The following is a 55,925-nucleotide window of genomic DNA, read 5'->3' on the forward strand; positions in this document are numbered from 1 at the left end:
AAAATCGAGCAGAATCAACCATACAAGGCAATCAAACTCACTGCGGCACTTCGTGCCTCCGTCGGACAGCTACTGCGTAGCTGCCGTTTATTGCGGCGTTATGTAATCGAGCCATGATCGAACAGAAACTTAAAATAGCTCTACTCGAAGCGGCTGATCATTTCAGAGTCCGTGGTATCTCAGAATGGGAGAGTGAAGCCCGAGACGCCGTAAATCGATTAGAGAACGACGATCTTAGTTTTGTCGAAAAAATGTGGCTGAAATATGCACCAACCTGCGAGGTAGAAGACCTTTTAATCACTGACTATGAGGTTGAAGCGGAGAATGAAGTCAATATACTAAATGCCCAGTTAGCGGAAATTGCAAACAAAGTATTTTGGTTGCTAGACAGCGTAAAGAATGACAATACATAACAAACGCCTCATGCGCGAACTCCGTTCCGTTGGTCCTTTTTGTGGTAAAAAATACCACAAAAGGACCAACTGCACTCCGTCGCCATAGACGGGCGTTAGCTGCACAAGACGCACCATCGTATGAAGATTGGAACTAGAGAAGAATACGTAGAGATAGAAGAGCTAGAGAGAAATCCGGAGGGCGTTCCTTGTACGGGCGATGTTAACGTCAGTGTTGCTTTAGCTCTCCAGGGATTTACTGGCTCCTACGATGGAATTTGGCTTGAGTTACCAGAAATGGAAAGGTTCATCAAGGAATTAGAAATACTTGATGAAAAAAGAAACGGCTGTGCAAAAATATCAAGCATGAACCCGAAAGAATTTACTTTAGAAATTCGCTCTTCCGATTCCTTGGGCCATATGGAAATAGAGGTTCAATTACACCGGTATCAGTATAGCGGTCCTAAGTATTGGCCCATTTATTTAAAGGGTGGCTTTGAAACTCAGCCCGAAACAATTAGGCAGCTAATATCATGCTTCAAGGCACTCACCAACTAATTAAAGCTAACAAGGCTCTCATAGATGGGACGTTTAAAGCTTCGCTGGCGCTCATTATCCACGATTATAGCCAAGTATTTATACGCCCCTGGTCGAGGCGTTATGGCTCACAATAGCAACATTTCCAAAAATAAAGACTTTTCACATTGAATTTACGGTATCATGCATCATTAACAGACTTGTGGTTGTTCATGATTATACCGACTAAAAACCCTTCCTCATCAAATGTTTCCTGCTCAAACTGCAAAGCATGCTGCTGCCGTCTGGAAGTGATGCTTATTTCAGACACTGGTGTGCCAGAAGCATTTATCACACGTGATCAGCATGGGGGAGAAACAATGAAGCGATTAAACGATGGTTGGTGTGCTGCTTTAGATAGAGACACTTTACTGTGTACCATTTATGAAAATCGTCCTTGGATATGTCGCGAATTCGAAATGGGGTCAAATGAATGCATAGATGAGCGGATTAAGTTCTTATAATACAGCTAGTTGATTTTTTGGTCGTTAGCCATAACAAAGCTCAAGCTGTATTTGGGCCTCACCACCTTTATTGGACACGCCTCAATAACTAACCCTTCATCATTGCTGCCGACTTGCAGCATCGCACCCAAGGCTGCCGCTATTGCGCACTTTAAAATAAACCTCTGGGCTGACAGCACCGGCAAGCCTCTTTCCCCTCCCCCTTCCCTTGGCCATAATGACCCTACATTCCCTTAACGGCATCAACACCTTATGTTGAAACGATCCCTGCTGGCAGTGGCTGCCCTTTGTGTTGGTTTTCAGGCTTTTGCCGAGGACATCGGCATCGACGTGTTCGCCATTCCGTCCAAACCCATCATCGATGAGGTAAAAGCCACCAGCGATACCCTCAAGGCCCAGGGCCTGGAGAGCTTTTATGCCCAGGGTAAGCCGGTGCATGTCACCTTGTACCTGACCCGCTTCCCAGAGGGCAGCAAGGCGGCCATCAAGGCAGCAATTGCAAAGCTGGTGGCGGGCAAGGAAGGGTTTGCGGTTGAGGCCAAGGGTTTTAGCGTTACCAAGGGCAACTGGGCCTTTTTAGACGTTACCCCAAGCCCTGCCCTACAGCGGCTGGCCGATGAAGTAACCATGGCGCTGTCGCCGCTGCGCGCGCCCAACCCGCCGCTGCCCGGCTGGGTGAAGGCTTACCCCACCAAGCTGGCCGCCTTTGAGCGTTACGGCAGCCCCAACGTCTTTCAAGACTTTGAGCCGCACCTGACCCTGCTGGCCTCAGAGACCAGCCCAGCGCTAGCCGAAGTCGCCAAAGCCTTGGCCGCCAAGCCACCACAGGCAGAGGGGCAGATAGTGGGCATTGGTATTGGGATAACAGACCAGTGGGGGCAACAAAAAGAGATACTGGGCGAGTATTTTTTCAAACAGTAAAAAGGGGGCCTAGCGGCCCCCTTTTTTACTTCTACCACCCAGGCTAATGGCCGGGCGGCCGCCTTTTGGCGCCGGGCCTTTTTTGCGGCCAGGCCCCGCTTTGGCAGGCCCTTTACTGGCGCCGTCGCGGGCCGGTTTGGCTGGAGCTTTGCCGCCACCGCCCAGCACCTGGGCTTTGTTGCGGTTACTGCCGGCTTTGCTTTTACCTGCGGCCGCACGGCTCTGGCTGCTGCCGGCTTTTTTGGGGCTGCGCTTGGCCGAGCCGCCTTTGCTTGACTCAGAAGAAGAGCCGGCAATGGCTTCGGCCAGCTCTTTGATTTCTTTCTCGGTAAAGTCGCGCCACTCGCCAATGCCGAGCCCCTTGAGGGTGATGTGCATGATGCGGGTGCGCTCAAGCTTTATCACCTCATAGCCAAAATGCTCGGCCATGCGCCGTATTTGCCGGTTCAGGCCTTGCACCAGGGTGATGCGAAAAACGTTATTGGACTCCTGGCTGACCTTGCACTTTTTGGTCATGGTGCCAAGGATCGGCACACCGCCCGCCATGCCGTCAATAAAGCCCTGGGTAATGGGTTTGTTGACGGTAACCAGATACTCTTTTTCGTGGTTATTGCCGGCCCGCAGCACCTTGTTGACCAAGTCGCCGTTACTGGTAAGGAAAATAAGGCCCTGGGAGTCTTTGTCGAGGCGGCCGATAGGGAAGATGCGGGTGCCGTGGCTAACATAATCAACGATGTTGTTGCGCTCGGCGCTGTCGGTGGTGCTAACCACCCCCACCGGCTTGTTCAGGGCAATAAGCACGAAGTCGTCGGCTTCGCGCGGCTCGATAAGCTGGCCATTGACCTTAACCTTATCCCCCGGTGCCACCTGGTCGCCCACTGAGGCGCGCTTGCCATTGATAAAGACATTGCCTTGCTCGATGTACCGGTCGGCATCTCTTCGCGAGCATATGCCGCTTTCACTGATGTACTTATTCAGGCGAATGGTGGCTGAAGTTATCATGGGGCAGTCATCTTCATCGTTGGTGGTGTAGACCCACAAGGTTCACAACGGGGCACGACCAAAAAAGGTGGGGGCAAGTATAGAGGAAGACGAACACAAAAACGCAGTACAGCGGATGGCGGGTTCAGAGAAAAGGTAAAGGGCGCCCACGCTTTGAATCACCGCAAGAGACTCTCTTGATGCTGCTCCCAGCGACCCACAACGGCCGCATCGCCTGACGCTTCTGCGGCTTTGCCATCGGCATGCACTACCAGGCGGTAATGATTGGACATCACCCCATAGGCACAAAGCCTGCTGGTGAACACTCTTAGCCAGCCTATCCCCCCCAGAGCTAGCGGTGACTAAAGCCCTGCCCGGCCAGGTGGCCTTTAGCGCAGAAAAAGCGCGGCGCGCACCACGACAAAGGCAGTGGTAGTAGGGCGTGTCGTACACCGACGCCAGTTCAGCGCGAGGACAGATTTGGGTCAAAGGGGTATGGCGAAATGAGGGTCTTTCAAGGCGGGTTTTCTGATGGCAACTTCGCCACTGTTAGATGGGTGCCCGTGTTCTTCTTTACGCCACCGGTTTCAACAACGAGGGCCGCCCCTACCCCCGAGGGCAAAGACAATGCCCCGCGCAGTGCCAGTTCCCTGGCCCCCATGAGCTGACCCGCTTTGCCAGCGTCGTGCTGCAAAGAGCCGGCCTGACCCCGCCTTCATACAACGCCATGTTCAGTCCACAAATTCGTATTCACGCCCCCACCCAGTTCGGCCCGGGTATCGGTGAGGTGACCGACGCCTAGGACCACATCGAACTCAGCTATGGCCTTGGCTGGGGCTGATAAAAAAACTTTCGGCTGGGGCGCTTTTAAAGAAGGGCAAGGTGACGGCTGCGTGCACTACCTCATCGCTCTCCCCTAACAGAAGATGGGAGTCATGCTGCTCAGCAATAGCGAAAACGGCGAGAACATCTTCGGCGCCCTGCTGCGCCTTAGCCTGGCCAACAGTTATACACCCGTAGCATAGGAGCGCTATAGCGATGGCAGCCAGCTGCTGGAATAAGCCTGGCTCCTGACACTTTGTTACGAAATACAGACCTATGTTTCCTGTTCATCACTTTATTAGCAGCCACTTAATCGGTATTTTAAGAGCCGAGAAGTCAAAGCCTCAGCAGTCACTTTAGCGGTGCCGGCACCCTTACCATGGCTGCTGGCCTGGCCTTGCTTACCCTAATCCAGATAAGGGAGCTTGGCCTTTTATTAGCCTATCCAACGGAATTGGAAAATGTCTAACCCTGCCTTTGAAGAATCCTATGAGTCAATCGACGCCCACGAATGCCTGAAACTGGTTTGGTTTATCCGTGGTGCATTTGATCTCTTTTTAATCATCTGTTTTGGTTATTTGGTTTTCCTGGGCTTTGTCTCGGGCCGGCCAGAAGCTACCGTGCTGATTTTGGTAATAACCATGCTGCCGATTTCCGAACTGTACTTTATCTATGGTTTTTATCAGCGCAGTGAAAATGCCTTAACCGCCTTACATGTCTACGCCGGTTTATCTCTGCTTAATTTCCCCATCGGCACCGCCCTTTCGCTTTATCACTACGTGAAGGCACGGGATATAAAGTGGAGCTGATAAAAATCAACCATATTCATTTATTCCCAGGCGTTTAACCCGATACTACAAGGAAGTAATAATGGGACTAAATTAGAATGGGTAAGCGTCAAAAACAACTAGCCGACCAAGTCGTCCCTGAGGATGCACAATTCCTTGAGCTAGTGGCGGATTTTCACCAGAAAATAAAGGGCCTCTATCCTCTATTTCATCATTTAATTCACTGAGGTATCAAAGACATTATTTATGACGCCGATATCTGTGGCTCAGGTGTGCCAGTATTGGCGCCAGTTACGCCACTTCGTTTTGCCTGGCTTAGCATTGCCGATTTTCGACCGTATTGGAGCCACAAACCTCACTGCAGTGCCAAAGGTGCTGAGCATCTGTCCCTTCATGTTGTCTTGCTGGCAGCAAAATTTCAGGCCAGTCTTAGCTAACACCCAGAGGATGTGACACCAGCAGCAGGCGTGACCCGGAACTCAGCCCTAGGGCAGTACCGATCCCAACCCACCGGCTTTATTAGCTTTTACCCACCTAAAGAGTCCAGCCATAGGGGCCATTCTTTGCTTTATTCACAACGAGTTAGCCTGTACTTTGGTGGCCAGCTGACAAGGAGTGGGCTGTGCTGACTTGGCAACGTAGGTGTAAGTCCTAAGGGCGGTAGCGTGGCTTTCATTCTTCTATGCGCCATTGCTATTACTCTGATAATTAATAGATTTTTTAACGACCTGCTTTCCCCTACTGCGCCCTCATATGCCGGTTCGCGCACCGGCGGCACCCAACTTTTGTTTACTCGGCCACACCTTGGCCCTCACCCTAGTGGGTTATCGTCGCAAGGGCCGATATTCAAAATCACTCCTGGCAATTTTTTCGCACAACGTCAGCGGGGCCAGCCAACCAAAAGCATTGTCGAGAGGCCATCAAGATGAATCTAAGCTGGCGATTGCGAGTAAGTGTTTGGGATACAGTATATCCAGGCGTGCCGTGACCATTTGGCGCCTTTATTACAGAGAGCAGGCGCATTTATCCCAACAGCTGTCAGTCAAGTGACTAAATGCATTGATATTTATAAGTGGCCCGACCTCAAGATAAAGAGCCGGTCCGCTCAGTAAAAGGTGCCGGCGCGCGTTTATGCAGAGCCTTTCTAGCAGTTTGCGTAATAGGATTATAAATCCGTCGTTTATGCAACCAAGGCTAAGTGGTCTAATGAGAGAAAACGAGCCGTCTTCATAACTATTGTTGGGCGATTAATAGCAAGAATCGGAAGATAAACATGGAAAGAAAATTTCCTGATATTTTAAAGATATTTCATGATATCGAAGTTGATTACGCCGATGGTGACGGAATAGATTTCGAGCCGTACACCGAATTTTACTCAAAAGAAGAAACTTCAGATTGGATTAAAGCTTGGACCGGGAATGATTCTCTTGACGGAAGCGAGTACTTGATATTTGGCCAAGATGGAACAGGCGGCTACGCTGCGTTTTGGTTAGTGAATGAATCAAATGACATTTTAGAACAGCCTATTGTGTTTTTCGGTTCCGAAGGTGAGGTTGGCGTAGTTTCCGTAAACTTTGCAGAATATGTATGGCTATTTGCCAACGGGATAGGGCCATATGAGGCGGTAGCCTATCCTGGTCTAGAGCGTCCAAAAAACGAAGAGTTTTTGAAGTTTGCAAAGAAATACGTGCCTTCTAGTGAGAGCACCTCTGTTAAAATTATAGAAAAAGCTAAATTAAAATATCCTGACTTTGAAAAGATGGTTGACCAACTATGTCAGTAGCGCCTAACAAATTACTCCAGCTGACGTTTTGGTCTACGCTCCGTTTTGGCGTGGCTACGCCACTTTACACCAAAACTCCACTACAACCAAAACGCCGCTGAGTAAGGCGTTAGAGCTAAGGAAATTCATGAATATCACACTAGAAGACGTTACAAGTTCAAATTATTAAGCCGTATGTGACTTAGATGTCACGGATGAGCAGCAGGAATATGTTGCAAGCAATATGTGGTCTTTGGTTGAGTCACATTACTGCCAAGAACATACCTGCAGAGCGATCTATCATAACGACAAACCTGTCGGTTTTTTCATGTGGGTATCTGAAACGTCTGAAAAAGTTTCTATTTGGCTCTTTATGGTGGATCAACGCTTTCAAAAATCTGGTATTGGTAGAGCCGCGCTAAATTTGGCTCTCAATGAAATCAAAGCCAGTGACAAAGTAAAAGAAATAGAAATTTGCTATAACCCTGAAAACCCAGTGGCCAAAGATTTTTATTCAAGTTTTGGCTTTCAGGAAGTGGGTTTAGATGAAGATGGTGAAGATATGTTGGCAGTCATCAAGCTGTGAGCTCTAACAATCACCATCAAAATGCCGTTGGGCCTCACCTCCAACAACTGAGCACGGCGTTATGTGGAGTAAGGATGAAATATCAAGATGATTAGAGAGGCAAATCCGAAAGATTATAATGATATGGATTCTGTATTCCGCGCATCCGCGAAAAAGCTATGTATTGCTAGCTACAGCAGTGAAGTTGTTGAGGCTTGGGCAGGTAAGTGTTGGCCAGAACGTTTTATAAAAGGTGCGAGTGAAGGTAACCGCCACTATGTACTTGTTATGGATGAAACTGTTGTATGCTTTGGCTCTATCAATTTAGAGAAGCAATTACTCGTTTCTCTTTTTTTACACCTGAATACGTCGGGCAAGGGCTCGGTAAAATAATGATATAATTTATTTTTGATGTAGCAAAGAGCGAAAACATTGAATTTCTTCAACTAGATTCTTCTCTGAACGCTGTAAGTTTTTACCTTAGAAATGGTTTTAAAGAAATAGGTAGAAGTAACTATAAGACACAAAACGGCGTTATTTTGGAATCTGTGCAAATGGAATGTAGGTTGTGAGTTCAGCACATAACTGGTCACATGAATAGTTTATTTGAGTTCGCGTACATAGCTGGCCTCATTGCAATCTGGTCGGGCTTAGTCGTTACGTTGTGGCGCTTCTATCAGCTGGCGTTCCGACTCACAGTGCTGGGCGCGCTGCGCTTCACTGCGGTTTCGGTGGCACTTGCCTGCCTGTTGTATCTGCCGGCAGCAGTAGCCGGTTCGTGGGCATTCTGCCTGTCCGCAAAGGTTGGCCTTTGTGTCTTTGGCGGATATGCCGGCACCGGCTTGGTAGCTGCAGGGGTTGTCCTGGTGCTCCGTTCGGTTCGGGCTGGTCGCGTCTTGGTTGTGGCCTAAGGTTAGGCACTTTTGTTTTCTTGGCCCGAGCTGATAGCGGCCTGGAAGCCGGGAAAGTGGCGGTAGTGCGCCTGGGTTTTACCGGGTTTAGCTGTGCGGCATGTCGGCAGCTATTCGTGCGTGAACCATATGGCTTAATGGTTCAAGGCCGCTCACTTCGCTCACTCTGGCGCCTGCATACTGCGGTCGCTCCTTAACCTAAGCGTTAGACTTTCAATATTCAAGTGATGGAGTTTGCAATTGGAAATCACATTAGAAGTTGGAAAGGAGATATTGGCCCAGCAATCCTTTAGTCGATTATTGGGCACCGAGCTTGTAAAGTTCGAGAAGGGTTATGCTGAACTGATTTTAGAAATTAAAGAAGATCTAAAGCAAAATAACGGTTTCGCTCATGGTGGTGTGGTGAGCTACATGGCTGATAACTGTATAACCTTTGCCGGCGCGTCTGTGCTAGGTGCTTGTGTGACATCAGAGTACAAAATAAATTACGTCCGTCCTTCAATTGGAGAGCGTTTGATCGCAAAGGCAAAAGTATTGCACGCAGGTAACCGTCAATCTACTTGTGAGTGTAAAGTATTCGTTTTGGAAAACGACAAGGAAAAATTAGTAGCTGTTGCCCTTGGAACCATAAGCAAGATTCAAGCACCATAATCTAACCATTGCAGCCACCAGACCCACATCGCTATGGGAATTATGAGTAAGTGAGACAATGAATTATCTTCCTCGTGAAAAAGCAAAAGAATTAATTCAGGAAATTGGGTTCTCTAAATTTTTCATTGATGTAATAGATGGGCGGCTTGACTCTCCTATAAGCATTTACTTTGGTTGTCCAACTCTTTATTACCTTAGTGATGAAGAGCAGGCAGCATATAACCTGGGCGATATATTACCTCTGTGGGAAGATGCTGGCGGTTATATGCAGTATGCATATGACATCGAGAGAAAAGATTATATTATCTTTGATATAGAGGATGGTGATGTATCAAGCCGATATACATGGGACGAGTTGATTAAATCTGTTATCGACACTCTAATAGAGCATGAATACGACGAACATGAAAATCTTGAAGAAACAATTTCTGCAGTAAAGTTTTTGTTAGCAGATTTAAATATCGGGAATTTTGATAAATTAGCAGCTGACATACAAAGTGAATGGGAAAACCCCTAAAAAGACCAGGTACGCCACCCACAAAAATTACGGACCGGACCTCGCTATCGCGAGGCCCATGTTGGTCGCGTTAGGTTTTGAATCCCATTTTATACAAGGAGGTATTTATGACTTATCTAATGCGTAAAGATCATGCGCAAGCTGAAAGTAAATTCAAGAAACTAAGAGAAATTGCTTACGAAATAACAATGGAGGATTTTCCAGAAGTTCAAGTTTCAGGCGTCTCCTATTTGGATGCTCTGGAAGCAGATAGGTGGAAGGAAAGTTCGAGGGAACAAGGAAGACCTCAAAGATCGAGCTGGCAGTGGTCTAAAGAATATCCACATTATTTGACAAGGCCAAATAGGTTTGAAATCACGGTCCGAAGAGGAGGAATCCTTGGGGGAATATGCTTAGGTCAATTATCAAAGCATGGTCAAAACTTGAGATTAAATCTAATTGAATCAACTCCTCTAAGGCCAACACCATTAGGCTTGAGAGCATTGCCAATAATCTCTTACACAGCAGCAGTGTTTGCTGATATTGTTGGTGCAAAAGAGTTGTGGGTAATTGATCCACTGCCAGCTTTAGAAGGTTTATATTGCTCAGAGGGTTTTGGCTCTCGCGAGTATTATCATGGTAAACGAGTTGGACAAAGGAGAATTTTATGATTCCTGATCCAAATACAAAAGAAGGGATGGATGAAATTCAGCGTCGGATAAAAAGAAGACGTGAAGAAACTACAGAAGCACGTAAACGAGCGGAAGACGAACCTGATGATGAAGTAAGTGGGAAGCTAACAAACCCGAGTGAACTTGATTTAGTTAGAGATAGGAAAAAAAATGATGAATGAAAGTAAAGATGTGAATAAAGAACAGATTAAAATTGAGCTTCGAAGAAAAAAGGAAGAGATTAAACAAAAAGCACAAAGAATAGAAAATGCTTTCAAAGCGCTTAAGCAGCAAAGTGGAAGCTAACAAGTACAGCTGGTTATAAATAGACATAAAAACGGTCACAATTCCAAAGCACTCTGAGGCAGCGAGGCTGCAAAGTTGCTGGATTTAGGGCAGTGTTCTTTAGATCTGGCGGAAGAGCTGGCTTTGTCTAATAAGTAATCTTATAAGCTTTGGACTGCTGGCCTGTTTAAATAATCAAGCATCATTTCAGACTCTTTGATCGATGATTATGAAGATGAATCAGTATCGGATTTGTGGTTATTCAAGAAATACTGGAATTTTAGATAAACTCAGTGGAGTAAAAATCCGCTGATTCAATCAATAAGATTGAAAACCTATTAGTAAGAGCAATGGAATACCAAGATTCATTGCTAGCCAGGCTAGTTTACTACGGGCCTCCGGCCCTCCGCAGAACAGCTTGCAGAGGCTCTGATGAAGCAAAGTGATAAACTACAAAAGAAATTTGGCGAACTTAAGGAAAAAAGACGTTTAGCGCGCCAAGTAGATTTTTTGGCAAGATTAAAAGATGAACTAGACATAGAACTAAGATTTGCCTCAGATCTTGATGAAATATCTGTTGAAAGAACCCCAGCAAAATACTTATGTCCAAGAAAATATATGGGGCATGAGTTAGCTAAACTAAGTTTAGCTGAAGCTAGCAATACCGAATTATGTAAAGCGTTCTTATCACATGCGGTGGGTGAATCGAGAAAATGGTCGCTATTTTATGTTAGCGACGAAAAGTATGGTGATTGTTGGTTGAAAGTAGACACGACTACAATCCAGAAGCTGGTCGCCTATGAGATTGAAAATGCAAATTTACGTATGGGGTTTGAATGTTTACTGGCAGATCCAATAGCTGGTGATATTATTGGTATTTTTGAAGACGAGTACGATTTCCATATTTGCAAGTACAGCGAAAAATCTAACCAATAGGTGCAGGTAATAGCTCCTTAGTTAGATTCATATCGTTAAATGGTGAAATGGTGAAATGGTGAAATGGTGAAATTGATTCCCTTAATACATTGCTTGGACATTATAGCAAGGGAACAAATAACGGATACCCATCTTTTATTTCATTTTCTGAAGTGCAACAAGCGCTTTGTGATGATACTGATATTTATGGCTCTGATGTACCGGTAATGGTATCTGTTGCACTATTTAATTCTGGCCAAGATGGTTAATCTTCTACCATGTGGAATTTTATATGGCCACTGAGAGTCAAAATAAGGGTAAGTGCTAGGCTTGTTAATATGACAAACAAATATACTCCACCGATAAAGCTCAAAGAATGGCGCAATGACATTCCCGATGGCGAGCTGTATGGGGTTTACATTGCCTCCGACCAAAGTGTTTGCTGCACGTCTGGGCGATTTGCACACGCATCCGGCGCAATCAGCACCTCATGGCAGGAGTTCTTAGCGGGAGAAATGAACTCTCTGGTTGCTCAAAAAATGGGCACGGGTGTTCTGCATGACATTCTCTATTACCTTAAGACGCTGCACCGCTGATGTCTCCTGGCATTAGTGTACCGGCCTCTGTCTGTTATCTGCATCTGTGATAAATAGCCTATGGAACTCAAGAGAATCCCTTTGCCAACAGCCGACAGGCTGACCTTCGGCGAGCAGCAACCCTGGTTGCTGTGCCTTTGTGAAGAAGAAAAGGCCAACCTTCGTGCTGCCCTGCCCGGACACTTGGTTGCGCTGCTAAGCGACACAGGTGTGCAGCTCTATCTTAAACAGCAAGAGTTGGGTTTTGCCTTTGATGCCATCCAATCTGCGCAGCTTTACTTCATGAGGCGTGCCAAGGGCCAGGGTTGGATAACACTTGAGGCCAGGTTGGTCAAAACCGGTGAGACTTTTAGGATACTGGATATGGATCGCTTTACGGATTCAGGCCTTAAATGGTTTATTGACAATCAAAAGCAGCTGGAATCCTTCATAGGCATGCCTATTGTTGTGCAAGATTGCGGCTACGATTGCTAATGAACACTGGAGCGCTTGATAGTTTCAGCGACTACTCTTGATGATGCCATGGATGATAACAGTTTTTAATCCCACTTATGCCTATCTGGTTTATGGGTTACTTTTTCTATTGGCGCTGTCATTTAAACACTTCGATAAAATAAACGAATATCTTTTTAGAAAAGCGGAGTACTGCGACTCAGGACGCAAAATAAAGCTGCTCTATCGCTGTGTTTATGAGACTACGTCATTCACCACTACCCTATTTACTGGTATATTAGTAACCATTCCTTTGGTGCTGCCGGTTTTTTCGACTGTCTGCCTATTCTTTACTGATCATTATCTAATTCACTTCTTTTTTCTTAATGCCATTTTCTTACTGCCATTTATTTCCTTACCCAAGAGCGAAGGATTGATGGTATTTATACCAGCTCTCTTATCCTATTTTGCCTGCCTTGCCGTCGGACTTGTTATTGTTGTGGCAAGGCTTGCCATGGCCTTTTTTTAAGCCATTACTGGCTGTAAACCTCACGGGTTGTCAAACCCTATGGCTAAATATGATTAGTTTAAGTCGGGTGGCTTTCGCCGGCGGCTACTTTTATTAGAGCAACGGATTGGCCTTTGTTCTCAATACCACGCACGAAGGGAGTTATCGTGAGTCAATCATTCTGGGATATCGTTGCAACGGCGAAAGACAAGGCGGGAGCGGATTGGCAAGCCCGACCAAACGCCTTAAGGGACATTCTGGTGACCCTGCCGCCAGACGAGATTTGCCGGTTCGACAGGGAATACCGGCTTAAATTGGTGCAGTCCTATCGTTGGGATCTATGGGGTGCCGCCTACCTGATCAATGGCGGCTGCTCTGATGACGGTTTCGATTACTTTCGTGATTTTCTGATCTCTGAAGGCAAAGAGGTCTTCGAGTCGGCCCTGGCTCACCCGGACAGCCTCAGTTCCTTGGCCGAGCTGGAAGACGCCGAGTTGGAGGATTTCAGGTACGTCATTGGTGAAGCTTACGAGCAGCTTGTCGGCGAAGAGTTGCCCATAGCAGATATCGATTACCCCAATGAGCCCGCTGGGGAAGAGTGGGACGAGGATGATCTCCAAGAGCTGTTCCCCAAACTAGCCGCCCTTTATGAGTAACCCCTAAGGCGCCGACCATCGCCACGGCAGGAAGCCGGGTACCGCATGGCCCGGCTCCTATCTAACCCGGCAGTTAGCCTGTATATTGGCAAAGCTGTTTTGTCCAAGGTGAAAGAAGTAAAAGATGAAGTTTTCCAAGGTGTATTTAGTCGTTCCGGTATTGGCCTTAGCTTTTTTAGTTTTATTTTTCAGCATGAAAGAAGATTACGTTGATTACAACACCCTGGAAATAATAGAGAATATTGCTTATATCAAAGGGGAAAAGGCACCCTACTCCGGGCCTGTTCGATATTACGACCAAGAGGGCCGTTTACGTCAGAAGGCAATCCTTAAAGAAGGTAAGCTGAACGGCTTGCTGAGGGATTATGACCAAGCTGGAAACCTCTCTTCGACTACAGATTTCAAGGATGGCGTAATAGATGGCTTTGTTAAGGTCTATCTAGAAAATGGCAACCTGAATAAAGACATTCCCTATAAGAATGGTGAAAAAGACGGCACCGAGAAAATCTATGCCTTCGAAGACGGTAGTTTGTCTGAAACGATAGAGTACAGTGCCGGCAAGAAAAACGGCTGGCATATAAAGTACTGGGAGAATGATGAATTAAGCTACCGCATCCATTTCAAGGACGGAGTCGAGAATGGAAAATGGGAAAAGTACAACTTCGGCAAGGTAGTGCTTGAAGGTGAAACCATCAATGGCGAAGAGGAAGGGGAATGGCACACCTATTTCCCAGGTACTGACAATATTCAAGGAGTGGCAAACTTCCATCTAGGCAAGCTCCACGGCAAGGTGGTTGAGTATTATGAAAGCGGCGCCGTTAAGGTTATCGAGCATTATTCCGACGGTTCCAAAGTCGGCAACTGGCAAACCTTTTATGAAACTGGTCAGTTGGAGGTGGATACCCATTATCAGAACAACCTCCGCCAGGGCACTGTTGTTGAGTACCGTTCTGACGGCCATGTGATTGCCCGTACCGAGTACGACAAAGGTGAACCGGTCAGCCAGCCCCCAACCCAGTAAGGGTTTTCTTCTACATTGCCCAACTTGGCGGGGCTATTGAGAGCGCCGCCTATCACTGTCAGCATTCGAGGTCTGTTATGCCTTATGTCAACGTTCAAATCACCGCCGGTGCCACCAGAGAGCAGAAAACCCAGCTGGTCCAAGATATCACTGCGTCTTTAAGCAGGGTCCTCGGCAAAAAGCCTGAACACACTCATATAGTTATCCAGGAGATCGCCGAGGAAAACTGGGGTTATGCCGGGCAGCTGACCGATGACTGGAAAAAACAGCAGCCCTGAGCAGCCAATCACTTGCCAGTGAACTCGACGCTACACCCACCGCCTCGGCGATAGACATCATTACTGGTAGTAACGCCCGCCTGGTAGGGAGACAGCAATGGCAACAGAGCGACAAATCCGGTCTTGCAGCGAATGCCAAAGCCGGTACTTTGCTGACAGTTCGCTCATGGCCGGGCTCTGCCCTGAATGTGCCCATCATCTCTACGGCTACGACAACTGCCCTCACCAGATGGCTAAGGGCCGCTGCAGGCTCTGTCATTGGGACGGCTCGATGTCAGCCTTCGTAAAACGGCTAAAAAGTGGCTGACCAGCAGCCTGGGGCAACTGCCACAGGGGTATCGGCCACTGGCCTTTCCAAGCCATATCCTTCAGCCCCCGGCCCTAAGCCAGTGGATCACGGCCAGCAGGCCCAACTAGACAGCAGAGCCCCATGGAATACCCCAACGCGCTTATCTACGACGAGGTCCTGAACGACCTCTACGACTACTTCTTTGTCGCCGACCTCGACAACATGGCCAGGTTCAAGGAGGCCCAAGACCTGGATGACGACTTACTCAGCCCTTTGGTCAGCTCGGAACAGGGCGATCGGATAGTCGAGCAGGGGGTGATGTTGGCACTGCCCGGCATTACCAACCGGCCTTACCATCTGCTGTTCAAGCACGGCGCCGCCGCCACCCTGGCCGCCCCCGGTAACCAGGTGATCCACCACAAAGGCGGCTATCTCCTTGAAGTGACCAGCGGCAGGGTGCACCTGTTCACAGTGCCTTTGCTGATGGACTGGTCAGGGCGACGGGCCTTTGTACAGGACAACAAACCCAGTTTCGCCCTGCCCAAGGGGCACTACCGGGTGGAGGTGTTGGCCGGCTTCCTGAACGGCGACCCGGAAGGGGACGCCGCCATAGAGCTGCTCTTTACCAAGGCCGCGCCCTTCCAGCCCCAAATCGATCTCCAATACCGTTTCGCCTTGCCGGATTGCTGACCCAGCGGCGCACTTGCCCCTTAGGCCCTGGGCGGTAGAATGCCCCCAGAGCGACATCCGCTTTATAGGGAAATCAAGCATGTACATGGAAGACAGAGCAGCAGGCGCCCTGGTTGGCCTGGCCGTTGGCGACGCCGTCGGCACCACCCTGGAGTTCGAAACCAGGGGCAGCTTTACCCCCATCACCGACATGGTGGGCGGCGGACCCTTCCAACTGCAAGCCGGCCAATGGACAGACGACACCTCCATGGCCTTATGCCTGGGCCACAGCCTGCTGTACCAAAACGGCTTTGACGCCACAGACCAGATGAACCGCTACTGTAACTGGTACCAATACGGCTAACTGAGCAGTAACGGCCACTGCTTCGATATCGGCATCACAGTGTCCTCGGCGCTACGCCGCTATCTGGAGACCAAAGACCCCTTCAGCGGCCCTACCGACCCCTATTCTTCCGGTAACGGGTCCATCATGCGGCTGGCGCCCATCCCCCTCTTCTACAGCCAGGACCTGCAGCAATGCCTGCACTTTGCCGGTGAAAGCTCCCGCACCACCCACGGCTCCCAGCAGTGCGTGGATGCCTGCCGGCTCTTTGCCCAACTGCTTTTCAACGCCATGAGAGCCAGCAGCAAGGCCGAGATTTTTTCCGGGCTGCACTCATCCCATTACTGCCAGGAAGTTGCCGCTATAGCCCAGGGGGATTTCCTGGCCGACAGTTACGAGCAGATGCACGGCAGCGGTTATGTCATCGACAGCCTCAAATCCGCCCTCTGGTGCTTTAACCAGGGTAAGGACTTCAAGGACGCCGTCTTGCTAGCCGCCAATATCGGCAACGACGCCGACACCACGGCCGCCATTTGCGGCCAGATAGCCGGGGCCTTTTACGGCTTCAGCCAGATCCCTGCCGATTGGCGCAGCCGCATCACCCTGGCTGACGACATCAAGCAGCTGGCCTTGGGGCTCCTGGCAGCAGGCCAAGCCAGGCAAGGCCAGCCAGCTTGATCAAGCTGGCATTGCTGTTGTTGGCCGTGGCGGCCGGCATCGTACTGGCCTGGTGGCTGCTCTGCTTCTTTAAGTACAGGCTCCTTAAGCGGCCTGCTGTGGTGGTTATCCAAGGGGTTGTCACCTACCGCATCAGTGATTTGTCCTGGAGTAACAGGCAGCGGTTTGAATCCCTGATGGGGGGCAGAAAGCTTGTCCTTGAAGGGCAGGGCCCCTTTTTCGTCGCCAGCAGGGACTATGCAAAGTGGCACCCCGAAGGGCCCTTGGCCTTAGCCAAGAAGAAGGTGGCGATGAGTGTCACCCTGGAAGTCCACCCCTTGCTGCTGGGAGGTTGGTCTCGCGCCCGGCTGGTTTTTGCAGAACAGATCAACCAGCCCCCCACCTTGTTAAAATAACAGCAACAAACGCCTTTCAAAGATCCCTGCCTTTTCCCGCCTTCTCTAAAAATCCGTCCAACCGATTAATTAATAACCACTTTTAGATGAGCCGCGTTTTGCCCGTCTATACAATAGGAGCCCTTCGCTTACCAAAGCGTGATGGATAACCCGGCAAGCCCCCTTTGCCGCCGAAAAGGACGTACTCGATGTTTGAGGCACTCAAAAGCAAGCTGTTACCTTCTTCCCAAGCCGAACAGGCACTGCTGGAAGCCTGTCTTCCCCTGGACGACTTTGGCCAAGGCCTGGCCAAGGCGGCCTGCCAATACATTCTCAAGGGCGACTCTGCCGACTGCCTGGGCACCCTCAGTCATCTACGGCACCAGCACAAGCTGCCCTGCCCGGGCTGGTTAAGGGACCGCAACGATGAGCGGCAAGCCGCCGTGACCCAGGCCATGGTGGCCTTTCTCAGCTCTGAATTTGCCAGCCAACAACCCATTTGGCACCGCCTTGGCCTGCTCTGCCATGCCTGCCACGGCAACGAAGCCCTCTATACCGTCGAAACCCCCATCAGCGGCTGGCTGGGCAACCTGATCCTGCTGCTGGGCCAGTTGCTTGACCCCAACGAGGGCGAAGCCCTGCCCCTGGCCGCCGTGCCGAGCCGGGCCTTTATGGTGCAACTGGCTGCCGCCTACGACCTGCCACCCCATTGGGTGGATGCCTATATCCTGGAAAGCCGCGCCTACTACACCAACGAACTGGTGGACGCCTGGCAGGACAGCACCGACTGGGGTGCCCTGGCCGAGACGGCGCAGTTCCAGGGGGTGCTGGCACAGACCCATGCCCGGGCCAGGGCCACCTTTTGCAAGCTGCTGGCCAAGGCGGATTATCAGCCAGCCAGCACCGGCCTGGCGCTGCTGATGCAGCTGGCCGCCGACGGTAACAGCGAAGTGCGCAAGACCGCCCTGGTGCTGATCGCCGGCAGCGATGCCGCCCTGCGCCTGGCTTTTTTAGAGGCCAACTACCTCCAGGGAAGCGCCGAGCAGCGCGGCCGCTGGCTGGACGTCGCCGAACAGACCCCGGGTGGCGAGGCCCTGTTGGCCAGCTGGCAGCAAGCAGAATCCAGCAAGCCCCTTAAACAGCGCATTGCCGAGCGCCTTGACTACCTGGACCAGCAGCGCCAGGCCCAGTCCATGGACTGGCAATTGCCGCCTCTGGCGCCCCTGGACAGCGACACCACGGTGCCGGCGCACTGGCTGGAGCGGCTGCAACAAAAACGCCAGCAATGCATCGACGAGGCCATTAGCGACATCGCCGCCAGCGAGCAAAAGCTGGCGAGGCTGCGCGCCAAGGGTGACAACCTGAACCACGACGAGGACTTCTGGCTCAGTCACCATCAGCGCAACCTGGAAAGCGACCAATCCTTCCTGGCCATACTCCAGGCGATCAGCGACGCCGACCTGGCAGCAGTCTTGGACGAGCTGGCCCAAGGCACCCTGGGCAGCCGCCGCGACCCGGTCAGCGCCCACCTCAAGCGCACCGAGCTGTGGCGCGAGCCCGGCATTCCCCTGGTGCTTTACCTGCGCCTGCGCCAAGTGGGCACCGAGCGCCCCCTCTGGGAGCAGCTGCTGAACGAGGCGGACTTTGCCAAACTGTGCAGCCAGCAACTGACCGATCTGCGCCAGCTGCTGGCCCTGGCCCAGGCCGAAGATCTCTACCCCGACGCCTTGCTGAGCAGCCTGTTCAAGCGAAGCTACAGCGGCCAGGCCGAGCTGCCCCTGTGCCTGACGGTGCTGCCGGTCTGGCCGCTGCTGGTGGAACACCCCCAGCACCTGGACGCCGCCCTGAAAGACAAGCTGCTGGCCATGGACACCCGTTATGACGACAACGATGTGCTGGGCCAGGCGCTGCTGCTGCTGGGCCAGTTGCCCAAGCTGCCGCCCCATTGGCAAAACACACTCTACCAATACGCCCTGGACACCCGGGTCACCCTGCGCCAGCTGGCCCAGGCCAGCGCCGAAAAGCTGGGGGTGGACATCACCCTGGTGACACCGGCCCTGGCCGACACCAGCAAAGAAGTGCGCAGCCTGGCCGCCAGCTGGCTGGGGCGCCTGGGGGCAACAGAGGCCCAAGGCGCCTTGGCCAAGGCCATGGCCAAGGAAAAGGACTTCCCCACCCGCGCCCTGATGCTCGAAGCCCTGGAACAGGCCGGGGGCGATATTCAGGCCTTCCTGTCTCCCCAGGCGGTGCTGGCCGAGGCCGAAGCCGGCCTCAAAAAGGCCGCCCCCAAGTCCATGGACTGGTTCCCCCATCAGCACCTGCCCCAATGCCGTTTTGCCGACGGCAGCCCGGCGCCGCAGCAGCTGCTGTACTGGTGGGCGGTATTGGCGGTCAAGCTCAAGCAGCCGCAAGGCAACTTGGTATTGACCCGCTACCTGCAGCTGCTGGACCAGGACAGCCGCCAGCGCCTGGGCCACTTCGTGCTGTCGGCCTTTATCGCCTGGGATTGCCGCTGCCCCAGCGACACCGAAGCAGACCAATACGCCCAGCAGAACAAGCAGAGCCGTTTTAGCCAATACCAGCGCTGGGCCAAATACGATTGGGGCCAGCAATACGCCAACAAGACCCTGGAAGACGCCTACCAGGACTGCTTCAACGAGAAAAAGAGCGAACTGCTGGGCACCGCCATCAAGGAAAAAGGCCTGCTGGCCCTCTGTACTCAGGGCGAGCCCCAGGGGCTGCTGGCGCTGATCCGCCCCTTTATGAAGCAGCACTTTGCCCGCCGCGCCCAGATAGAGGCCATGCTCAGCGCCCTGGGGGGATCGGACGATCCGGTGCTGATCCAGTTCCTGCTGGCCATAGCCCGGCGTTATCGCACCAATTCGGTGCAGGAACTGGCCCGCAACCTGGTGGCCGCTATCGCCGAGCGCAACGACTGGACCCAGGACGAGCTGGCCGACCGCACCATTCAGACCGCCGGCCTGGACAAGGTCACAGGCCCCAGCCCCTTCGAATTTGGCAGCCGCACCCTGGCCCTGAGCCTGGGGGACGACCTCAAGCTGTGCCTGCAAAACGAAGAAGGCAAGGTGCTCAAGGCCCTGCCCCAGCCGCGCCAGAATGACGACGAAGCCGCCGTGGCCGAGGTCAAGAAGTGGTTCAGCGCCTGCAAGAAGGAAATCAAGCAGGTGGTGGAACAGCAAAGCGCCCGCCTGTACGAGGCCATGGTCACCGGCCGCCAGTGGCCCGCCAGCGACTGGCGCCAATACCTGCACCAGCACCCGGTGATGTTCCGCCTGCTGCAACGCAGCCTCTGGCAGGTACAGCTGGACGGCCAATGGCACAGTTTCAGGCCTACCGAAGACGGCGCCTTTATCGACCTGGACGACGAGGAACTGACGCTGCCGGCCACGGCGCCGGTGCGGCTGCTCAGCGCCAACCTGCTGGATCAGGACGCGGCCAAGGGCTGGCGCCGCCACCTCAAGGACTACAAGGTCAAACCCCTGTTCGAGCAGCTGCAACAGGCCGAGATCACACTGACCCCGCAGCAGCTGGCACTGGACCACGGCCACGGCCGTCTGACCGACTGCTTTACCCTGCGCGGCCTGCTGACCAAAAAAGGTTACCAGCGGGGCCAACCCCAGGACGGCGGCTTCTTTGACCATTACTTCAAGGACTTCGACAGCCTGGGGATCCGGGTGGAATTCGCTTTCAGCGGCAACTGCGTGCCGGAAGAAAACGAAACCGCCGCCATCTACGGCATCAAGGCCATGCAGTTGGACAGGGAGTCTCGCGCCTATTACCCCTACACCCAACTTCCCCTGGCCGAGGTACCGGCCAACCTGCTCAACGCCATGGCCGTCGACTACCAAGAGGTGGCCGACAAGTGCGTTGAAGACCCCCAATGGGAGAAAAAGCTGCCCTGGTAAGCCAGGCTCACCTATGGCCGCCCCTGGGGCGGCCGCTGTAAGGAAGGAAAGACCGGATGTCATACCCACACCCCGCCAACTTGGTAGCCATGGATGAGGCTGCCGCCAGGCCCCTGCTGAAAACCGCCATGGCCGGTTTTCACCATTTCAGAGACCACAACCTGCAGGATGACAGCGTCCCTGCCGACCCGGCGTTAGCCGAGGCCCTGGCCGACTTTATCGCCACCGGCCAGCCCACCCAGGCAGAGATAGAAAGGCGCTTTGCCCAGCTGCGCCAACGGATCAAAGACATGCCGGGGCCCGGCGTCTTCGCGCACTACGCCTGGCCTGATTCGGGTTTCGAATGGCAGGTCAAAAGCGCCATGATCCGCGTTGCCAGCTCCAGCTTCTTCTACCAGCCCGAAGTACTGGCCCGGGTCGCCCAGGTGCAACTGCTGTGCAGCGACAACAATGCCACCTGCAAAGACCCTTGGATAAATGGCCTTTTGACGCTGTACTTGCGGCTCTATGCCGGCCAGTCCGACCGTTGTCTGCCCATGGAAATGATCCCCAGCGGCGACCAACTGCTGGCCATAGCCAGGGCCCATAGCCAACCACAGGCCATGGTCTACCAGTGGCTGCTGGGAGCTCATGGCCTGCAAGAACATAAGGCAGAAACCATTGACTGGTGGGCCGCCATTGCCCAAGACCAGGCAACCGACTGGCTCAAGGCCCTGTCGGTCAATACCAAGGGCCAGCTTTGCGAATACCTGCTGCGGCCCGTAAGGCAGGCCACCCAGGCCCATTACCCGGCCTTGTTGCAGTTGGCCGCAGACGGCAATGACAAGATCCGCCGCCTAGCCAAGGGGCTTTTGCACCAGACCCATGGGGATGCCCAGGCCGCCGCGCCATTGCTGGACTACCTGGCCCAGCATTACCCCCAGGCCAAGCACAATGTCCGGCGCCATTGGGCGGCCCTGACCGGCACCCTGCCCGGCGCCCAGCACTGCCTCAAAAGCTGGCTGGCGTCGGAAAGCAATGCCGCCGCCAAAACCGTGCTGCAAGACGCCCTGGCCCTGCTGGCCGAAGTCGCACCGGCGCAGCAAGACCAGCACAGCTGGGACATTCCCCCCATGCCCCCGTTGCCAGAGTGCGTGATACCCCAGGACTGGCACCCAATCCTGCAAGGCACCCTGGAGCGTACCCGTGCCCAACGGCAGCAAGAATTGGACGAGAGCCAGGACAAACGGGAGCGAAAAAGGCTGCGGGAGAGCTTGGCCGCTCTTGCCGAAATAAACGAACCCCGCCTGGCCGAGATGCTGGCCAACCTGGCGGCGGGGGAGCAGGACGGCTTCCACGGCCCCTTTTTCCACGCCTTCGAACAGGCCGGCCTCTGGTACCACCCCCAAACTCCCTTGCAGGTGACCATAGCCCTGCCCTATGGCGACGGCCGTTACTGGTACCAGCACCTGGATAAACCCGTCATGTGCGCCGCGTCCCGCCGGGAACTGACCGACCTGCGCCAGTTTATCGCCATACTGGACAAGATCACCGACGGTGACGGCAGCGCCTCTTTGCCCTGGTTTATGATGTCCCAGCAGTGGTATCCGGCCCGCACCCTGCCGCAGGCCGTGGCCCATCTGCGGCTGTGGCCCTTCTTTGCCGAAAACCCCCAATACATAGAGCAGGGTCTGAACAACAAGGTCTACAAGATAGACAACAGCGTTTATGGCAACGCTATCCTGGAACAGACCCTGTTGATCATGGGGGACTTCCCGTCCCTGCCTCATCCCTGGGCCCAGGCTCTGTATCAACACGCCATCGGCACCGGCAAGACCCTGCGGCAACTGGCCCGGGACAGCGCCGAGCGGATAGGCATTCAGCCCGACTACATCTTCCCGGGGCTCAGGGCCAAAGAGGCCCAGCTGCGCCAAAACGCCGCCGACTGGCTGGGGGAGCTGAAATGCACCAAGGCCCAGGCGCCCTTGCAAGAAGCCATAGCCAAGGAAAAAGACCCCCTGGTACGGGCGGTGATGATGGTGGCCCTGGCCCGCTGCGGTGGCGACGTGTCGGCCCTGCTGACACCACAGGCCCTGGCCGGCGAAGCCAAGGCCGGCCTGAAAAAAGCCCTGCCCAAGTCCATGGCCTGGTTCACCCCCGAACTGCTGCCCTCTTGCCGGTTCATCGACGGCAGCGCCGTCGACCCGGCCATACTGCACTGGTGGGCGGTGCTGGCGGTCAAGCTCAACCAGCCTGAGGGCAAGGACATCTTTGCCCCCTACCTCGGGCAGCTGGACCAACCCAGCCGCCAGGCCCTTGGCACCGCCGTACTGACCGCCTTCGTCGACCAGGATCTGCGTTGTCCCAGCGACGATGAAGCCCACGACTATGCCGAGAGCTACAAGCACCAGCGCCTGTCCAGTTACCAACGCTGGGGCGCACAGTACCAGCACAAGACCCTGGAAGACGCCTACCTGGACTGCTTCAAGGAGCACAAGGCAGAACTGCTGGGCTCGGCCCTCAAGGACAAGGGCCTGCTGGCCCTGACCGGCGAGGTGGCGGTGCAAACGGCTCTGGAGCCCCTGGACCGTTACCTTCGCAAGCACCATCAACGCCGCGCCCAGATAGAGGCCCTACTGCTGGCCATAGGCCACCGCCAGGAACCGGCCGTGGCCCAGCTGCTGCTGGCCCTGGCTCGCCGCTATCGCAGCGCCGGTATCCAGCAGCTGGCGCGGCAACTGGTGGACCAACTGGCCCAGCGCAACGGCTGGACCGCCGAGCAACTGGCTGACCGCACCATCCAGACCGCCGGCCTGGAACAGGCCACAGGCGCCAGCCCCTTCGCCTACGGCAGCCGTACCCTGGCCCTGAGCCTGGGGGACAACCTCAAGCTGCGCCTTGAGGACGAAAACGGCAAGGAACTCAAAGCCCTGCCCCAGCCCCGTAACGAAGACGACAGTGACGACATCAAAGAGATCCGCAGCTGGTTCAGCAACTGCAAGAAGGAGCTCAAGGCGGTGTTAGAACAGCAGCAGGCCAGGCTCAGCGAGGCCATGATCACCGACCGGCGCTGGCCGGTAGCCGACTGGCTGCAGGACCTGCACCAACACCCGGTGATGTACCGCCTGTTGCAACGCAGCCTCTGGCAGGTGGAGCTGGACGGCCAATGGCAGAGTTTCAGGCCCACCGAAGACGGCGCCTTTATCAACCTGGACGACGACGAGCTGGATCTGGCCAAGGGCCAGGGCATCAGGCTGCTGAGTGCCAACCAGCTGGACGCCAAGGCCCTTAAGGCCTGGCGCAAGCACCTCAAGGACTACAAGGTCAAACCCCTGTTCGAGCAGCTGCTCAGCGCCAGCCTGGACCTCACCCAACAGCAGCGGCGCCTGAACCATCACCGGGGCCGGCTGTCCCAGTCGTCCAAGCTGCGCAGCATGCTGACCAAGCTGGGCTACCGCCCCGGCAACGCCGATGCCGGTGGCGGCTACTTCGACACCTACGTCAAGCGCTTCCCCAGCCTGGGGATGGCAGTGGAGTTCGGCTTTACCGGCGCCTATATCAGCGAGTCTGACGAGCCGGTGGCCCTGGACGGCCTGAGTATCAGCCAGGGCGGCACCAGGGTAGACCTCAACTGGGCGCCGGCCAACCTGCTCAACGCCGTGGCCCTGGACTATGAAACTGTCGCCAGCCAGTGCGAGCTGGATCCGCAATGGGAGTCAAAAATACTATGACCGCCGTTATTCGCGCCCACGCCGAACAGCGCTACCAGGACCAGTTGCACCGCCTCAAGGCCGCCGACACCGCCCTGGCCCCTCCGGGCTGGGCCCTGTCCCCCGGGGCGGTACGGCGCTTTATCTGCGGCGACACGGCCCTGGACATTCCCCGTAAGTACTACGGGGAAGACGCGTTGGTGGAAAGGGCCATCGTCAGCCTGATGGGCAACAACGGCCTGATGCTGGTGGGAGAACCCGGTACCGCCAAGTCCATGTTGTCCGAACTGCTGAGCGCCGCCATCAGCGGCAACAGCCAGTACCTGATCCAGGGCACCGCCGGCACCACCGAAGAACAGCTCAAATACAGCTGGAACTTCGCCCTGCTGCTGTCCGGCGGCCCCAGCCTGGAAGCCCTGCTCAAAAGCCCCATCTACCAGGCCATGGAGCAGGGCAAGCTGGCCCGTATCGAGGAGATCACCCGCTGCCCCCAGGAGATCCAGGACGTGCTGATCTCCTTGATGTCGGAAAAGAGCCTGAGCATCCCCGAGCTAGGCATCGCTATCCAGGCCAAGCCCGGCTTCAACCTCATCGCCACCGCCAACCTGTTGGACAGGGGCGTCAACGACATGTCCAGCGCCCTGAAACGCCGTTTCAACTTCGAGACGGTGCCGGTGCTAAAAGACCCGGCACTGGAGCGCCAGCTGATCCTGTCCCAGGTCAGCCAGCGCCTGGCGGACGAGGGCCAGGACCTGAAGCTGGACGAGGCCCTGGTGGACCTGCTGGTGCAGGTGTTCCACGACCTTCGCAACAACATGGGCTCCCAGGCCATGGAGGCCACCCTGTCCACCGCCGAGGCGGTGAACATAGTCCATGGCTGCGCCCTGCACAGCCTCTACTGGCAGCAGCCCATGCACGCCGCCCAGCTGGTGCAGCAGATGCACGGCACCCTCATCAAGGACAAGGCCGACGACGTCAAGAAGCTGGCCCACTACCTGGACGCGGTAGCCCGGGACCGCCCAGGTTGGCAGGACTTCTTCCTAGCCGGTAAAGCCCTGTGGATGCGCTAGCCGATCTCAAGGCCCGTTTTGCCGAACTGGCCCAGGCCTACCAGGCTGACCCGGCCCTGTGCTGGCTGCCGGTGCGCCACCATAGCCCGGCCTGCGCCGCCCATACCCTGGCCCAGTTGCACAGCCACAGGCCCCAGGTGCTGCTGATAGAGGCGCCGGGGGCCTTTTTGCGCCACCTGCCGGTGTTGCAGGACCCAGAGGCGACGCCGCCCTTGGCCATCTACCAGGACGAGGCCTATTACCCCTTCGCCGAGAACAGCCCCGAGTGGCAGGCCCTGCGCTGGGCCGGGCAAAACGGCGCCGAGGTGCGCTTTATCGACCTGGACCACAAGCCACAGCAGAGCCAAGAGGGCTGGAACGACGCCCGCTTTCTCAGCTCCGACTACAGCCGCCGCCTGCAACAGCACCTGGGGTGCCGGGACGCCGACGAGCTGTGGCAGCGGCTCTTTGAGCAGGTGCAGTTTGCCAGCGCAGGCAGCTTCTTCCTGCAGGTGCTGCTGTTTTGCGCCGCCAGCCGCGCCTGTTACAGCCCCCAGAGCCTGGCGGAAGAAGGGGACCTGGCCCGGGAAACCCAGATGCGGGCCCATATCAAGGCGGCCAGGGGCCAATACCAGCGCCTGGCGGTGCTGACCGGCGGTTTTCATACCCCGGCCCTCTTTGCCTGGGCCGACGAAAACGCCGCCCTCCAGCAAGGGGACCCGGCCGACAGCTTTGTGATCCGCTACACCGACAAACTGCTGGAGGCCCGCAACGGCTACGGCGCCGGCATGCCCTACCCGGCCTTTTGCCGCTGGCAGTTCCAGCAACGGCACCTGGACGCCGACAGCTGGCTGCTGTTCCTGCTGGACCAGATGCCGGCCCTGCCCCTGGTGTACAAACAGAACTGCTTCGAGCACCTACAGCAGCTGTGCCGGCTGCGCGGCCTGGCCCGCCCCGGCAGCTACGATCTGCTGGACTCCCTGGGCAGCTGCCTTATCAAGGAGCAGCTGGGGGCCAAGACCCTGGCCCCCTGGCAAAAGGTATTGAGCGGCCAGGCCATGGGCCAGCTGCCGGCCCACTGCCCCAGCCCACCCCTGGTGGCAGAGGTGCGGGCCGCCTGCCGGGCTGCCCGATTGCACCTGGACCAGGCCGGCCAGTGCCATTTCGACCTTTACGACATGACGGCTGGCGCCAGGGAGCGGCGCCAGCTGCTGGCAAGGCTGCTGTTTCTGGAAACTGGCTTTACCCAGCCCCAGCAGGGCTACCAGGTGCTGACCCGCCTGGACGTCAAACGGCGCCACGAAAGCTGGCGCTACCATTGGACCCCGACGGTGGAAGTGGCCCTGGCCAGGCAATCGGCCAAGGGCAGCAAGCTGGCAACCCTGGTCAGCCAGGCCCTGGACAGCCGCCAGCTGGACAGCCTGGACCACCTGGTGTCCAAGCAGCTGCTGGCGGTGCAGCTGGGCCTGCCCGAACACCTGGACAAGGCGCAGCTGGCCGAGCAACTGGCCCATTGCAGCGATATCAAGGCCCTGGCCGCCAGCTTTATTGCCCTGGTCCAGGCCGCCAACCACCCCCTGTTCGCCGCCTACGATCTGGTGCCTTTGTACCGCAGCCTCTGGCAGCAGCTGGGATACCAACTGCCGGCCCTCAACCAGTTGGAGGACCAGGAGGCCCTGGCGCTGCTGCTGTCCCTGCAAGGGGTGGCGCTGATGCACGAGGCCGACCTCAAAGACCAGTGGCGGGACCGGCTCCAGTGGCTTATCCAGCACAGCAGCCACAAGCCGACCCTGGACATTGCCCTGCGCGCCCTGGCCCTGGACCTGGACGGCGCCGACCCGGCGCCCCTGCTGCATCAGCTGAAGTTGCAGGACGACCCCTTCCCGCTGCTAGAAGCGCTACTCAAGGTGGTGCCCCACTGGCTGCATCAGCAACAGGGGCTGTTGGCCCTGCTCAATCAGTGGCTGGCCGGGCAAAGCCCTGACCAGTTTCTGGAGCGGTTGCCGGCCATGCGAGCGCTGTTTTGCCACCTGGACGCCCGGGAGGTGGACAGGGTCTGCCAGCAGCTGCAGCAACTCAACCAATGGCAAGGGGGCATCAACTGGCTGCGCCAGGACTTAAACGAGCAGGACCACAGCCAGGGCCTGGCCCTGGAGGCTACATTGCGCCAACGCCTGACAGCACAAGGACTCGAGCAATGGCTGAGCAACTGAAGGAACGCTGGCGCCTGGTATTGGGGCGCTACGCCGACAGCCTGGGGGCCAACCTCAGCGGCCAGCAACTGGCCCAGGACCAGGTACTGGAACAGCTTTATGCCGAGGGCCAGCGGGGCCGGGGCCTGAAGGTAACCGACACCCTGGAGGACAACGTCGGCCAGTGGCTGGAAAACGCCGAAGCCCTGTTTCCCCGCTCGGTGAACGACCAGCTGCAACAGCACGCCCTGGAGCGCTTCGACCTGCACCAGCTCTTGCAGCAACCGGGGATGCTGGACAAGGTGAGCCCCAGCCTGGGGCTGCTCAAGCAGCTGATGAAGCTCAACGCTCACCACAACCTGGAGCTGCGCCAGCGGGTCGAGGCCATTATCCGTGCCGTGGTAGAGGAACTGCTGCGCCTGCTGCGGCCCAAAATCACCAACACCCTGGCCGGGCGCCGCAACCGCCAGGCCCACAGCCCGGTAAAACGCCTGGCCAACCTGGACTGGCAGACCACCATCAGGCGCAACCTCAAGCATTTCGACGGGGAAAAGCTGCGCTATGAGCGGGTCTATTTCCATGCCCGCCGCCAAACCCAGCTGCCCTGGCATGTGGTGCTGTGCATAGACCAGTCCGGCTCCATGGCCGAGTCCATGATCTACTCGGCGGTGATCGCCGGCATCATCACCCGGTTGCCGTCGGTGCGGCTGTCACTGGTGGTGTTCGACACCAAGCTGATGGATCTGAGCGACCATGCCCAAGACCCGGTGACAGTACTGCTTAAATGCCAGATGGGCGGTGGCACCCATATCGCCAACGCCTGGCGCTATTGCCAGCAGCTGGCCCAAGAGCCCGGGCGCACCCTGGTGGCCACCGTTTCCGACTTTGACGAAGGGGGGCCGCAGCAGGCCCTGTTCAGCCAGGCCAAGGACATGATTGACAGTGGCATCACCATGATGGGGCTGACCGCCCTCACCGCCGACTCCCAGCCCTTTTACGACAGCCATGCCACCGCCCAGCTGCAACGCCTGGGCATGGAGGTCAGCGCCCTGAGCCCGGACCGCTTCGCCCAGCGCCTGGCCAAGATCATGGGGCTGCGCTGATGAACGAAGCCCTCCTGACCAGCCTGACCAGCCCCGGCCTGGTGCGCCGGGCCCGCAAGGCCCTGGAAAAGGCCCAGCCCCAGCTGCACCCCGGCCACTTTTGCTTTGAAGGCCACCAGGGCCAGCTGGACTGGCAGCACCCGGCCAACAGCCGCTGCGATTGCGGGGCCAGCGGCCTGTGTAAGCACATAGTGGCCGCCGCCCTCTACCGCCTGGAGCAAGAACAAGAGGCCCAGCCTGCGCCCCAGGCCCCGGCAGCCACTGAGCCCGAATTGGATCTACCCGCCCTGCTGCGAGACGCCGGTAAGACCCGGGTCCGCCAGCTGCACCGCCAAAGCCAGCGCCATTGGCAGGCGGACATCAGCCAGCAGGGGGCGCTGGTGCAGGTCACCCTGGGGGACAAGCAGGTGCATTTTCGCCGGGCCACCGCCATGGCCGATCTGCTCTGCCCGGACGACGCCAGCCACCTGGCCCTGCTGGCCCTTTATCTTTATTGCCAGCACAAGGGCCTGGCCTTTCCCTGGCCAGACTATCTGGATGACCAGCAAGACCAGCGCCAGCAGCTGGCCCAGCAGGCCATAGGGCTGCTGGCACAACTGGCCCGGCTGGGGGTAAACCGGCTACAAAGCACGGCGCTGCTGGAGCTGGACCTGTTGCTGGTGCCCCTGGCCAGGGCCGGCTTGCCGGTAGCGCCCCTAAAGCAGCTGAAAGGCAAGCTGGAACAATACCTGGCCGGCCAAGGCATCAGGGACGGCAAAGGGGTGCTGCTACCCATGGCCAGGACCCTGGCCGGCCTGCAAAGCCCCCCCGCCACCCAGCCCCAGCTGATGGAGCAGGCCCCGGCCCAGCTATTGGGGCTGGGCAGTTACCCCTGGCAGACCGACGGGGGCGCCCATGGCCTGACCCTGGTGCTGCAGGACGAGCAGGGCCGCTTTATCTGCCTTACCGAAAGCCGCAACGACAAAAGCCAAGCCCTGGATTACCAGGCCCTGTGGCGCAGCCTGCCGCTGCTGCCAGGGGCCCCCTCCGCCACCAACTGGCAAGGCCGGACCCTGGAGTTGAGCCAGGGGGAACTCAGCGGCTGGGGCCGGCTCAGGCGGCGCCAGGACAGCCGGGTCGACCCCAGTGATGCGCCCCTGGCGCCCAAGGCGGTGGACCAGGTGGCCCTTATCGACTGGCAGGCCCCCTATCTGCTGTTTGCCCCCAGCGCCCTGGTTGACCAGGGCTTTGACCAGGCCAGCCAATGCATGTGGCTGCACTACCAAGACGCCCAAGGCCAGGGGCTGAGCTTTAGCCTGCCCTACAGCCCCTTGCACCATAAGGCGGTGGCCAACCTCGAATGCCTGGGCCAGCGCCTGCCGGCGCTGATCCTGGCCCGCATTGAACGCAGCGCCAGCCACTATCGGCTGCAACCGGTGAGCCTGCTGCTAGATAGCTGGTGCAACCTGCATTTTGACGATCTGGCCAAACCGGCCGACAAACAGCTCTTGGACACCTGGCTCAGGCAGCTGCCGGCCCAGCCCGCCTCCTTGGCCCAGCCCTCTGCCCTGCAGCGCCACCTGGTGCACTGCCTGGAGCAGCTGGCAGACGGCCCGGCCGGCCCCAAGCCGCAGCTGGCCGCCCGCTCCCGAGACTTAGGGCTGGCCACCCTGGCCCGGCATCTGGACTCCACAGATCCCTTGGACAGCCTGCGGGCAGCCTATATCGCCGATATGCTGATGGACATGGGCCGGGAAAAACCGGTGTTTGCCGGCTAGGGCCAGAAACGACAAAGGCCGGCGCATAGCGCCAGCCTTTGTAGGACGAGGAAGGTAAAGCGGTTTTTAGTGGCCGGCTACCAGGGGGCTGGCTTTGGCGCGAAACAGGCTTTTGACCTTGGCTTTAACGGCGGCGTTGAGCTCGCTCAGGTAGACGCGGCGCTGGGCCTTGGCCAGCTGCATGTAGTAGTCGACGTCGATATTGCCGTAAGGGTCCAGTTTCAGTTCGTGCGCAGCCATGGGGGTTTCCTCGTTAGGGGCGGTGGTCACTTTCCACGCAGCCATACTACTGCCGAGGGGGCTGTTGAAAAAGCGAGCCTTTTTCAACAGAATGATGAAAAAATCTCAGCATTGGAGATTAAAGATGCGCCGCCTTCCTCCACTCAACGCCCTGCGGGTATTCGAGGCATCAGCCCGTAACTCTAGCTTTGCTGCCGCAGGTGAGGAATTGCACGTCACCGCCTCTGCGGTCAGCCATCAGATCAAAACGCTTGAAGAATACTTGGGAGTCTCGTTATTCAGCCGCGACAAGCGCAAGGTACAGCTGACCCCGGCCGGTGAGCAATACCTGACCGGTATCAAGCACGCCCTGGACGAGATAGAAGTGGCCACCCAGCGCCTGACCACCCAGCAGGAAAGCAACGTGGTGCAGATCAGTGTGGCCCCCAACTTCCTGATCCGCTGGCTGATGCCGAGGATGGCCCGTTTCCAGGAGCAGTACCCGGACATCGAGCTGCAGATCAACGCCTCCATGGGCCTTATCGACTTCAATACCGCCAGCACCGACATGGCGGTCTACTTCGGTAGCGGCGACTGGGACGACATAGAGGTGCACTTCCTGCGTAAGGTGATGCTGGTGCCCATGTGCAGCCCCAGGCTGCTAAAGGGTCGCTTCCCCCTGGAAAGCCCCCAGGACCTACGCCACCACACCCTTATCTACGTCAGCAAGCGCAAGTACGAATGGGAGAACTGGCTGGCAATGGCCGGGGTCGGCAACCTCAAGCCCAAGGGCAGCATGCAGATCTCCAGCGGCCAGCTGGCCACCGCCGCCGCCCAGGAAGATCTGGGGGTGGCCCTGGCCGACAGCACCCTGACCTCCAGGGAGATCGCCTCGGGCAGGCTGGTGGTGCCCTTCGACATCCAGCTCGACACCCACAAGGCCTTTTACCTGGTCTATCGCAAGCACAGGCCGCTCACCACCGGCATGAAGGCCTTCAAGGAATGGTTGATGCAGGAAATGCAGGAACCGGCCCTGGTGGACGGCGCCGGGGTCTGACCACACTGCCATGAAAAAGGCCCCTTTCGGGGCCTTTTCTCAGGGTTGCTCTGTGGCGTCGGCGTTGGTCAGGTGACCTGCCACATCAGGGGAGTCGGGCTTGCCCGGCAGGGCGCTGCGGGTCTGCTCGTTGATGTTGAAGATATTGGAGGCCGCAGCCAGGTCCTTTTCACTCTTGAGGCTGGCAATGACTTCACGGTCACCCAGGAAGCCTTTGAGATCCTTCAAGAGGGCCTGCAGTGTGCCTTCGTCCCTGTGCATTTCCAGCACATGGCGGGGGAACTCCAGGTTACGGCCGCCAACACCGGCAAAGGTGGAGCTGACCAGCCTTGAGACGATCACCCAGGGGGTCATGGACGACCGCACCAGGGTGTTCTCGGAACGGGTGGAGTCGTAAATGCCGGCACCGGTGGAAATACGCGATTCGGTAAAGGTCCCTTCGCACTTAAAGTACACCAGGGTCGATTCGAACTGCATTTCTCCCCAGAACAGGTGGCAGTGGTTGACCAGCAACCGCGCAAACACCAGGGCGACGATGGAGGCGGTCAGGTAGGGCAGCACCGAGTCCAAGGCACCGAGCAAGGACGCCATGTCATGGATACGGTGGCTCTTGAGCTGGGCCAGCACCTCGGTGGCACCGGTAAAGGTGAAGTAGAACAGCAATGCCGACACCCCGTAGGCCAGTTGGCCCAGGGCGGTACCGACCAAGCGCAGCTTCTTCTGCAAACCGGACACCGGCATCGGTTTATAGGCCGGCTGGGTTTCCTGGATCATCTTGCCCTTGAAAGCCCCTTTGCCTTCCGATTGCTCGTTGAGCTCGGGCTCCAGATCACGGTAGACCCGGTTGGGGATCTCTAGGTAACGGCGGTTGGCCATCACCATGGAGTCGATGTTGATGAAGATCTCGTTGGGGTGTACCGACTCCTGCCAGTTGCCCCGGTATTCCGACACCTCAGTGACCGGGTTGGCCTTGGCGGCACGCACCCCAAGCAGGGTCACCAGCAGCGCCGTGGCGGTCACCAGCAACACACAGGTCACCAGCAGCCAAAGCCCGGGCATGATGCCCTTGGCAATCAAATCGATGAGCCCAAGCAGGTTGGCAACACCACGGGACGCCCCATAGCTGTTGGCATAGCTGTACAGGTAACCCAGCAGCACGGGGGCCAGGATCGCCAGGGCCAGCACCTTGGCCAGGCTGCCGGTACCGGCGGCGTCCACCTGGGTACCCAGGCGACGGGTCACGGCACCACCGGCCTTGAACCAGACCAGCAGCAGGTAGATCAGCAGCACGGCGCTCAGCACCGGCATCATGGCTTCAGCGCCCTGGCCCCCCAGGCCGGTGGCCGAGGTAAACCAGGCCAGCACAAAGCACAGCAGCGCCACCAGAGTCTTGGTAAGGGCGGTAGACAGCATCAGTGCCGTGTTGCGCAGGGCATAGGGCAGGAAGGTCAGGCGCGGAAACAGGCTGTGCACCAGTCGGGCTATCCAGCCACGCGGTTCGATAAAGGTGAGGTTCTTGCGGCCCATCAGCATCTGCTCGAGCAGGCTGGCGTTGTAAGCCACAAAGGGTTGCTCCAGGTGGCTGGTAGAACGCTCGGACTCGCTGACGTTGGCGGCCAGGGAGGTAGGTACACCACGGCCCACGTAAAAGCGCATCATCTGGAAAATACCGGCACCCGTGGCCTTCAGGCCACCGCCCAGCAGAATGAAGCCGACAATGGCCATCATCCAACCGCTGACAGGGTTGCTTTTGACCAGACCAGCCACCTGCAGCAGGGCGCCAGCCCCCAGCAGACTCACCACTACACCACGCAGGGTGCGCAGCGCTCCCTCTACTTTGAACGGATTGGGGATCCCAAGATCCACCGAGCCATGTTCAAACGACATCCATCCATCTCCCTGTCATTAGGCAAATAAACTTGTGAATAATGCGCGAAAGCTTACCACCGGATTTTGCAAAGGTTTCAGTGTTTTCAGCCTCTGTGGCGGCTTTTTTTGCCTTTGGGACAGGGGATAGGCCTTTGCCTTGAGCCCGTCTGGGCCTGTCACGTTGGTTTGGGGTTGGCCAGGCCAGAACAAAAGCTGCAGAGTCGCTGGCGATGCAGTCTGTGGCGGCGGCCTTAGCGCTGGCTCAGCGGCCAGGTCAACAGCAGTAGCTGCGTCAGATTCAGCGCCCAATGGCACAGCACGGCGGGCGCCAGGCGGCCGGTCAGCTGCAGCATCAGGCCGTAAAGCCCGCCGGCCAGGGTCGCCAGCCCCACATAACCCCAGCCACCGGCCAGATGCGCCATTCCGAAAAGAATGCTGCTCACAAGCAACGCCAACGCGCTGCCCCAGCGCGGTTGCAGCCAACGGAGCAGCAACCCTCGAAACAGCAGCTCTTCAGCCATACAGGTGTTGAGGAGGTTGGTAGCCGCCAGCAACCAGAACCAGGGGCTAAGCCCCGGCTGCCAATCAACCAGGCCGCTGGCCATGGCCAGCAGGGTAAGCAGCGCTATCCCCATGGGGGCCACGGCCAGCGCCCACCAGGAAGAGAACCGCCAGGGTTTGGCTAACGAGGGCGCCACCAGGGGGCACCAGCACAGCAATGACCAAGCCACCAGCACCTTGTCGGTATTGAGGTAAAGGTTCACCGCCACGCTGCCGGTTTTTACCACCGCCTGCTGCGCCAGTAGGAGGCCTTGGTAACCAGGTAGCTGATGCACCATCAACCCCAGGCTCAGCCCAAACCATAACAGGCCCCTTAGCCAAGCCAGCCAGGCAGGCCCTGGCTGTTCCTTCATCCAGGCGGTCAGGGCCACATAGCTCAAGGCCAGCAGACAAAACGACCAACCGGCGCCCCCCAGTGGCAGCAACAGGAGCAGCGTCACCGGTAGTCCATAGCGCAGCCAGCGCACCGGGCTTAGGCCGGCGGCCAGTATCAGCAGTGAATAGCCGAGAAACAGTATCGCCATCATCCCTTCTCCGGCTGATACCAGGCCATGACCTCGTCAATCAGCACGCGCATCAGCCGGGTGCGATAGCGGCCTGGCCGGTCAATAAAATGCAGTGGCCATGGCCGCCCTTGGAAATCCGGCCCTAGCCGGCAGAGCCGGCCGTCAGTCGTCCCGGGTCAGCACTTCCAGCAGCTCGATTTCAAACACCAGGTTGGAACCGGGTTTGATATGAGGGCCGACCTGGCGGTCGCCATAGCCAAGCTCTGCCGGCACCCACAGCTTACGCTTGCCGCCTACCTTCATGCCCATCAGGCCGATATCCCAGCCCTTGATCACCCGGCCAGTGCCGATAACACACTGGAAAGGGCGGCCCTTGGCATAGCTGGAGTCAAACTCGGTGCCGTCTTCCAAAGTGCCTCTGTACTGGGTGGTGATAAGGGCTCCTTTGACCACGGCCTTACCGTCCCCCAGTTGCAGATCCTCGATTTTCACTTCGCTTGTCATGGCACTGCCGCCTTTGGTTGCAAAGCCCCTAGTCTACCTCGATATGGGCCAGCTTGGCCCGCAGCCGGGCCACTAAGCTGGCGGCGTCCAGGTCATCCGCCGCCAGCCCATGGCAAAGGGTCATAAAGTACAAATCCGCCAGTACCTCGCCCTGGCCAGGGTCTGTGGTCAAATGGGCCTTGAGGCTGTCCAACTGGGCCTGGAAAGGCTGTGGTTGCCACAACAATTCCTTGAACAGCTCGCGGCTGAACTCCCTGTTGCTCAGGTAGAAGTCGTAAAGGTAGGTGGCGTAATGGAGCAGCCGGGCCTTGGCATCCAGGCTGCTGTCGGTGCCGGCGGCCAGGGCCAATACCTGGTCTACCAGGTGCAGCATGCCGCCCTTGAGCAGCGCCAGCTTGCTGGGGAAGTGGCTGAAAACGGTGCCGTCCGCCACCCCTGCGGCCCTGGCTATCTGGCGAGTGCTGGTCTGGGTATAGCCTTGGGCTTGGAACAGGTCCCAGGCGGCCTTGAGGACGGCATCTCGGGTCTGCTGTTTTTTACTGTCGGCCATGGGGAGGCTCCGTTGTTTCACAGAGCCTAGTTCAGAAATTGAGCACGCTCAAATCCATTTTTGAGCATGCTCATTTTTAATGATCGCCTTGCCTTACAACAGGCTTTGCCCGGTCTTCTGGACGCTGGCGTTGGCGATAAAAAAGCCGCATGCTAGGAGCGCCTCTCGCCTGGAAAAACAAGGACTACCCATGCTGGAAGACGCCCTGATCCGCTATCTGCATTTCGTCGGCATCATCGGCTTGGCCGCCGCTCTGGTGGCCGAGCACCTGTTGCTGGCCCCCAGGTTAAGCGGCCCGCAATTAAGACGCCTGACCAGGATAGATGGCCTTTACGGCATCAGTGCCCTGCTGGTGCTTGGGGCCGGCCTGACGTTGTGGCTGGGCGTCGGCAAACCGGCCGCCTTTTATAACCTCAACGGTCTGTTCCACCTCAAAGTCACCCTCTTTGTATTGCTGGCGCTGTTGTCCATCTACCCCACCCTGTTCTTCCTGAAACACCGCAACAGCCAGGCGGATGAGGTGGCCATTCCCAAGGTGATCATCATGCTGATCCGCACCGAGTTGCTGTTGCTGCTGGTGATACCGCTGCTGGCGGTACTGATGGCTAAAGGGGTGGGATTGTCATGACGCAGCCAAACCATGGGCCATTGCCTATCGGCATATTGGCCATCAGTGGCGAGGGGGCAGCCCTGTGTTATCGCACCCTGGTGACCGAAGGGGCAGAGCTGTTGGGCCCCCATGCCCACCCCGAAATTGCCCTGCACTGCTTTTCCATGAGCCAGTACATGGGCCCTTTGGAAGCAGGGGACTGGGACAGCGTGGCGGCCTTGATGAAGGGGTCGGCGGACAAGCTGGTAGCCATGGGCGCCCGTTTATTGATCTGCCCGGATAACACAGTGCACCCGGCAGTAGAGAAGCTGAGGCCCCAAAGCCCGGTACCCTGGCTGCATATCGCCGAAGTGGTGGCCCAAGAGGCCAAGGCCAAGGGTTACCGGCGCCTGGGTATCCTGGGCACCCGCTTTTTGATGGAAGGCCAGGTTTACCCAAAGGCCCTTGGCGCCCAGGGGCTTGAGGCCCAGATCCCGAACAGCGACCAGCGCCAGGGCATTCACCAACGGATCTTCGACGAGCTGGTTTATGGCCGTTTTGAGGCCGCAAGCCGCCGCTATTTTCAAGACGTTATCGAAAGCCTGGCGGCTGGGGGCTGCGACGCCGTGGTGCTGGGCTGCACCGAGATCCCGCTGCTGATAAGCCAGGCCGATTCAGTGTTGCCGGTGCTGGACTCCACCCGGCTGCTGGCCAGGGCGGCCCTCAGGGCGGCCGTCACCAACTGAAGGCGCCAGGCAACCGGCCTTTCGCCAGCGGCAAGGGGGCTTGCTTGGGGCCAGGCACTGCTCGTTTCGGCACAGCACGGCCCCCAGGGTCCAGCTGACATCCAGGTCAGGTGAATGGGGGTCGACCCCCAGGCTGTCCAGATACAGGGGCAGGTAAGCCACCCGGAAACAGGCGGTACTGGGCTGGTAGCATTGGCCCTGGTTAAGACAGCAACTGTCCAGTTGGTCCGGAGTGTTGTACTGAAAAGCACCGGTCAACAACCAGTCTTTTACCCCAGCCTTTTCGGTAGGTACCTGACGATAGCCCCCCTGGCCCTGGCCTTGAAAGTTGTAGGGGTCTTTAAGGGCACGGCCCAGGGTCAGAGGTAGCTGGGCCTGGCATTGTCCAAGTTGCCAGTTAGGGTCCTTAACGCCTGCGCCGTAGCGACAAGCGTGCGGCACTCCCAACACCTTGGGAGCCTCGTCCTGGCCCAGGCCAAGGAAGGAATAGCTGTAAAAGTCCAGGGTCTGCCCCTCCAGGCGCACCTGTTGCACGGCGTCGTCGGCCCGGTCGCAGGCCGGGCAGGGAAAGGCCACCTGGCTTGAGGCGCCCCCCATCTCGACAATCCCCATATCGCTGCGGCCCAGGCGGGCACGGGCCGCCAGCCAAGCATAGAAGCCCTCTTCAAAGCCGGTCAGGGTCCTGGCGTCGATCGCCACCGCCGGCCCCAGCAGCCCTGCCAGGGCTTGCTGCACCTCTTGCCAAAGGGCGACGCTGGCCACCGGGTCTTGCTGCTCGGCCAGGCGCATGCCGGCCGTGGCCAGCACCGACACCGATTGCAAACGGCAGGCCTGCTGCCAGTCAAAACCTTGCCAGCGCGGCTGACCTTCTGAATTGGTGGGGCCGTCTTGACGCAGCGCTTCCAGGCTATTGGCCAGATCGGCGGCCAGGGCCGCCATGGCCTTCGGCCCCTGGTGTTGGCGCACCGGGTCGGCCAGGGCACCAAGCTTGGCACCTGGCCATGGTTGCCAACCGCCCTCTTGCTGCACATAGAGGAATAAGCGGGTGCCGCTGGACCCGGCATCAAATACCGCCCGGCAAGCCGGTTTGTCGGCAGCCTGCACCGCCCAGGCCAACCCCAGTAACAGGGCCACCAGGCCCCTTATCCATCCCATTTCAAGCTCCCCTCTTGGCATGGGGCGCCAGCTTACCCCAGGGGCAGTTCGAGCCCAAGGGCCAGACGGAACTTGCCGGCCGGCGGTAAATCCACAAGGCGAAACTTCTGATAGCAAAAGATCTGCTTTGACTGGTTTTCTTATCGCCGCACTCAGGCGGGGTCTTCCCACCCTGCTGCTGGCCTGCTTGCTGCCGTGAAAGTCCCTGGCCGGGGTGGCGTGACTCACCTTCAAGTACAAAGTGGGGGGTCTTGGTAAGGGGCGTACTGGTCAAGCCCAGGGATGACGGCAAGCCCAAGCCGGTTATCGGCTACAACGGCGAGGCGGATAACAAGGTCTTGGTGCACCACACAACGGACCTGGCCGCTCGCCTTCAGATCCTTGGCAAACCACACCAACTGCTGCTCTCGGCGGCAACCATGGTCTTAACCAGCGGCACCAAGAGATACTGGCGGCCCTTAAAGACCGGTTCGGTCGCTACCTGTAAAAAAGCCCCGCGAAGCGGGGCTTTTTTCTTACTTCATCAAACCACCCATCAGGGTGCGGATGGCGGCGGGGATATCCCCCGGCAGTACCACCATCTTGCTGTTTTGGGAGGTGGACATCTCTTTCATGGCCTCCACGTAGCGCTCGCCCAGCAGGTACATCACCGGCAGTTCGTTGTTCTGTACCGCTGCCGATACCTTCTCGATGGCGGTCTGGCTGGCGGTGGCCAGCACCACCTGGGCTTCGGCGTCGCGGCGGGACGCTTCCAGGCGGCCTTCCGCCTGCAGTATGGCGGCGGCCTTTTCACCGTCGGCACGGGTCACGGTGGCGCGGCGGCCACGTTCGGCAGCGGCCTGCTCTTCCATGGCCTTTTGCATGGTGGGAGAGGGGTTGATGTCCTGGATCTCGACGGTCTTAAGGGTAATGCCCCAGTCGGCGATGTCGTCGGAGATGGCGCCCTTGAGCTTGGCCTTGATGGCGTCACGGTTGGACAGGGCGTCGTCCAGGTCCATCTCACCTATGATGGAACGCAGGGAGGTCTGCACCAGGTTCTGGATGGCGATGCTGTAGTTCTCCACACCGTAAACGGCCTTCTCGGGGGAGACGATATTGATGTAGGCCACGGCATTGGCGATGATCACTGCGTTATCGCGGGTGATCACTTCCTGTGACGGGATATCCAGCACGATATCCTTGGTAGTAACCTTGTAGGCCACCAGGTCGATATAGGGGATGATGAAGTTCAGGCCGGGACCCAGGGTGCGGCTGTATTTACCCAGGCGCTGGATCACGTACTTGCTGCCCTGGGGCACTATCTTGACCCCCATCAGCAGGGTGATCAGCACCAGCAGGAAGAAGACTCCGGCCGTAGCCATTCCATTGAACATCATTGCGCTATTCCTTCTCTGAATGTAAAGCGTACGGATTTAACGTTTCTCAACGATCAGGGTATTCCCCGACACTTCCACCACGAATACCCGGTCACCCAGGGCAACTTCGTTGTTGCAGATAAAGGGCCATTCGTCGTCCCCCAGCAGCGGCGTAGTAAAACGCACCACACCACGCTGCCCTTCTACCGGCAGCTTGATCACTTGGCCGGACTCACCCTTTACCGCCTCGCTGGCGATGCCCGCCTTGGTGCGGTCTTTCATCAAGGGGCGGAAAAAACGGAACCAAAGCAGGGTAAAGGCACAGGACGCCAGGGCCCAAAGGATAATCTGCAGCGGTACCGACAGGGGCACCCCAAGAGCCACCAACAAGGACACCACCAAGGCTCCCAGGCCAAACCAGAATACGGTGAAGCTGGGGATAAATATCTCGGCGATCATCAGCAACATGCCGAAGATCAGCCAATGCCAGTATTGGGGTTCAAAGTCCATTTGCCGTCCTCTTAGCCATTCGCTAATGCATGGTCCCCTGATGGGCGGGGAATTGCAATGTCCAATCTCCTACAAAGCCATGCAGAGATCGCCCGGTCAATACAGATGTATCCCTTTGAATTTATTCGGCTTAACCTGAGCTTCAACCTTTGGTGCCCAAAGCCTGGCTACACTGGTGCACCCATTGGCGCAACCAGCGATGCAAGGGGTCCTGGTGGCTACGAGGGTGCCAAACCTGTTGGAACTGCACCCGGGGGAGGTCCAGGGGGCAGGGCAGCATCTGCAGGTCCGGCTGTGACAACACGGCCTGGCGGGCTACCTGGCTCAGGCAGGTCAACAGCAAGTCACTGCCCACCAGGGCGCTGGCCGGGGCCAGGAAGCTGGCATAGGCCGCCGCAATGTGGCGGCGCAGGCCTTTGGCGGCCAGGGCCTGGTCCACCAACCCCTTTAGGTCCCCTTTGAGGCTGGTGATCAGATGGCGGCTGGCCACATAGGTGTTCAGATCCAGGCCCTTTTGCAGCTGTCTGTTGCTACGGCTGGCCAAAACCACGAAATGGTCCTCGAACAAGGCTTGCTGGTGCAGCTCGCCGGGCAGATCACCAAAGAAACCGGCAATGGCCAGGTCGGCGCCGCCCTGCTCCAGGGCCGCCTTGGGCAACTGGCCCTGCAGGCCCCGGCAGGACAGGGTCAGCCCAGGGGCCTTGGCCTGCACCTTGGGCAGTAACAGCGGCATCAGGCTTTGTTCGACGATGTCTGTGGTCGCTATGACAAAGGTGCCCTCTACTTGGGAAAAGTCTTCGGCAACCAGGCCTTCGAACAGTTGCTCACTGCAACGCAGTATTTCGTTGATACGGGGTGCCACCGCCAACGCCAGAGGCGTGGGTACCATGCCCCTGGCATGGCGTACGAAAAGGGGATCGTTGAAGTCCTGGCGCAGCCGCTTGAGGGCATGGCTGACGGCGGGCTGGCTCATGGCCAGCCGCTGGGCAGCGGCAGAAAGGTTGCGCTCTTCGAAGATCACCCGAAACAGCAGCAGGAGATTGAGATTCTTGCTTTTAATATTCAAATTTTGAATATCTCAAATAACTAACTTTCATTTCTTTTATAGCTTACCACTGCCTAAGCTGACAGCCCTTCACTGGAGCGAGGAGAAACCCTATGAACAAAGCTATTGGTTGGGCCGCCACTCTGCTGGCCCTGGTAATAAGCACCACGGCCCTGGCTGCCGACAGGGTGCTGATGGTGGTCAGCAGCCACCAGCAAATGGGAGACACTCAGGAAAAAACCGGCTTCTGGATGGCCGAACTGACCCACCCCTACTTCGCCCTGACCCGTGCCGGCCTGGATGTGGACGTGGCCAGCATTGCCGGCGGCATGGCCCCGGTCGACCCGCGCAGCCTGGCCGAGCCCGACTCCGCCAACCAGCGCTTCCTGAACAACCCCGCTACCCGCATGTTGATTGACCACAGCAAGGTACTGGCCAAGGTCGATCCCAAGGACTACAAGGCGGTGGTCTTCGTGGGTGGCCACGGCACCATGTGGGACTTCCCCAACAACCCCGCCGTCAACCGAATCGCCGCCCGCATCTACGACAAGGGTGGTGTGGTTGCAGCCGTCTGCCACGGTCCTGCGGCTCTGCTGGGCATTACCCTCAAGGACGGCAGCAAGCTGCTGGCCGGCAAGCAGGTAACCGGCTTTGCCAACACCGAGGAAGACGAAGTGGGCCTGTCCAAGGTGGTGCCCTTCTCCCTGCAAGACCAGCTGATTGAAGCCGGGGCCCGTTACAGCAAAGGTCTGAACTGGCAACCCAAGGTGGTGGTGGACGGCCGCTTGATCACCGGCCAGAACCCGGCATCGGCCCACCAATTGGGCCTGGCCGTGGCCAAGGCCGTCAAAGGCGCCTAAGACAAGCACCCGACAACAAGCCCCGCATCAGCGGGGCTTTTTATTGCTCGGCGGCGTCTTGCGCCAAGCGTTGCTCGTATTGCTGCTGGGCATCCTGAATGGCCAGTACGTTGTCTTCAACCCAGAGGTTAAGGGTCCGGATGGGCCCACTCAGGGACACCCCCAGGCCGGTCAGCCGGTATTCCACCCGGGGCGGCACTTCAGGATAAGACTGGCGTTCTACCAGGCCGAAACGCTCCATACGCCTCAAGGTCTGGATCAGCATCTTCTCGGAAATGCCGCAGACCCGGCGGCGCAGTTCGCCGGTACGGGCCGGGCCCTGGCTGGACAGGGCATACATCAACAGCAGTGCCCATTTATCGGCCAGCACTTCCAATACATGGCGCGCCGGGCAGTTTTTACTGAGCACATCGTGGGAGAAGCTGTCGGTCATAGAGGAGGGGATCCGTTCAAAACTAACCAAAAGGTAAGTACTTGTCAGTAGGAAAGCAAGAGTTACACTGGCCTGCAGCAACGATAGCCAAAGGAAAATCCATGAAGCTCTATTACACCCCCGGCGCCTGTTCCCTGGCCCCTCACATCCTGCTGGAAGAACTGGCCCTGCCCCACAGCCTGGTCAAGGTCGACCTGAAAACCAAAACCACCGAGACAGGCGAATACTTCCTGGCCATCAACAGCAAGGGCTACATTCCGGTGCTGGTAACCGGCAGCGGCCTGCAGCTGACAGAAGGCACCGTGATCTCCCAGTACCTGGCCGATCTGGACCCCAGCGCCAGCCTGCTGCCCACCCAGGGTGAGGCCCGCTACCAGCTGCTTAGCATGATGAGCTTTATCGCCACCGAGCTACACAAACCCATGGGCTCCATGTTCAACCCGGCCCAAAGCGGCGACTGGAAAGAAGCGACCAAGGCCTTGCTGACCCGCCGCCTGGACTGGCTAGCCAACAAGTTGGGGGATCAGCCCTATATCAGCGGTGAGACGTTCACCGTGGCGGACGCCTATCTGTTTACCGTGCTGAACTGGGCCGCCATAGTGCAGTTTGATCTGAGCCCCTGGCCCAGCCTGCAGGCTTTGGTTGGCCGTGTTGCCGAGCGCCCTGCGGTGCAGCGCGCCCTTCAGGCCGAAGGCCTGCTTTAAGACTCGTCGCCAAGCTTGGCAACCAGGGTCCGGGCCAAGGCTCGGGCCGTGGTCCACTTGCCACCGCTGACGGTAAGCACCCGCCCCTGGCGGGACAGCTGGAAGTCGCGGCTGGCCTTGCTGGGGTCAAGGCTACCAGCCAACAAAGGCCGCACTCCGGCAAAGCTCGCCACCACATCCCCTTCCGTTAAAGACGGCATCAGGTAGTGGTTGTAACAGTTCAGCAGATAGCGGGTCTCGGCCTCGCTGCATTGGATGGGTTGGTCCAGTTCATGGCGCACTTCTGTGGTGCCCAGCAGACTCTGGCCGCCGTAGGGCAGCAGAAACACCAATCGCGCTTCACCAGGCACTTCCAACATCAGGCCACAGCTGCGCTGCCCAGACAGCAGCAAGTGGCTGCCCCGCACCAGGTCCAAAGGCTGCTCCACCGCCAAACCCGACTGCTGCAACAATGCCTGGCTCCAGGGTCCGGCAACGTTGATCACGGCGTCAAACTGGGCCAGGCCGTCGGCCAGGGCCACAGTGCCTTTGGCATCCAGGGCCAGCACCGGGTGCTGCTCAAAGATCTGCACTCCGGCCAAACGGCATTGTTCGGCCACCCAAAGACCCAGGGCCTTGTCGTCCATTTGACCATCGAGGAACAGGTATCCCCCAAGCAGCCCCCGGGAACGCAGGTTGGGAACCTGGTGCAGCACGGCCTCGCGGCTTAGCCACTGATGGCGGCCCAGCCCTTGGCGACCGGCAAGGGCATCATAGAGGGTTAGACCCAGCTTGAGTTGCCAGCGGCGACGCCGGCCCTGTTGGTAGAGGGGATAGATAAGAGGCAGGCTCTGGGTAAGCTGGGGCACGTTGTCGAGCCACCAGCGCCTTTCCGCAAGCCCGGTCTTCACCAGTTGCCAATGGCCCTGCTCCAGGTAACGAAGGCCACCATGAAGCAGCTTGGAAGAGGCGCTACTGGTGGCGCCCATCAATTGGTCCCGTTCGTAGAGGCTGACCTTGTGGCCAGCTTCGGCCAGTTGCCAGGCTACGCAAAGGCCGTTGATACCACCGCCCACCACCGCTATATCCATGCCCGGCTCCCAGCAAGCTGTTCACAGCAATAGTAGGTGGAAAAGACCGCTCAGGTAGGAAAAAGGCCGCCATCCGGCGGCCTTTGGGGTCAGGATCCTTTGGCAGCTTCTATGCTGCGGCGGATCAGGGGGGATATGGTCAAACCTTGGATGATGATGGAGAAGATCACCACCACATAGGTCATGATCACGATAAGACTGTGGAGATCAACGCCGTTCACTATCATCTTACCGCTGGGAATAGAGGCGGCCATGGCCAGGGCCAAGCCACCGCGCAGACCACCCCAGGTGAGGATACGGACCGAGTTAAGGTCGTAGCGGCGGAACTGGCGAAAGCCAAGGTAGGGGATGCCCACGCTGACAAAACGGGCCAGCAGTACCACCGGCACCATCAACAGACCCAGGCCCACTTCTTCCAGGGAAACCGGCAAAGACACCAGCAGCAAGCCGATCAGCAGGAACAACAGGGCATTGAGGAAGCTGTCGGTGGCATGCCAGAAATGCTGGACATAGAGGCGGTCATGGTCGTCTTCCGCCTTGGTGATTTTGCCCCTGGTGACGTTGCCGATGAAGATCCCCGCCACCACCATGGCCAGGGCACCGGAGATATCCATCAGGTTGGCCAGGGCAAAGCCGGCCGAAGGAATGGTCAAGGTCACCAGCAGGCGGATGTTGGCGTCCTTGGAGTGCATCAGCAGGAAGTGCCCTACCAGGGCTAGCAGGAAGCCGAAGAGGATACCGCCCACGGCATCGGTGAGGAACAGCTCGGCCACGCCGCTAAAAGTAGGCTCGGTGCCGGAGAAGGCCACCGCAAAGATGGTGGTGAACACCACCAGGCCAACGCCGTCGTTGAACAGCGATTCCCCTTCCACCTGTACCGAGATCCCCTCAGGGGCCTTCATCTGCTTGATGATGGCCAGCACGGCTATGGGGTCGGTGGGGCTGATCAGGGCGCCGAACAGCAGGCAGTAGATAAAGGGAACCTGCCAGCCCAGCTCGCCCAACAGCCAGAAACTCAGGTAGCCCACCATGAAGGTGGAGGCCAGGGTTGAGAAGAGCACCAGTATGGTGATCTCCCAGCGCTGCTTCTTCATGGCGTACAGGTCGATTTCCAAAGCCCCGGCAAAGAGCAGGAAACCGAGCATGCCCTTGAGCAGCAACTGGTTGAAGTTGAGGTGGGATACCACCTCGTTGATGCCATCAGCCACCCCGTTACCCAACATCTTGACCGACAGGATCAACAGCAGCGAGATCACCACAGAACCTGTAGTGATCGCGATGGTTGTCTGCATTTTCAGCACATATTGGTTAGTAAAGGCGATAAAGATCGCCAGGGCGGATAAGAAGCAGAGCAGATACCAAGCATTCATGGTTAAAGTCCCAAACATAAAAAATGCATCGGCGGCCACGCGAGAGCGCCCAGCCGCAACAAACCGCAGTAACCAAGGGGCGCGGGACTGGCCCCTTGGCCGAAAAATTCAGGAAAAAGCGTCAACTGGGTCGTCCTGGCCCAATCTGGTGCCCCTGGGGCTGGGAACCACGCCCAGGGCAAGCGGCGCCTAGGATAGCACCAAATCAATTTTTAACTGAGCTTTATTACGGTAAAACCGAGAAATGCATTGTTTCTTTTTTCCGCACCAAAGGGGCGGGGTTTAGGGCTTTGTTCCTTGCAGCCTGCTACTAGAAAACGGCCCCGCATCAGGATGCAGGGCCGGTTAAAGAACCATATAAGACGGGGAACACCGGGGTCAGTGATCGGCCTCGGCCAGGGCGGCGATGCGCTCGTCGAGATCCGGGTGGGTGCTGGCCCAAGCCGGCAGGCCCTCGCCCTTGGGCTCCGTGCCCTTGAGCTTGAGGTAAAGGGCACGCAGCGGCTCGGTTCCTTGGGGGTCCAGGCGCAGCAGGTCGGCGGCAAAGGCGTCCGCTTCCCGCTCGTGGTCACGGGAGTAACTCATGGAGGTGAAGAACACGGCGGCACCGGCCAGGTTGTCGGCGATGGCGCTGCTGTCACCGACAAGCACCGCTGTGGCCACCGAAAACAGCGCCCCCTGCACCAGTTGGGTCATGGCATGGTGATGATGGATATGACCCAGTTCGTGAAGCAGCACTCCGTCCAGCTCGGCGTCGTCGTCGGCCAGGGCCACTATCTCGTCGGTGAGCACCACAGTGCCGTCGGTCAGGGCAAAGGCGTTGGCGCCCCCTTCAAACTGGTAAAAGCGCAGCCGGGGTTGCTCGGTAAAGGCCACCCCTTGCTTGTCCAGGCGCCCCAGCAGCGCACTGAAACGCTGCTGTAACTGGGCTCGGCGGTCCTGCTCCAGCTCACTGTCATGGAAGCCGGCATGGTCCAGCAGGGTTTGGCTCTGCTCCCCCAGCAGTTGGTAGACCTTTTGCGGCACCATGCCGGCCAGCAGGCTGGCGCTGGCCGGGATCAGGTAGCGATAAGTTCCCCACCCAGCCAGCAGGATCAGCACCATGGACACCAGCACGGCCCCGACATGGCGCTCCAACCTGGCTACCCAGGACTGCTTGCCCTGGGCCTTGAGCCATTGGTTGAGCAAGGCACCATCGGCCGGCACAAACACCCAGCCCTCGGGGAAGGTGAGGGTACGGGCCAGCCGGCCCAGCGCGTCGGACAGCTTTACCTGATCCAGCCGACAACGACTGCTGAATGCCTGGCTTTGCAGGGCCAACTGCCCATCCGGGCCCAGTTGCAACTGGGCCCGGTGGCGGGCGGCGGCACCAGGCGCCAGCAAGTGGCCTTCAATTACCATGGTCAGATGATGCCGATATTGACGTCAAAGGCGCTGGCCACTTCGTCGGCAATGGCCACATCGGTCTGCTGTTGATGGTCCTTCACCGCCACCAGGCTCAGGTCCCCTTCCACCGCCGTGCCGTCGGCGATCAGCTTGGCGTAGCGTACCTGAGCCCAGGCCGAACCCAATCCCAGGGTGACGACGATCAACAGGAAGTTGGACACCACCACCCAGAGGTAACTGCCCACCGAAAGGGTGGAACGCAGCTGCAGCTGGCCGTCGATGCTGGTCTGGTTGAACAGGTGGTTGCGCAACCGGACCTTGACGAAGGCGGATACCAGCATGGCCACGGCAAAGAAGATGAGGTAGAAGACGCCGACCGCGATCATGGCCGTCTGGCCTGCCTGTTCGCCGCCCTGGCCCAGTTCCTCGAACAGGGAGCCGGCTGCCACACCGGCCAGGCCCATCAACAGGCCGGCCACTATCATCAGGCCAACCAGCAGCAAGGTGGCAAAGGCAGCGGTCTTAAAGTATTCCCCAAGGCGGATCTCCGCCTTGAACTGCTTGTCGCCGTAACGATAGTGGTTACCCACATAGTCGGCGATGGAGTAGATAAGCCAGCCGTAGCTCAACACGCTGCCGGCCAGGAAAGACAGGGTACCGAGCCCCACGGCACCTATGATGGCCCCTTCCTTGCCGCCAACCATGCCCATGATGGCACCCAGCATGGCACCGATACAGCCGGCGGAAAACACCAGCACGTAGGCCAGCATGGGTTTGCCCAGGAAGTTGACGTAGCCCCCTTCCACCGAACCGACAAAATCGAAGCGCACGTTGCGAAAGCGGGTCACCCTGGCGTCAAAACGCAGGTTGCGCACCGCCAACCAGGGAGTCAGCACCGACAGCACCATGATCGCCAGCATGGCCAGGGGTGGGAAGAAACTGGTGCACAGCACCCAGAGCATGATGGCGGCCATGGCCACCAGGCGGCCGATCAGGATCTGTACCGGGGTTGCCAGGTATTCAAAGCCGTCCCCGTCCAATTGGGTGTTGCCGTAAAAATACCGCTGATGACGGACCTTGGCCCAGGCCGAATAGACACCCAGGGTCAGGATGGAGAGGGCCAAGTTGACTATCCAGATGCCGAAATATTCAGCACCGTCACCCTTGAAGGTGAAGCCGTGGCGCTCCGAGGTTTGAGGAGTGGTCATTATGCTGTGCTTTCCTTAGCAAAAAGAGGCGGTTATTAAATCAGCAACTGCTGTTCCAAGCAAGCCTGTCCTTGGCTTGATCAATGACCGCTGCGCAGTTGCAGCAGCCCCCTGTCCAGGGCCTCCTGCAGCTTGAGATGGGCATTGTCCACATCCAGCAGCGAAGGGGGTGCCAGCTCCAGGGCCTGGATTGAAACCCAGGTGCTTTGGCGGGTCTCTTCCAGCAAGGTCACCGCCTGGGCCAGGGTGAAGCGGGCCAGTTCCACCAAAGCGTCCACCGGCAGGGGGCTGGAACGTTGGGCCAGGGTCGGGAAGAGGTTAAAACCCACCGCCACTCGCACATCTTCCAACCCTTCTGCCATGACAAAACGGGCGGTGAGCTCAGACAGCCGCTTGTAGAGGCTGGGCAGCAGGCTGGGTTCGTCCTTGAGCACCAACAGCAGGTGGTCGTCGGCCAATTGCGCCACCACTTCGCAGTGGCTGCAGGCCTCTTCCAGGGTGGCCACATAACGGCGCACCAGTTCGCGGCTTTCCTCTATTCCGGCCAGCATCGGCAGACGCTGGACAAAGCGGGCGTCCAGGCTGATAAAGACTAGGGGTTCCTGGGGGAGGGTCTCTCTTTCCCGGCTTTGGTTATGGGCCTGCTGGCTGGCTTCCAGCAAAGGTTGCAGCAGCGGCGCCAAGCCCCGCTGATTGACCAGACCAGACAAGCCATGATGCGCCATGGTGCGGCGGTCTTCGGCCAGGGCCAACTGCAGCTGATGCTTTTGGCGCCACAGCCACAGTAGCCCCAACATGGTAGCCAGGGCCAACACAGCCGTTAGCAGGGTGCTCTGCCGCCACCAGCTGCGCTGCTGGTCCAGGGTCAGCCGCTGCTGCTCGCTGCGGCGCAACCGGTCGGCCTGGTTGAGCTGTTCGGTGAGCTGCTCCATGGCCTGGCGGCCGTCCTGAAGATCGTCACTGTCCAGCTCCTGCTGCAAGGCCATGGCGGCACGCAGGGCCGCTATGGCCAACGTCTGCTGGCCCTGCTTCTCATAGAGATCAGCCAGGCGCATCTGCGCCTTCTGACGCTCCCGCCAGGACGATACGTCGTCACGCTCGTCAAAATAACCCAGGGCATCTTTAAGATCTTGGATCCCCTGGCCTGGGTCAGCCAGCAGCGGCGCCCTCATGGAAAGGGCCGTGCCCAGGTAGAAGTTGACCTTGTTCTTGCGGTAGATGGTCACCGCCTGATCCAGGTATTCCATGGCTTTGGGATGCTGGGCCGGGTCGTTCTGGTAGAGGCTGGCGATGTTGAGCAGCACCTTGGCTTCAGACAGGGTTCGGTTTTGCTGGCGATACAGATCCAGGGCGTGCAGGGACTCGAGCAAGGCGCTGTTGCTGTCCCCCATCTCCTCGTAGGTGACGGCCGTGGCCACCAACAAATCGGGCACGGCCTTGTGATCGTTCAGCTCCTGGGCCAACGCCAAAGCCTGCTGCAAGAAATCCTGGGCCTTGTCGTAGGCATGGTTGAGCCTGAAGATCCGGCCCTTGGTAGAGAGGATCTTCAGGCGCAGCTCGGGGTCATCCTGCTCCAACAGCCGCAGGCTGGCCTCGTCCAGGTAGCTAAGGGCCTGCACTATGTCGTTGCGACGGTACTTGAGCTGGCCCAGCCGGAACAAGGCCCTGGCTTCGGCCTTGGGGGACTTGCGGCTCCTGGCCCGCTTTAGCGCCTCCTCAAAAAAGGCCTCGGCCTGGTCAAAGCGCCCCAGGTATTGGTTAAGGGAGCCCTGCTCTATCCAGATATCCATCTGCACCCCGAGGGAGTCGGGGGTTTTGAGGTTAGCCACCGCCACCGCTGCCTGATGCAGGGTCAGCAAGGAGCCTTCGTAGTCGCGGCTCAAACGGCTTTCGATGTTAGCCTTGATATAGAGCACTTCCCCCAGTACCAGGGGATTGCCCTCGGCTGTGGCTTCGGCCACGGCGGGAGCCACCAGGCCGGGCAGGCTAGCCCTGGCCTTGGGGTCGAAATTGTGGTCCATGGCCTGGCGCAGATCGCCCACCGCCGACCCCCAGGCCGGCCCCGTCATGGCCAACAGCAATAGCGTCCATGCCTTCATATACCCTGCCCCTCGGACAGGAAGAAGCCTGCCATGTAGAGAATGCCCCATTCAGAAAGCGCCAAGGCCACCATGGACAACATCAACAGGTAACCCACCACCCAGGAAAGGCGCCAACGCCCCAGCCTGGGCACCACCTGATACCGCCAGCCCCACCACAGCAAAGCAAAACCCGTTGTACCCAGGGTCTTGCCTAGCAATACCTGGCCGGCCTGGCTGCCCAGGGTCCACAGATCCCGCACATTGGTGGAGTTGACCCAGGTCAGGGCAGCCCCCGATCCCAGCATCAGCAGGAACAGGGGCCAGGCCAGCCGTTCGAAGGCCACCGCAAAATCGGCCATGGGCTGCCATTCTCCCTTGCGGATCCCCGACGGCAGCAGGGCCAGCAGCGACAACAGCGGCATGCCCGCCAGCAGCAGGGCGCCGATAAAGTGCAAGGTGAGGATGTAGTAGTACATGGCGTTCCAATCCCTTTGTTGGCATGGTAGCCCTGTTGAGGAACTGACCGCAATCAAGGAACTCCATGAAAAAACTGCTTTTTATCGGCTTTTTGCTGTGCAGCACAGCCTTGTGGGCCCAAGGGAACGACCAAAGCCAGATCCGCGCCCTGCTGGCCGGCCAGTCGGCAGCCTGGAGCCGGGGTGACCTGGATGGCTTTATGGCTGGCTATTGGCACAGCCCCAAATTGCGCTTTGCCTCGGGCGGGGACATCACCTACGGCTGGCAAGCCACCCTGGATCGTTACCGGGCTCGCTACCAGGATCCCAAGGCCATGGGGGAGCTGCGTTTCGATATCAAGGAGCTGCACCTGATGGGTGATAAGGCCCTGGTGTTCGGCCATTGGCGGCTTAAACGGGAAAAGGACCAGCCCCAGGGTCTGTTTACCCTGTTGCTGGCCAAGCTGGATGGGAGTTGGGTAATAACGGCGGACCATACCTCGTCCGCCGATTGAACTCAGTCGCCCTTGCGGGTCACGTTGCCAGAGCCCATGACGCTCTGCTTGATGCTGGGGTTGCCGAAGTAGACCACATCGCCACTACCGGCCACGCTGATGTCCAGGCTGTCCTTGGCACGCAGGGATACGTCACCTGAGCCGGCGATGTCGATGTCGGCCTTGGCCGCCTGCACCTTGGAAGTGTCCACGTCACCGCTGCCGGCGATGTCCACGGACAACTCGTCGCTCTGGCCGTCTTTGATGACCACATCACCGCTGCCGGCAATGTCGATGTCGATACTGCGGTAGTCGGCCTTGTCCATCACCAGGGACGCGGCACCGGCCAGGTCCAGGTCCAGTTCTTCACCACTGAAGGCGCCCACCACCACATCACCGCTACCGGCCAGGGACAGGCTGGACAGCGCTTCGACGCTGATGCTGATCTCGATGGGTTTCTTGGGGTTCAGGCTGTAACCTTTCTTGGTGCCTATCTCCAACTCGTCGCCCTTCTCGGTGACGGTGATATAGGGCAGCAGGTTTTCTTCGGCCTTGATGCTGAGCTTGCCTTCACCTGCCACCACTTTCACTTGCGCCGGCAGCGCCAGGCTGATCTCGTCAACCTTGCCCAGGCTTTGGCTTTGCTCGGTGACATTGCCGTTGCCCTTGATGTCGTCGTTGCCCCACCAGGCAAAGGCGCTGAAGTGGGCGCTGCTCAGCAGCAGGGCGGCGGTGCAGATAACCAGATGTTTGGGTTTCATGTGCAGTGTTCCTTGTCATAAAAGGTCCTGCCATGACTTTAGCAACCCCTGTGCCAACTCACAGGGGCCCATTTTTAAAGGCTTTGCCCGGAGCTGTCGGTAACAGCAGTAGCGGTTTTCGCCACATTGGCGTGAAGTTCACCAACCCGCCTTGCCTGCCACCAGGCCAGCACCGCGAACAGGGTCAGCAGCGCCCCCAGGGGCAAGGCGTCTTGCTGGGGGATCAGGCTAGATACCCCGGCTGCCAGGCCGGCTACCAGGTTTTGCAGGCCACCCAGCAAGGCACCGGCGGTGCCGGCACCCTTCTTGAAGTCCGCCAGGGCGCCGCTGGTGGCCACCGGGCCCAGCAGGCCGGCGGCCAGGAAGTAGAGGCTGACCGGGCCCAGCAGGGTCCAGGCGTTCATGGGCAGGGCCCAGGCCAGCAGCAGTTGTGCCAGGGCCGCTATCAGCAGCAGGCTGGTGCCCAATTGCATCAGTGCCTTGTGGCGCCAGCGATGGGCCAGGGCCGCCGCCAGGAAAGAGCCGGCGATGTAGGGGGGCAGCGGCGCTATGTAGAGCCAGCTCACCAGCCAGGCCGGCAGGCCCAGACGTTCACCCAGCAATACCCCTGCCGCCGCCTCGAACACCACCACTCCGGAAAACACCGCCAGCAGCGGCCACAGATGATGGCGAAAATTGGCGTTCTGCCAGGTGGCCCGGTAGCGCACCCAGACCGGGGCCTTGGGCTCGGGGTCCTCGGGACGGGTTTCGGCAAAGGCCAGCAGTTGCAGCAGCAATACGGCGCCACCCAGGCCCAGCAGGAACAGATAGCAGGCCCGCCAGTCGAACTGGCTGACCAGCACACCGCCCAGCACCGGGGCCAGCATGGGGGAAAGGATCAGCGCCATGCTCAGCAGGCCGTTGACCCGGGTCAGGGCCGGCCCTTCGAAGCGGTCCCTCGGCACGGTACGGACCATGACACCGGCCACACCGGCGCCCAGGCCCTGGATCAAGGCGCCACCCAGCAACGCGTTGAAACTGGGGGCCAGCCAGGCCAGGGTGGAGCCCCCCAGAAACAGCACCAGGCCGGCCAGGGTGACAGGACGCCGCCCCAGGTTGTCGGACAGGGGACCATAGATAAATTGGGACAGGCCATACATGGCCAGGTAGGCGGCCATGATGCCCTGGGTCATGCCGGGTTTGACCCCGAAGGTCTCGGCAATGGCGCCCTGGCCGGGTACGAACAGGGTCTGGGACATCTGGCCAACGGCGGCCAGGGTGACCATAAGCAACAAAAACAGTCGCAAGGACGGCGAACGCATTACGCACACCTTAAAAAAGAAGGAAAAGGGCAAGTTCAACCACAGCGCCGGCATCCTGCCGACGGCGCGCAATCTACCAGCGCAACATGACAATGTCAGTGGCCACCAAGCGCACCACCGGCGGGCACTGCACGTAAATCCGTCAACTATTGTTGACGACGCAGCAGGGCCATATAGAAGCCGTCGGTGTCGCCGGTCAGGGGGCTGAGGGTCTGCTCGCTTTCCAGCACAAATTGCCCCTGTGAACGTTCAATGAAATCAGCAACTTGAAGTTCGTTTTCTTGAGGTAACAGGGAACAGGTGGCGTACACCAACAAACCGCCCGGTTTTAGCATGCGCGGGTAGCTGTCGAGGATCTGCCGCTGTATGGCCACCAGGTTGTCGATATGGTCGTTGGCCAGGGTCCATTTGCAGTCCGGATTGCGGCGCAGCACCCCTACCCCGGAACAAGGCACGTCCAGCAGCAGCCGGTCGGCCTTGCCCTTGAGGCGCTTGATGATGGCCGACCCTTCGATAAGGCGGGTCTCCAGGTTGTGGACACCGGCGCGGCGGGCCCGCTTGCGCAGGGCCTGGAGCTTACCGTCGAAGATATCCATGGCCAGCAGTCGGCCCTTGTTGCCCATCTGGGCTGCCAGGGCCAGGGTCTTGCCGCCAGCACCGGCGCAGGCGTCGATCACCGTCATCCCCGGCTGGGCTGCCAGCAAGGCCGCCACCTGTTGCGAGCCCCAGTCCTGCTGCTCGAAACGCCCCTGGGCGAAGGCCTGGGTGCGAAACACGTTGGCAAAGCGCTTAAGGCGAACGCAATCCTGGTCCAGGGCGTCACACTGCACCCCTTCGGCCCGCAGGGCCTCTTTCAGGGCCTTGGCATCCCCCAGCAGGCTGTTGGCCCGCAGGTACTGGGCCGGGGGCTTGTTCAGGGCCTGGGCCAGGGCCGGCCATTGGGGCAGGGCCTGGGCCATTTTCTGGTAAAGCCAGTCGGGGTAGCTTTCCCAGAGCACAGGGTCGGCCTTGACGGCAGCCAGCTGGGCCTTGTCCAGGTTGAGGGGTTTGACCTTCAAAGGCAGGCTGGGCTTTTCCATAGCCTGCCAGGCCGCCAGCAGGGCCGACAAGTCCTGGCTTTTCACCGGCCAGTTGCGCCCGGCCAGGGCCGCATAACGGCGAGCAAAACGCACCAGGTGCTGGGCGGCCTGCACCCCTTCGGACTTGTGGCGGCCGAACTCGGCACGGGCCAAGGCCTTGTCCAGGGGAAAACCCTGCACCAGGACGGAATCGAGAACGGTAAGGAGCGCGGCTTGTGTCATAAAAAATGCCCAGCGGGAGAGGCTGGGCATGCTAGGACAAAGCCGCCTTGGCGGCAAGATCCGCGAGGGATCAGAGGCCGGTGCTAAGGCTGTTGATGTCCTGGGTCAGGTCCCCGCCGTCGGTAAGGGTCAGCTCATAGGATAGCCCTTCGGGGTTGGGGATGGTCAGGCCCTCGTAGCTTTCCGGCAGGTCGTTGATGCCGTCGCAGGAAAAGGCCAGGGTGTAGTCGCCGGGCATCAGCAGGCCGAACTTGTAGGTGTAGGGGTCTGTGGTGGCCGGATCGGCGTCGTCGGACAGGGTCACCGCCATGGACGCCACCGGGATGCTGGCCCCTTCGGGCGCGCCAGCGGCGCCTTGGTCATGGTCGTCGGCCAGGGTGGTCAGATCATGGCCGCTGTAGAGATAGACGAAGCCGTAGTTGACGTTGTCGGTGCCGGTGTTGCAGCTCTCGGCCAGGGCCGGGTCCACTTCACCGCCAATTTGGCCGAGGATGGCCGTTTCCAGCAGCTGGATACCACGGGGCTTGAGGATGTAACGGTCCGGACCCGGGTTGTAGGTCATGGCCTTGCGCAGGTTGAAATCGATGGTGAAAGCCAGCTGACCACCGGCCGCAGCGTCAAAGCCACCCAGTTTGAGCTCGTCGGAAGGCACCTTGAGTTCATGGATGCCGCCGTCGGCGTCCACGTAGCTGTTGGCGGTGTCCTCATCGAGGATATCCAGGCGCACGTCGCTGTAGGTGCCGGCCGGAATGGTCACGCCGTTCAGGGCTACAAAGACGTCGCCGCCCTGGTAGTCCAGCAGGTCCAGGGTCACGGGCTGGTTGTCGGCGTCACGTACCGGCAGTACCACGTCCTCTTCCCCTTCGCGCTTGAGCACGATGTTGTCTATGGTCACCACCACTTGGTCGGCGGTATCCACAGGGGCGTCACCTATGCTGATGGACAGGCGGGCGGTCTGGGGTGAGGGCGTGTCGTCACCGCCACTGCTGCCGCCACAGGCGGTCAGGACCAGGGCGGCGGCGGAGGTTAAAGCAAGCGTTAGCGTTTTTTTCATTGTCAGAATCCCCTGATGTTA

The 55,925-nt window shown here is 58.3% G+C and carries 55 protein-coding genes and 2 pseudogenes; 36 read left to right on the forward strand and 21 right to left on the reverse strand.

Features of this window, described 5'->3' with window-relative positions:
• Window positions 1-113: 113 nt before the first annotated feature.
• The 4 genes from B3C1_RS15050 to B3C1_RS15060 all read left to right on the forward strand — a co-directional run bounded on the left by B3C1_RS15050 (window position 114) and on the right by B3C1_RS15060 (window position 2,353).
• Window positions 114-413 carry a hypothetical protein gene (locus B3C1_RS15050; RefSeq protein WP_008485873.1) on the forward strand — a complete coding sequence of 100 codons (300 nt, stop codon included), beginning with the start codon at window positions 114-116 and terminating at the stop codon, window positions 411-413.
• Window positions 414-533: 120 nt separating this feature from the next.
• Complete coding sequence (locus B3C1_RS15055; RefSeq protein WP_008485874.1) at window positions 534-950, forward strand: WapI family immunity protein; 417 nt, start codon at window positions 534-536, stop codon at window positions 948-950.
• 191 nt (window positions 951-1,141) lie between these two features.
• The gene (locus B3C1_RS20875; RefSeq protein ID WP_008485876.1) at window positions 1,142-1,432 is read left to right on the forward strand and encodes a YkgJ family cysteine cluster protein; all 291 of its coding nucleotides are present in this window, start codon (window positions 1,142-1,144) and stop codon (window positions 1,430-1,432) included.
• 252 nt (window positions 1,433-1,684) lie between these two features.
• A complete protein-coding gene (locus B3C1_RS15060) occupies window positions 1,685-2,353 on the forward strand; it encodes a 2'-5' RNA ligase family protein (protein ID WP_008485877.1) in 669 nt (222 codons plus the stop codon).
• Between the two features lie 9 nt (window positions 2,354-2,362).
• Here B3C1_RS15060 and rluF read toward each other — a convergent pair whose 3' ends face one another.
• Window positions 2,363-3,355: a 23S rRNA pseudouridine(2604) synthase RluF gene (gene rluF, locus B3C1_RS15065; RefSeq protein ID WP_008485879.1), complete on the reverse strand. Its 993-nt coding sequence runs from the start codon at window positions 3,353-3,355 to the stop codon at window positions 2,363-2,365.
• Window positions 3,356-3,887: 532 nt separating this feature from the next.
• Here rluF and B3C1_RS15070 point away from each other — a divergent pair.
• The 26 genes and pseudogenes from B3C1_RS15070 to B3C1_RS15175 all read left to right on the forward strand — a co-directional run bounded on the left by B3C1_RS15070 (window position 3,888) and on the right by B3C1_RS15175 (window position 30,760).
• Complete coding sequence (locus B3C1_RS15070; RefSeq protein ID WP_008485880.1) at window positions 3,888-4,136, forward strand: hypothetical protein; 249 nt, start codon at window positions 3,888-3,890, stop codon at window positions 4,134-4,136.
• Between the two features lie 481 nt (window positions 4,137-4,617).
• Entirely contained in the window at window positions 4,618-4,965 is a 348-nt protein-coding gene (locus tag B3C1_RS15075) for a hypothetical protein (protein WP_008485881.1), read from the forward strand.
• Window positions 4,966-6,217: 1,252 nt separating this feature from the next.
• Complete coding sequence (locus tag B3C1_RS15080) at window positions 6,218-6,727, forward strand: hypothetical protein (RefSeq protein ID WP_008485882.1); 510 nt, start codon at window positions 6,218-6,220, stop codon at window positions 6,725-6,727.
• A gap of 211 nt (window positions 6,728-6,938) precedes the next feature.
• Window positions 6,939-7,292, forward strand: a pseudogene (locus tag B3C1_RS15085) (GNAT family N-acetyltransferase); the annotation flags it as partial.
• 87 nt (window positions 7,293-7,379) lie between these two features.
• Window positions 7,380-7,664: a hypothetical protein gene (locus B3C1_RS20280; RefSeq protein WP_156804574.1), complete on the forward strand. Its 285-nt coding sequence runs from the start codon at window positions 7,380-7,382 to the stop codon at window positions 7,662-7,664.
• A 758-nt stretch (window positions 7,665-8,422) separates the two neighbouring features.
• Entirely contained in the window at window positions 8,423-8,833 is a 411-nt protein-coding gene (locus tag B3C1_RS15095) for a PaaI family thioesterase (protein ID WP_008485885.1), read from the forward strand.
• 58 nt (window positions 8,834-8,891) lie between these two features.
• Entirely contained in the window at window positions 8,892-9,350 is a 459-nt protein-coding gene (locus B3C1_RS15100) for a hypothetical protein (RefSeq protein ID WP_008485886.1), read from the forward strand.
• Between the two features lie 107 nt (window positions 9,351-9,457).
• Window positions 9,458-10,000, forward strand: coding sequence for a hypothetical protein (locus tag B3C1_RS20285; protein ID WP_156804575.1), 543 nt, complete (start codon window positions 9,458-9,460; stop codon window positions 9,998-10,000).
• Entirely contained in the window at window positions 9,997-10,182 is a 186-nt protein-coding gene (locus tag B3C1_RS20290; RefSeq protein ID WP_156804576.1) for a hypothetical protein, read from the forward strand. The genes B3C1_RS20285 and B3C1_RS20290 overlap by 4 nt, the downstream gene beginning before the upstream one ends.
• On the forward strand, window positions 10,172-10,306 hold the full coding sequence (locus B3C1_RS20765) for a hypothetical protein (protein WP_272944688.1): 135 nt from the start codon (window positions 10,172-10,174) through the stop codon (window positions 10,304-10,306). Before B3C1_RS20290 ends, B3C1_RS20765 begins: the two co-directional genes overlap by 11 nt.
• Before the next feature lie 411 nt (window positions 10,307-10,717).
• Entirely contained in the window at window positions 10,718-11,221 is a 504-nt protein-coding gene (locus B3C1_RS20295; RefSeq protein ID WP_156804577.1) for a hypothetical protein, read from the forward strand.
• A 317-nt stretch (window positions 11,222-11,538) separates the two neighbouring features.
• Window positions 11,539-11,796 (forward strand): hypothetical protein, encoded by a 258-nt coding sequence (locus tag B3C1_RS19915; protein ID WP_083858368.1) that lies wholly within the window; start codon window positions 11,539-11,541, stop codon window positions 11,794-11,796.
• 60 nt (window positions 11,797-11,856) lie between these two features.
• Complete coding sequence (locus B3C1_RS15110; protein WP_156804578.1) at window positions 11,857-12,270, forward strand: hypothetical protein; 414 nt, start codon at window positions 11,857-11,859, stop codon at window positions 12,268-12,270.
• Between the two features lie 40 nt (window positions 12,271-12,310).
• Entirely contained in the window at window positions 12,311-12,757 is a 447-nt protein-coding gene (locus B3C1_RS15115; protein WP_035482405.1) for a hypothetical protein, read from the forward strand.
• 146 nt (window positions 12,758-12,903) lie between these two features.
• Window positions 12,904-13,392, forward strand: a complete 489-nt coding sequence (locus tag B3C1_RS15120) for a DUF4240 domain-containing protein (RefSeq protein WP_192813392.1) — start codon at window positions 12,904-12,906, stop codon at window positions 13,390-13,392.
• Between the two features lie 124 nt (window positions 13,393-13,516).
• On the forward strand, window positions 13,517-14,413 hold the full coding sequence (locus tag B3C1_RS15125) for a toxin-antitoxin system YwqK family antitoxin (protein WP_008485892.1): 897 nt from the start codon (window positions 13,517-13,519) through the stop codon (window positions 14,411-14,413).
• 77 nt (window positions 14,414-14,490) lie between these two features.
• Window positions 14,491-14,691, forward strand: a complete 201-nt coding sequence (locus B3C1_RS15130) for a 2-hydroxymuconate tautomerase (RefSeq protein ID WP_008485893.1) — start codon at window positions 14,491-14,493, stop codon at window positions 14,689-14,691.
• Window positions 14,692-15,121: 430 nt separating this feature from the next.
• Complete coding sequence (locus B3C1_RS15135; RefSeq protein ID WP_008485894.1) at window positions 15,122-15,670, forward strand: hypothetical protein; 549 nt, start codon at window positions 15,122-15,124, stop codon at window positions 15,668-15,670.
• A gap of 85 nt (window positions 15,671-15,755) precedes the next feature.
• Window positions 15,756-16,670: pseudogene (locus B3C1_RS15140) on the forward strand (ADP-ribosylglycohydrolase family protein).
• Window positions 16,667-17,065, forward strand: coding sequence for a hypothetical protein (locus B3C1_RS15145; protein WP_008485897.1), 399 nt, complete (start codon window positions 16,667-16,669; stop codon window positions 17,063-17,065). The pseudogene B3C1_RS15140 and the gene B3C1_RS15145 overlap by 4 nt, the downstream one beginning before the upstream one ends.
• A gap of 188 nt (window positions 17,066-17,253) precedes the next feature.
• Window positions 17,254-20,970: a DUF4132 domain-containing protein gene (locus B3C1_RS19485; protein ID WP_008485898.1), complete on the forward strand. Its 3,717-nt coding sequence runs from the start codon at window positions 17,254-17,256 to the stop codon at window positions 20,968-20,970.
• Between the two features lie 56 nt (window positions 20,971-21,026).
• Window positions 21,027-24,680: a DUF4132 domain-containing protein gene (locus tag B3C1_RS19490; protein ID WP_008485900.1), complete on the forward strand. Its 3,654-nt coding sequence runs from the start codon at window positions 21,027-21,029 to the stop codon at window positions 24,678-24,680.
• A complete protein-coding gene (locus B3C1_RS15160; RefSeq protein ID WP_035482407.1) occupies window positions 24,659-25,729 on the forward strand; it encodes an AAA family ATPase in 1,071 nt (356 codons plus the stop codon). The genes B3C1_RS19490 and B3C1_RS15160 overlap by 22 nt, the downstream gene beginning before the upstream one ends.
• On the forward strand, window positions 25,717-27,921 hold the full coding sequence (locus B3C1_RS15165; RefSeq protein WP_008485902.1) for a DUF5682 family protein: 2,205 nt from the start codon (window positions 25,717-25,719) through the stop codon (window positions 27,919-27,921). The genes B3C1_RS15160 and B3C1_RS15165 overlap by 13 nt, the downstream gene beginning before the upstream one ends.
• Window positions 27,906-29,003: a VWA domain-containing protein gene (locus B3C1_RS15170; protein ID WP_008485903.1), complete on the forward strand. Its 1,098-nt coding sequence runs from the start codon at window positions 27,906-27,908 to the stop codon at window positions 29,001-29,003. The genes B3C1_RS15165 and B3C1_RS15170 overlap by 16 nt, the downstream gene beginning before the upstream one ends.
• A complete protein-coding gene (locus tag B3C1_RS15175) occupies window positions 29,003-30,760 on the forward strand; it encodes an SWIM zinc finger family protein (protein ID WP_008485904.1) in 1,758 nt (585 codons plus the stop codon). Before B3C1_RS15170 ends, B3C1_RS15175 begins: the two co-directional genes overlap by 1 nt.
• Before the next feature lie 66 nt (window positions 30,761-30,826).
• Here B3C1_RS15175 and B3C1_RS15180 read toward each other — a convergent pair whose 3' ends face one another.
• Window positions 30,827-31,000 (reverse strand): hypothetical protein, encoded by a 174-nt coding sequence (locus B3C1_RS15180; protein WP_008485905.1) that lies wholly within the window; start codon window positions 30,998-31,000, stop codon window positions 30,827-30,829.
• 124 nt (window positions 31,001-31,124) lie between these two features.
• Between B3C1_RS15180 and gcvA the strand changes: the two genes are divergently transcribed.
• On the forward strand, window positions 31,125-32,036 hold the full coding sequence (gene gcvA / locus B3C1_RS15185) for a transcriptional regulator GcvA (RefSeq protein WP_008485906.1): 912 nt from the start codon (window positions 31,125-31,127) through the stop codon (window positions 32,034-32,036).
• Window positions 32,037-32,075: 39 nt separating this feature from the next.
• Here the strand turns inward: gcvA and B3C1_RS15190 are convergent, their stop codons facing one another.
• The 4 genes from B3C1_RS15190 to B3C1_RS15205 form a co-directional block, all read right to left on the reverse strand.
• On the reverse strand, window positions 32,076-33,923 hold the full coding sequence (locus tag B3C1_RS15190) for a hypothetical protein (RefSeq protein WP_008485908.1): 1,848 nt from the start codon (window positions 33,921-33,923) through the stop codon (window positions 32,076-32,078).
• A 233-nt stretch (window positions 33,924-34,156) separates the two neighbouring features.
• Window positions 34,157-34,993 (reverse strand): CPBP family intramembrane glutamic endopeptidase, encoded by an 837-nt coding sequence (locus tag B3C1_RS15195; RefSeq protein WP_051012935.1) that lies wholly within the window; start codon window positions 34,991-34,993, stop codon window positions 34,157-34,159.
• Between the two features lie 141 nt (window positions 34,994-35,134).
• Window positions 35,135-35,476 carry an FKBP-type peptidyl-prolyl cis-trans isomerase gene (locus B3C1_RS15200; RefSeq protein ID WP_008485911.1) on the reverse strand — a complete coding sequence of 114 codons (342 nt, stop codon included), beginning with the start codon at window positions 35,474-35,476 and terminating at the stop codon, window positions 35,135-35,137.
• 28 nt (window positions 35,477-35,504) lie between these two features.
• Entirely contained in the window at window positions 35,505-36,026 is a 522-nt protein-coding gene (locus B3C1_RS15205) for a TetR/AcrR family transcriptional regulator (protein ID WP_008485912.1), read from the reverse strand.
• Between the two features lie 190 nt (window positions 36,027-36,216).
• Here B3C1_RS15205 and B3C1_RS15210 point away from each other — a divergent pair, with 190 nt between their 5' ends.
• A complete protein-coding gene (locus B3C1_RS15210) occupies window positions 36,217-36,654 on the forward strand; it encodes a DUF2214 family protein (protein ID WP_008485913.1) in 438 nt (145 codons plus the stop codon).
• A complete protein-coding gene (locus B3C1_RS15215) occupies window positions 36,651-37,361 on the forward strand; it encodes an aspartate/glutamate racemase family protein (protein ID WP_008485914.1) in 711 nt (236 codons plus the stop codon). Before B3C1_RS15210 ends, B3C1_RS15215 begins: the two co-directional genes overlap by 4 nt.
• Here B3C1_RS15215 and B3C1_RS15220 read toward each other — a convergent pair.
• The 4 genes from B3C1_RS15220 to B3C1_RS15235 form a co-directional block, all read right to left on the reverse strand.
• On the reverse strand, window positions 37,290-38,516 hold the full coding sequence (locus B3C1_RS15220; RefSeq protein ID WP_008485915.1) for a nucleoside phosphatase GDA1/CD39: 1,227 nt from the start codon (window positions 38,514-38,516) through the stop codon (window positions 37,290-37,292). The two genes, B3C1_RS15215 and B3C1_RS15220, sit on opposite strands and share 72 nt — an antisense overlap.
• A gap of 515 nt (window positions 38,517-39,031) precedes the next feature.
• Window positions 39,032-39,892 (reverse strand): SPFH domain-containing protein, encoded by an 861-nt coding sequence (locus B3C1_RS15225; RefSeq protein WP_156804581.1) that lies wholly within the window; start codon window positions 39,890-39,892, stop codon window positions 39,032-39,034.
• A gap of 36 nt (window positions 39,893-39,928) precedes the next feature.
• Window positions 39,929-40,381, reverse strand: coding sequence for an NfeD family protein (locus B3C1_RS15230; RefSeq protein WP_008485918.1), 453 nt, complete (start codon window positions 40,379-40,381; stop codon window positions 39,929-39,931).
• Window positions 40,382-40,523: 142 nt separating this feature from the next.
• Entirely contained in the window at window positions 40,524-41,447 is a 924-nt protein-coding gene (locus B3C1_RS15235) for a LysR family transcriptional regulator (RefSeq protein ID WP_008485919.1), read from the reverse strand.
• Window positions 41,448-41,539: 92 nt separating this feature from the next.
• On the opposite strand from B3C1_RS15235, the gene B3C1_RS15240 reads away from it, so the two are divergent.
• Window positions 41,540-42,286: a type 1 glutamine amidotransferase domain-containing protein gene (locus tag B3C1_RS15240; protein WP_008485920.1), complete on the forward strand. Its 747-nt coding sequence runs from the start codon at window positions 41,540-41,542 to the stop codon at window positions 42,284-42,286.
• A gap of 40 nt (window positions 42,287-42,326) precedes the next feature.
• Here B3C1_RS15240 and B3C1_RS15245 read toward each other — a convergent pair whose 3' ends face one another.
• Window positions 42,327-42,719, reverse strand: coding sequence for a winged helix-turn-helix transcriptional regulator (locus B3C1_RS15245; protein ID WP_008485921.1), 393 nt, complete (start codon window positions 42,717-42,719; stop codon window positions 42,327-42,329).
• 101 nt (window positions 42,720-42,820) lie between these two features.
• Between B3C1_RS15245 and gstA the strand changes: the two genes are divergently transcribed.
• Complete coding sequence (gene gstA, locus B3C1_RS15250) at window positions 42,821-43,423, forward strand: glutathione transferase GstA (RefSeq protein ID WP_008485922.1); 603 nt, start codon at window positions 42,821-42,823, stop codon at window positions 43,421-43,423.
• Here gstA and B3C1_RS15255 read toward each other — a convergent pair.
• The 6 genes from B3C1_RS15255 to B3C1_RS15280 all read right to left on the reverse strand — a co-directional run bounded on the left by B3C1_RS15255 (window position 43,420) and on the right by B3C1_RS15280 (window position 51,014).
• Window positions 43,420-44,493 (reverse strand): glycerol-3-phosphate dehydrogenase/oxidase, encoded by a 1,074-nt coding sequence (locus B3C1_RS15255; RefSeq protein WP_008485923.1) that lies wholly within the window; start codon window positions 44,491-44,493, stop codon window positions 43,420-43,422. The two genes, gstA and B3C1_RS15255, sit on opposite strands and share 4 nt — an antisense overlap.
• Window positions 44,494-44,582: 89 nt before the next feature.
• Window positions 44,583-45,863 carry a cation:proton antiporter gene (locus B3C1_RS15260; protein ID WP_008485924.1) on the reverse strand — a complete coding sequence of 427 codons (1,281 nt, stop codon included), beginning with the start codon at window positions 45,861-45,863 and terminating at the stop codon, window positions 44,583-44,585.
• Between the two features lie 378 nt (window positions 45,864-46,241).
• The gene (locus B3C1_RS15265) at window positions 46,242-47,264 is read right to left on the reverse strand and encodes a M48 family metallopeptidase (protein ID WP_008485925.1); all 1,023 of its coding nucleotides are present in this window, start codon (window positions 47,262-47,264) and stop codon (window positions 46,242-46,244) included.
• A gap of 2 nt (window positions 47,265-47,266) precedes the next feature.
• Window positions 47,267-48,457: a YjgN family protein gene (locus tag B3C1_RS15270; RefSeq protein WP_008485926.1), complete on the reverse strand. Its 1,191-nt coding sequence runs from the start codon at window positions 48,455-48,457 to the stop codon at window positions 47,267-47,269.
• Between the two features lie 80 nt (window positions 48,458-48,537).
• A complete protein-coding gene (locus B3C1_RS15275; protein ID WP_192813393.1) occupies window positions 48,538-50,556 on the reverse strand; it encodes a tetratricopeptide repeat protein in 2,019 nt (672 codons plus the stop codon).
• A complete protein-coding gene (locus B3C1_RS15280; protein ID WP_008485929.1) occupies window positions 50,553-51,014 on the reverse strand; it encodes a hypothetical protein in 462 nt (153 codons plus the stop codon). The genes B3C1_RS15275 and B3C1_RS15280 overlap by 4 nt, the downstream gene beginning before the upstream one ends.
• Before the next feature lie 65 nt (window positions 51,015-51,079).
• Here B3C1_RS15280 and B3C1_RS15285 point away from each other — a divergent pair, with 65 nt between their 5' ends.
• Window positions 51,080-51,508 (forward strand): YybH family protein, encoded by a 429-nt coding sequence (locus tag B3C1_RS15285; protein ID WP_008485931.1) that lies wholly within the window; start codon window positions 51,080-51,082, stop codon window positions 51,506-51,508.
• A gap of 2 nt (window positions 51,509-51,510) precedes the next feature.
• Here B3C1_RS15285 and B3C1_RS15290 read toward each other — a convergent pair whose 3' ends face one another.
• From B3C1_RS15290 to B3C1_RS15305, 4 genes are all read right to left on the reverse strand, one after another.
• Complete coding sequence (locus tag B3C1_RS15290; RefSeq protein WP_008485933.1) at window positions 51,511-52,248, reverse strand: head GIN domain-containing protein; 738 nt, start codon at window positions 52,246-52,248, stop codon at window positions 51,511-51,513.
• A 74-nt stretch (window positions 52,249-52,322) separates the two neighbouring features.
• Complete coding sequence (locus B3C1_RS15295) at window positions 52,323-53,549, reverse strand: MFS transporter (RefSeq protein ID WP_008485934.1); 1,227 nt, start codon at window positions 53,547-53,549, stop codon at window positions 52,323-52,325.
• Window positions 53,550-53,695: 146 nt separating this feature from the next.
• Complete coding sequence (locus B3C1_RS20770) at window positions 53,696-54,850, reverse strand: RsmB/NOP family class I SAM-dependent RNA methyltransferase (RefSeq protein ID WP_035482433.1); 1,155 nt, start codon at window positions 54,848-54,850, stop codon at window positions 53,696-53,698.
• 70 nt (window positions 54,851-54,920) lie between these two features.
• Window positions 54,921-55,904, reverse strand: a complete 984-nt coding sequence (locus B3C1_RS15305; protein ID WP_008485936.1) for a DUF4382 domain-containing protein — start codon at window positions 55,902-55,904, stop codon at window positions 54,921-54,923.
• Between the last annotated feature and the right edge of the window lie 21 nt (window positions 55,905-55,925).

This window comes from Gallaecimonas xiamenensis 3-C-1, assembly GCF_000299915.1.
Lineage (GTDB): Bacteria > Pseudomonadota > Gammaproteobacteria > Enterobacterales > Gallaecimonadaceae > Gallaecimonas > Gallaecimonas xiamenensis.

What these genes read in the sequence shown, in the direction of transcription:
- B3C1_RS15050 (WP_008485873.1), top strand. Translation starts at nt 114, where the DNA reads ATGATCGAACAGAAACTTAAAATAGCTCTACTCGAAGCGGCTGATCAT.
- B3C1_RS15055 (WP_008485874.1), top strand. Translation starts at nt 534, where the DNA reads ATGAAGATTGGAACTAGAGAAGAATACGTAGAGATAGAAGAGCTAGAG.
- B3C1_RS20875 (WP_008485876.1), top strand. Translation starts at nt 1,142, where the DNA reads ATGATTATACCGACTAAAAACCCTTCCTCATCAAATGTTTCCTGCTCA.
- B3C1_RS15060 (WP_008485877.1), top strand. Translation starts at nt 1,685, where the DNA reads ATGTTGAAACGATCCCTGCTGGCAGTGGCTGCCCTTTGTGTTGGTTTT.
- rluF (WP_008485879.1), bottom strand. Translation starts at nt 3,355, where the DNA reads ATGATAACTTCAGCCACCATTCGCCTGAATAAGTACATCAGTGAAAGC.
- B3C1_RS15070 (WP_008485880.1), top strand. Translation starts at nt 3,888, where the DNA reads ATGGGTGCCCGTGTTCTTCTTTACGCCACCGGTTTCAACAACGAGGGC.
- B3C1_RS15075 (WP_008485881.1), top strand. Translation starts at nt 4,618, where the DNA reads ATGTCTAACCCTGCCTTTGAAGAATCCTATGAGTCAATCGACGCCCAC.
- B3C1_RS15080 (WP_008485882.1), top strand. Translation starts at nt 6,218, where the DNA reads ATGGAAAGAAAATTTCCTGATATTTTAAAGATATTTCATGATATCGAA.
- B3C1_RS20280 (WP_156804574.1), top strand. Translation starts at nt 7,380, where the DNA reads ATGATTAGAGAGGCAAATCCGAAAGATTATAATGATATGGATTCTGTA.
- B3C1_RS15100 (WP_008485886.1), top strand. Translation starts at nt 8,892, where the DNA reads ATGAATTATCTTCCTCGTGAAAAAGCAAAAGAATTAATTCAGGAAATT.
- B3C1_RS20285 (WP_156804575.1), top strand. Translation starts at nt 9,458, where the DNA reads ATGACTTATCTAATGCGTAAAGATCATGCGCAAGCTGAAAGTAAATTC.
- B3C1_RS20290 (WP_156804576.1), top strand. Translation starts at nt 9,997, where the DNA reads ATGATTCCTGATCCAAATACAAAAGAAGGGATGGATGAAATTCAGCGT.
- B3C1_RS20765 (WP_272944688.1), top strand. Translation starts at nt 10,172, where the DNA reads ATGATGAATGAAAGTAAAGATGTGAATAAAGAACAGATTAAAATTGAG.
- B3C1_RS20295 (WP_156804577.1), top strand. Translation starts at nt 10,718, where the DNA reads ATGAAGCAAAGTGATAAACTACAAAAGAAATTTGGCGAACTTAAGGAA.
- B3C1_RS19915 (WP_083858368.1), top strand. Translation starts at nt 11,539, where the DNA reads ATGACAAACAAATATACTCCACCGATAAAGCTCAAAGAATGGCGCAAT.
- B3C1_RS15110 (WP_156804578.1), top strand. Translation starts at nt 11,857, where the DNA reads ATGGAACTCAAGAGAATCCCTTTGCCAACAGCCGACAGGCTGACCTTC.
- B3C1_RS15115 (WP_035482405.1), top strand. Translation starts at nt 12,311, where the DNA reads ATGATGCCATGGATGATAACAGTTTTTAATCCCACTTATGCCTATCTG.
- B3C1_RS15125 (WP_008485892.1), top strand. Translation starts at nt 13,517, where the DNA reads ATGAAGTTTTCCAAGGTGTATTTAGTCGTTCCGGTATTGGCCTTAGCT.
- B3C1_RS15130 (WP_008485893.1), top strand. Translation starts at nt 14,491, where the DNA reads ATGCCTTATGTCAACGTTCAAATCACCGCCGGTGCCACCAGAGAGCAG.
- B3C1_RS15135 (WP_008485894.1), top strand. Translation starts at nt 15,122, where the DNA reads ATGGAATACCCCAACGCGCTTATCTACGACGAGGTCCTGAACGACCTC.
- B3C1_RS19485 (WP_008485898.1), top strand. Translation starts at nt 17,254, where the DNA reads ATGTTTGAGGCACTCAAAAGCAAGCTGTTACCTTCTTCCCAAGCCGAA.
- B3C1_RS19490 (WP_008485900.1), top strand. Translation starts at nt 21,027, where the DNA reads ATGTCATACCCACACCCCGCCAACTTGGTAGCCATGGATGAGGCTGCC.
- B3C1_RS15160 (WP_035482407.1), top strand. Translation starts at nt 24,659, where the DNA reads ATGGGAGTCAAAAATACTATGACCGCCGTTATTCGCGCCCACGCCGAA.
- B3C1_RS15170 (WP_008485903.1), top strand. Translation starts at nt 27,906, where the DNA reads ATGGCTGAGCAACTGAAGGAACGCTGGCGCCTGGTATTGGGGCGCTAC.
- B3C1_RS15175 (WP_008485904.1), top strand. Translation starts at nt 29,003, where the DNA reads ATGAACGAAGCCCTCCTGACCAGCCTGACCAGCCCCGGCCTGGTGCGC.
- B3C1_RS15180 (WP_008485905.1), bottom strand. Translation starts at nt 31,000, where the DNA reads ATGGCTGCGCACGAACTGAAACTGGACCCTTACGGCAATATCGACGTC.
- gcvA (WP_008485906.1), top strand. Translation starts at nt 31,125, where the DNA reads ATGCGCCGCCTTCCTCCACTCAACGCCCTGCGGGTATTCGAGGCATCA.
- B3C1_RS15190 (WP_008485908.1), bottom strand. Translation starts at nt 33,923, where the DNA reads ATGTCGTTTGAACATGGCTCGGTGGATCTTGGGATCCCCAATCCGTTC.
- B3C1_RS15195 (WP_051012935.1), bottom strand. Translation starts at nt 34,993, where the DNA reads ATGATGGCGATACTGTTTCTCGGCTATTCACTGCTGATACTGGCCGCC.
- B3C1_RS15200 (WP_008485911.1), bottom strand. Translation starts at nt 35,476, where the DNA reads ATGACAAGCGAAGTGAAAATCGAGGATCTGCAACTGGGGGACGGTAAG.
- B3C1_RS15205 (WP_008485912.1), bottom strand. Translation starts at nt 36,026, where the DNA reads ATGGCCGACAGTAAAAAACAGCAGACCCGAGATGCCGTCCTCAAGGCC.
- B3C1_RS15210 (WP_008485913.1), top strand. Translation starts at nt 36,217, where the DNA reads ATGCTGGAAGACGCCCTGATCCGCTATCTGCATTTCGTCGGCATCATC.
- B3C1_RS15215 (WP_008485914.1), top strand. Translation starts at nt 36,651, where the DNA reads ATGACGCAGCCAAACCATGGGCCATTGCCTATCGGCATATTGGCCATC.
- B3C1_RS15220 (WP_008485915.1), bottom strand. Translation starts at nt 38,516, where the DNA reads ATGGGATGGATAAGGGGCCTGGTGGCCCTGTTACTGGGGTTGGCCTGG.
- B3C1_RS15225 (WP_156804581.1), bottom strand. Translation starts at nt 39,892, where the DNA reads ATGATGTTCAATGGAATGGCTACGGCCGGAGTCTTCTTCCTGCTGGTG.
- B3C1_RS15230 (WP_008485918.1), bottom strand. Translation starts at nt 40,381, where the DNA reads ATGGACTTTGAACCCCAATACTGGCATTGGCTGATCTTCGGCATGTTG.
- B3C1_RS15240 (WP_008485920.1), top strand. Translation starts at nt 41,540, where the DNA reads ATGAACAAAGCTATTGGTTGGGCCGCCACTCTGCTGGCCCTGGTAATA.
- B3C1_RS15245 (WP_008485921.1), bottom strand. Translation starts at nt 42,719, where the DNA reads ATGACCGACAGCTTCTCCCACGATGTGCTCAGTAAAAACTGCCCGGCG.
- gstA (WP_008485922.1), top strand. Translation starts at nt 42,821, where the DNA reads ATGAAGCTCTATTACACCCCCGGCGCCTGTTCCCTGGCCCCTCACATC.
- B3C1_RS15255 (WP_008485923.1), bottom strand. Translation starts at nt 44,493, where the DNA reads ATGGATATAGCGGTGGTGGGCGGTGGTATCAACGGCCTTTGCGTAGCC.
- B3C1_RS15260 (WP_008485924.1), bottom strand. Translation starts at nt 45,863, where the DNA reads ATGAATGCTTGGTATCTGCTCTGCTTCTTATCCGCCCTGGCGATCTTT.
- B3C1_RS15265 (WP_008485925.1), bottom strand. Translation starts at nt 47,264, where the DNA reads ATGGTAATTGAAGGCCACTTGCTGGCGCCTGGTGCCGCCGCCCGCCAC.
- B3C1_RS15270 (WP_008485926.1), bottom strand. Translation starts at nt 48,457, where the DNA reads ATGACCACTCCTCAAACCTCGGAGCGCCACGGCTTCACCTTCAAGGGT.
- B3C1_RS15275 (WP_192813393.1), bottom strand. Translation starts at nt 50,556, where the DNA reads ATGAAGGCATGGACGCTATTGCTGTTGGCCATGACGGGGCCGGCCTGG.
- B3C1_RS15280 (WP_008485929.1), bottom strand. Translation starts at nt 51,014, where the DNA reads ATGTACTACTACATCCTCACCTTGCACTTTATCGGCGCCCTGCTGCTG.
- B3C1_RS15285 (WP_008485931.1), top strand. Translation starts at nt 51,080, where the DNA reads ATGAAAAAACTGCTTTTTATCGGCTTTTTGCTGTGCAGCACAGCCTTG.
- B3C1_RS15290 (WP_008485933.1), bottom strand. Translation starts at nt 52,248, where the DNA reads ATGAAACCCAAACATCTGGTTATCTGCACCGCCGCCCTGCTGCTGAGC.
- B3C1_RS15295 (WP_008485934.1), bottom strand. Translation starts at nt 53,549, where the DNA reads ATGCGTTCGCCGTCCTTGCGACTGTTTTTGTTGCTTATGGTCACCCTG.
- B3C1_RS20770 (WP_035482433.1), bottom strand. Translation starts at nt 54,850, where the DNA reads ATGACACAAGCCGCGCTCCTTACCGTTCTCGATTCCGTCCTGGTGCAG.
- B3C1_RS15305 (WP_008485936.1), bottom strand. Translation starts at nt 55,904, where the DNA reads ATGAAAAAAACGCTAACGCTTGCTTTAACCTCCGCCGCCGCCCTGGTC.